At 70.5% G+C, this 56,305-nt stretch carries 52 protein-coding genes (1 of these 52 cut by a window edge); 24 read left to right on the forward strand and 28 right to left on the reverse strand.

The window, feature by feature from the left end; translation table 11 throughout:
* Positions 1 to 736, forward strand: a 736-nt coding sequence (locus ABD378_RS02355; protein WP_344518591.1) for a cytochrome P450, incomplete at its 5' end; no start/stop codon positions are given.
* Positions 737 to 745: 9 nt separating this feature from the next.
* Here ABD378_RS02355 and treY read toward each other — a convergent pair.
* A complete protein-coding gene (gene treY / locus ABD378_RS02360) occupies positions 746 to 3,178 on the reverse strand; it encodes a malto-oligosyltrehalose synthase (RefSeq protein WP_344518592.1) in 2,433 nt (810 codons plus the stop codon).
* 81 nt (positions 3,179 to 3,259) lie between these two features.
* Between treY and ABD378_RS02365 the strand changes: the two genes are divergently transcribed.
* The gene (locus ABD378_RS02365) at positions 3,260 to 4,564 is read left to right on the forward strand and encodes an MFS transporter (RefSeq protein WP_344518593.1); all 1,305 of its coding nucleotides are present in this window, start codon (positions 3,260 to 3,262) and stop codon (positions 4,562 to 4,564) included.
* Here ABD378_RS02365 and glgX read toward each other — a convergent pair.
* On the reverse strand, positions 4,539 to 6,647 hold the full coding sequence (gene glgX / locus ABD378_RS02370) for a glycogen debranching protein GlgX (protein WP_344518594.1): 2,109 nt from the start codon (positions 6,645 to 6,647) through the stop codon (positions 4,539 to 4,541). The genes ABD378_RS02365 and glgX overlap by 26 nt on opposite strands.
* A 158-nt stretch (positions 6,648 to 6,805) precedes the next feature.
* Here glgX and ABD378_RS02375 point away from each other — a divergent pair, with 158 nt between their 5' ends.
* The 4 genes from ABD378_RS02375 (at position 6,806) to ABD378_RS02390 (ending at position 11,193) form a co-directional block, all read left to right on the forward strand.
* The gene (locus ABD378_RS02375) at positions 6,806 to 7,591 is read left to right on the forward strand and encodes a Tat pathway signal sequence domain protein (protein ID WP_344518596.1); all 786 of its coding nucleotides are present in this window, start codon (positions 6,806 to 6,808) and stop codon (positions 7,589 to 7,591) included.
* 64 nt (positions 7,592 to 7,655) lie between these two features.
* Positions 7,656 to 8,972, forward strand: a complete 1,317-nt coding sequence (locus ABD378_RS02380) for a copper amine oxidase (protein ID WP_344518598.1) — start codon at positions 7,656 to 7,658, stop codon at positions 8,970 to 8,972.
* A 103-nt stretch (positions 8,973 to 9,075) separates the two neighbouring features.
* Positions 9,076 to 10,317: an SAV2148 family HEPN domain-containing protein gene (locus tag ABD378_RS02385; RefSeq protein ID WP_344518599.1), complete on the forward strand. Its 1,242-nt coding sequence runs from the start codon at positions 9,076 to 9,078 to the stop codon at positions 10,315 to 10,317.
* A gap of 150 nt (positions 10,318 to 10,467) precedes the next feature.
* Positions 10,468 to 11,193, forward strand: a complete 726-nt coding sequence (locus tag ABD378_RS02390; protein ID WP_344518661.1) for a 3'-5' exonuclease — start codon at positions 10,468 to 10,470, stop codon at positions 11,191 to 11,193.
* A gap of 74 nt (positions 11,194 to 11,267) precedes the next feature.
* Here the strand turns inward: ABD378_RS02390 and ABD378_RS02395 are convergent, their stop codons facing one another.
* Positions 11,268 to 12,122, reverse strand: coding sequence for a phosphotransferase enzyme family protein (locus tag ABD378_RS02395; protein WP_344518600.1), 855 nt, complete (start codon positions 12,120 to 12,122; stop codon positions 11,268 to 11,270).
* 180 nt (positions 12,123 to 12,302) lie between these two features.
* On the opposite strand from ABD378_RS02395, the gene ABD378_RS02400 reads away from it, so the two are divergent.
* The 3 genes from ABD378_RS02400 to ABD378_RS02410 are packed head-to-tail and all read left to right on the forward strand — an operon-like array spanning position 12,303 to position 15,372.
* Entirely contained in the window at positions 12,303 to 13,226 is a 924-nt protein-coding gene (locus ABD378_RS02400; protein ID WP_344518601.1) for a carbohydrate ABC transporter permease, read from the forward strand.
* Positions 13,226 to 14,059, forward strand: a complete 834-nt coding sequence (locus tag ABD378_RS02405) for a carbohydrate ABC transporter permease (protein WP_344518662.1) — start codon at positions 13,226 to 13,228, stop codon at positions 14,057 to 14,059. Before ABD378_RS02400 ends, ABD378_RS02405 begins: the two co-directional genes overlap by 1 nt.
* Entirely contained in the window at positions 14,059 to 15,372 is a 1,314-nt protein-coding gene (locus tag ABD378_RS02410) for an ABC transporter substrate-binding protein (RefSeq protein WP_344518602.1), read from the forward strand. Before ABD378_RS02405 ends, ABD378_RS02410 begins: the two co-directional genes overlap by 1 nt.
* 20 nt (positions 15,373 to 15,392) lie before the next feature.
* Here ABD378_RS02410 and ABD378_RS02415 read toward each other — a convergent pair whose 3' ends face one another.
* Together ABD378_RS02415 and ABD378_RS02420 are read right to left on the reverse strand one after the other, a co-directional pair.
* Complete coding sequence (locus tag ABD378_RS02415) at positions 15,393 to 16,175, reverse strand: response regulator (protein ID WP_344518603.1); 783 nt, start codon at positions 16,173 to 16,175, stop codon at positions 15,393 to 15,395.
* Positions 16,172 to 17,437: a sensor histidine kinase gene (locus ABD378_RS02420; RefSeq protein WP_344518604.1), complete on the reverse strand. Its 1,266-nt coding sequence runs from the start codon at positions 17,435 to 17,437 to the stop codon at positions 16,172 to 16,174. The genes ABD378_RS02415 and ABD378_RS02420 overlap by 4 nt, the downstream gene beginning before the upstream one ends.
* 201 nt (positions 17,438 to 17,638) lie before the next feature.
* On the opposite strand from ABD378_RS02420, the gene ABD378_RS02425 reads away from it, so the two are divergent.
* The gene (locus ABD378_RS02425) at positions 17,639 to 19,864 is read left to right on the forward strand and encodes an MMPL family transporter (RefSeq protein ID WP_344518605.1); all 2,226 of its coding nucleotides are present in this window, start codon (positions 17,639 to 17,641) and stop codon (positions 19,862 to 19,864) included.
* A gap of 72 nt (positions 19,865 to 19,936) precedes the next feature.
* Here the strand turns inward: ABD378_RS02425 and ABD378_RS02430 are convergent, their stop codons facing one another.
* A complete protein-coding gene (locus ABD378_RS02430; RefSeq protein WP_344518606.1) occupies positions 19,937 to 21,028 on the reverse strand; it encodes an ABC-2 transporter permease in 1,092 nt (363 codons plus the stop codon).
* An 81-nt stretch (positions 21,029 to 21,109) separates the two neighbouring features.
* Between ABD378_RS02430 and ABD378_RS02435 the strand changes: the two genes are divergently transcribed.
* The 7 genes from ABD378_RS02435 (at position 21,110) to ABD378_RS02465 (ending at position 27,705) form a co-directional block, all read left to right on the forward strand.
* Entirely contained in the window at positions 21,110 to 21,556 is a 447-nt protein-coding gene (locus ABD378_RS02435; RefSeq protein ID WP_344518607.1) for a MarR family winged helix-turn-helix transcriptional regulator, read from the forward strand.
* Between the two features lie 50 nt (positions 21,557 to 21,606).
* Positions 21,607 to 22,827, forward strand: a complete 1,221-nt coding sequence (gene mgt, locus ABD378_RS02440; RefSeq protein ID WP_344518608.1) for a macrolide-inactivating glycosyltransferase — start codon at positions 21,607 to 21,609, stop codon at positions 22,825 to 22,827.
* Between the two features lie 247 nt (positions 22,828 to 23,074).
* Positions 23,075 to 24,043: a CDP-alcohol phosphatidyltransferase family protein gene (locus tag ABD378_RS02445; protein ID WP_344518609.1), complete on the forward strand. Its 969-nt coding sequence runs from the start codon at positions 23,075 to 23,077 to the stop codon at positions 24,041 to 24,043.
* Positions 24,044 to 24,407: 364 nt separating this feature from the next.
* The gene (locus ABD378_RS02450; protein ID WP_344518610.1) at positions 24,408 to 25,616 is read left to right on the forward strand and encodes a S8 family peptidase; all 1,209 of its coding nucleotides are present in this window, start codon (positions 24,408 to 24,410) and stop codon (positions 25,614 to 25,616) included.
* An 82-nt stretch (positions 25,617 to 25,698) separates the two neighbouring features.
* Positions 25,699 to 26,262: a DUF1697 domain-containing protein gene (locus tag ABD378_RS02455; protein WP_344518611.1), complete on the forward strand. Its 564-nt coding sequence runs from the start codon at positions 25,699 to 25,701 to the stop codon at positions 26,260 to 26,262.
* Positions 26,255 to 26,638 (forward strand): nuclear transport factor 2 family protein, encoded by a 384-nt coding sequence (locus tag ABD378_RS02460; protein ID WP_344518612.1) that lies wholly within the window; start codon positions 26,255 to 26,257, stop codon positions 26,636 to 26,638. Before ABD378_RS02455 ends, ABD378_RS02460 begins: the two co-directional genes overlap by 8 nt.
* Positions 26,639 to 26,670: 32 nt before the next feature.
* Entirely contained in the window at positions 26,671 to 27,705 is a 1,035-nt protein-coding gene (locus ABD378_RS02465; protein WP_344518613.1) for a ketopantoate reductase family protein, read from the forward strand.
* Here the strand turns inward: ABD378_RS02465 and ABD378_RS02470 are convergent.
* The 14 genes from ABD378_RS02470 to ABD378_RS02535 form a co-directional block, all read right to left on the reverse strand.
* The gene (locus tag ABD378_RS02470) at positions 27,698 to 28,207 is read right to left on the reverse strand and encodes a GNAT family N-acetyltransferase (RefSeq protein WP_344518615.1); all 510 of its coding nucleotides are present in this window, start codon (positions 28,205 to 28,207) and stop codon (positions 27,698 to 27,700) included. The genes ABD378_RS02465 and ABD378_RS02470 overlap by 8 nt on opposite strands.
* Before the next feature lie 46 nt (positions 28,208 to 28,253).
* Positions 28,254 to 29,111 carry an SCO6745 family protein gene (locus ABD378_RS02475; protein ID WP_344518617.1) on the reverse strand — a complete coding sequence of 286 codons (858 nt, stop codon included), beginning with the start codon at positions 29,109 to 29,111 and terminating at the stop codon, positions 28,254 to 28,256.
* An 11-nt stretch (positions 29,112 to 29,122) separates the two neighbouring features.
* Complete coding sequence (locus ABD378_RS02480) at positions 29,123 to 29,884, reverse strand: sirohydrochlorin chelatase (protein WP_344518618.1); 762 nt, start codon at positions 29,882 to 29,884, stop codon at positions 29,123 to 29,125.
* 6 nt (positions 29,885 to 29,890) lie between these two features.
* Entirely contained in the window at positions 29,891 to 30,793 is a 903-nt protein-coding gene (locus ABD378_RS02485) for an ABC transporter permease (RefSeq protein WP_344518619.1), read from the reverse strand.
* Complete coding sequence (locus ABD378_RS02490) at positions 30,780 to 31,574, reverse strand: ABC transporter ATP-binding protein (protein ID WP_344518621.1); 795 nt, start codon at positions 31,572 to 31,574, stop codon at positions 30,780 to 30,782. Before ABD378_RS02490 ends, ABD378_RS02485 begins: the two co-directional genes overlap by 14 nt.
* Before the next feature lie 37 nt (positions 31,575 to 31,611).
* Complete coding sequence (locus ABD378_RS02495; protein WP_344518623.1) at positions 31,612 to 32,742, reverse strand: aliphatic sulfonate ABC transporter substrate-binding protein; 1,131 nt, start codon at positions 32,740 to 32,742, stop codon at positions 31,612 to 31,614.
* Between the two features lie 231 nt (positions 32,743 to 32,973).
* Positions 32,974 to 34,347, reverse strand: coding sequence for a sulfate adenylyltransferase subunit 1 (locus ABD378_RS02500; protein WP_344518624.1), 1,374 nt, complete (start codon positions 34,345 to 34,347; stop codon positions 32,974 to 32,976).
* Between the two features lie 2 nt (positions 34,348 to 34,349).
* The gene (gene cysD / locus ABD378_RS02505) at positions 34,350 to 35,288 is read right to left on the reverse strand and encodes a sulfate adenylyltransferase subunit CysD (protein ID WP_344518625.1); all 939 of its coding nucleotides are present in this window, start codon (positions 35,286 to 35,288) and stop codon (positions 34,350 to 34,352) included.
* 91 nt (positions 35,289 to 35,379) lie between these two features.
* On the reverse strand, positions 35,380 to 35,985 hold the full coding sequence (gene cysC / locus ABD378_RS02510) for an adenylyl-sulfate kinase (protein WP_344518626.1): 606 nt from the start codon (positions 35,983 to 35,985) through the stop codon (positions 35,380 to 35,382).
* Positions 35,985 to 36,698 carry a phosphoadenylyl-sulfate reductase gene (locus ABD378_RS02515; protein WP_344518627.1) on the reverse strand — a complete coding sequence of 238 codons (714 nt, stop codon included), beginning with the start codon at positions 36,696 to 36,698 and terminating at the stop codon, positions 35,985 to 35,987. Before ABD378_RS02515 ends, cysC begins: the two co-directional genes overlap by 1 nt.
* Complete coding sequence (locus ABD378_RS02520) at positions 36,695 to 36,874, reverse strand: hypothetical protein (protein ID WP_344518628.1); 180 nt, start codon at positions 36,872 to 36,874, stop codon at positions 36,695 to 36,697. The genes ABD378_RS02515 and ABD378_RS02520 overlap by 4 nt, the downstream gene beginning before the upstream one ends.
* On the reverse strand, positions 36,871 to 38,568 hold the full coding sequence (locus ABD378_RS02525) for a nitrite/sulfite reductase (protein ID WP_344518629.1): 1,698 nt from the start codon (positions 38,566 to 38,568) through the stop codon (positions 36,871 to 36,873). Before ABD378_RS02525 ends, ABD378_RS02520 begins: the two co-directional genes overlap by 4 nt.
* Positions 38,569 to 38,684: 116 nt before the next feature.
* A complete protein-coding gene (locus ABD378_RS02530) occupies positions 38,685 to 38,768 on the reverse strand; it encodes a putative leader peptide (RefSeq protein ID WP_323178717.1) in 84 nt (27 codons plus the stop codon).
* 133 nt (positions 38,769 to 38,901) lie between these two features.
* Positions 38,902 to 39,465, reverse strand: a complete 564-nt coding sequence (locus ABD378_RS02535) for a GNAT family N-acetyltransferase (protein WP_344518630.1) — start codon at positions 39,463 to 39,465, stop codon at positions 38,902 to 38,904.
* Between the two features lie 108 nt (positions 39,466 to 39,573).
* Here ABD378_RS02535 and ABD378_RS02540 point away from each other — a divergent pair, with 108 nt between their 5' ends.
* Complete coding sequence (locus tag ABD378_RS02540) at positions 39,574 to 40,599, forward strand: M4 family metallopeptidase (protein ID WP_344518631.1); 1,026 nt, start codon at positions 39,574 to 39,576, stop codon at positions 40,597 to 40,599.
* 105 nt (positions 40,600 to 40,704) lie between these two features.
* Here the strand turns inward: ABD378_RS02540 and ABD378_RS02545 are convergent, their stop codons facing one another.
* Positions 40,705 to 41,997, reverse strand: a complete 1,293-nt coding sequence (locus ABD378_RS02545; RefSeq protein WP_344518632.1) for a GAF domain-containing protein — start codon at positions 41,995 to 41,997, stop codon at positions 40,705 to 40,707.
* A 244-nt stretch (positions 41,998 to 42,241) separates the two neighbouring features.
* Positions 42,242 to 43,879 carry an acyl-CoA dehydrogenase family protein gene (locus ABD378_RS02550; protein ID WP_344518633.1) on the reverse strand — a complete coding sequence of 546 codons (1,638 nt, stop codon included), beginning with the start codon at positions 43,877 to 43,879 and terminating at the stop codon, positions 42,242 to 42,244.
* Between the two features lie 17 nt (positions 43,880 to 43,896).
* Here ABD378_RS02550 and ABD378_RS02555 point away from each other — a divergent pair, with 17 nt between their 5' ends.
* Positions 43,897 to 45,048, forward strand: coding sequence for a YihY/virulence factor BrkB family protein (locus ABD378_RS02555; protein ID WP_344518634.1), 1,152 nt, complete (start codon positions 43,897 to 43,899; stop codon positions 45,046 to 45,048).
* Between the two features lie 234 nt (positions 45,049 to 45,282).
* On the opposite strand, the gene ABD378_RS02560 is transcribed toward ABD378_RS02555, so the two are convergent.
* Complete coding sequence (locus tag ABD378_RS02560) at positions 45,283 to 46,134, reverse strand: NmrA family NAD(P)-binding protein (RefSeq protein WP_344518635.1); 852 nt, start codon at positions 46,132 to 46,134, stop codon at positions 45,283 to 45,285.
* A gap of 80 nt (positions 46,135 to 46,214) precedes the next feature.
* Between ABD378_RS02560 and ABD378_RS02565 the strand changes: the two genes are divergently transcribed.
* Positions 46,215 to 47,150, forward strand: coding sequence for an AraC family transcriptional regulator (locus ABD378_RS02565; RefSeq protein WP_344518636.1), 936 nt, complete (start codon positions 46,215 to 46,217; stop codon positions 47,148 to 47,150).
* A gap of 26 nt (positions 47,151 to 47,176) precedes the next feature.
* Positions 47,177 to 47,935 carry a DUF6597 domain-containing transcriptional factor gene (locus ABD378_RS02570; protein ID WP_344518637.1) on the forward strand — a complete coding sequence of 253 codons (759 nt, stop codon included), beginning with the start codon at positions 47,177 to 47,179 and terminating at the stop codon, positions 47,933 to 47,935.
* Here ABD378_RS02570 and ABD378_RS02575 read toward each other — a convergent pair.
* Positions 47,932 to 48,348 carry a VOC family protein gene (locus tag ABD378_RS02575; protein WP_344518638.1) on the reverse strand — a complete coding sequence of 139 codons (417 nt, stop codon included), beginning with the start codon at positions 48,346 to 48,348 and terminating at the stop codon, positions 47,932 to 47,934. The genes ABD378_RS02570 and ABD378_RS02575 overlap by 4 nt on opposite strands.
* A gap of 159 nt (positions 48,349 to 48,507) precedes the next feature.
* On the opposite strand from ABD378_RS02575, the gene ABD378_RS02580 reads away from it, so the two are divergent.
* Complete coding sequence (locus ABD378_RS02580) at positions 48,508 to 49,176, forward strand: DUF4389 domain-containing protein (RefSeq protein WP_344518639.1); 669 nt, start codon at positions 48,508 to 48,510, stop codon at positions 49,174 to 49,176.
* Positions 49,177 to 49,213: 37 nt separating this feature from the next.
* Positions 49,214 to 49,627 carry an NUDIX hydrolase gene (locus ABD378_RS02585; protein ID WP_344518640.1) on the forward strand — a complete coding sequence of 138 codons (414 nt, stop codon included), beginning with the start codon at positions 49,214 to 49,216 and terminating at the stop codon, positions 49,625 to 49,627.
* Here ABD378_RS02585 and ABD378_RS02590 read toward each other — a convergent pair.
* From ABD378_RS02590 to ABD378_RS02600, 3 genes are all read right to left on the reverse strand, one after another.
* Positions 49,617 to 50,381: a hypothetical protein gene (locus ABD378_RS02590; protein WP_344518641.1), complete on the reverse strand. Its 765-nt coding sequence runs from the start codon at positions 50,379 to 50,381 to the stop codon at positions 49,617 to 49,619. The genes ABD378_RS02585 and ABD378_RS02590 overlap by 11 nt on opposite strands.
* Positions 50,382 to 50,422: 41 nt before the next feature.
* Positions 50,423 to 51,802, reverse strand: coding sequence for a hypothetical protein (locus ABD378_RS02595; protein ID WP_344518642.1), 1,380 nt, complete (start codon positions 51,800 to 51,802; stop codon positions 50,423 to 50,425).
* A gap of 79 nt (positions 51,803 to 51,881) precedes the next feature.
* Positions 51,882 to 54,815 (reverse strand): glycoside hydrolase family 2 TIM barrel-domain containing protein, encoded by a 2,934-nt coding sequence (locus ABD378_RS02600; RefSeq protein WP_344518643.1) that lies wholly within the window; start codon positions 54,813 to 54,815, stop codon positions 51,882 to 51,884.
* 186 nt (positions 54,816 to 55,001) lie between these two features.
* Here ABD378_RS02600 and ABD378_RS02605 point away from each other — a divergent pair, with 186 nt between their 5' ends.
* Entirely contained in the window at positions 55,002 to 55,703 is a 702-nt protein-coding gene (locus ABD378_RS02605) for a pyridoxamine 5'-phosphate oxidase family protein (RefSeq protein ID WP_344518644.1), read from the forward strand.
* Here ABD378_RS02605 and ABD378_RS02610 read toward each other — a convergent pair.
* Positions 55,675 to 56,305: the 3' portion of a GAF and ANTAR domain-containing protein gene (locus ABD378_RS02610; protein WP_344518645.1), read on the reverse strand. Its footprint extends 260 nt past the window's final position; the window shows 631 of its 891 coding nt (coding positions 261-891); its start codon lies beyond the right edge, outside the window — the gene reads right to left on this strand; it ends in the stop codon at positions 55,675 to 55,677. The two genes, ABD378_RS02605 and ABD378_RS02610, sit on opposite strands and share 29 nt — an antisense overlap.

A 56,305-nucleotide genomic window follows, 5' to 3' on the forward strand; every position in this document is an offset into this window, starting at 1 on the left:
CGCGGCGGGCGCCGACGCCGCGCTCGGGCTGCCCTGGGAGGAGGCAGCGAGGGTGCAGGAGTGGTGCCGTACGGGGCCTGCGCATCTCGGCGGTTCCCACCCGGAGCTGGGCGGTCTGCTGCGCTCCCATGTCGCGCGGCGGCGCGCCCGTCCCGGCGCGGACCTGCTCTCGGTGCTGTGCGGCGCCCGGGTGGACGGGCATGCGCTCTCCGACGAGACCGTCACCGGTCTTGCCGGGACGCTCCTCACCGGCGGCGGCGAGGCCACCGCGCTCGCGCTGGCCTCCTTCCTCGCCAATCTCCTCGACCACCCCGCCCAGTTGGAACTCGTGCGCGCCCGCCCGGGGCTGATACCCGGCGCCTGGGCGGAGTCCCTGCGCCGTGACCCGCCCACCCACGTCGTACTGCGCCGGGCGACCGCGCCGATCGCCCTGGGCGGCACCACGCTGCCCACGGGAGCCGTCGTGGCCTGCCTCGTCGGCTCGGCGGGGCGCGATCCGTTCCGCTTCGCCGACCCCGACCGCTTCGACATCTTCCGCGCGGACCCGGCGCACCTCGCGTTCGGCGCGGGACGGCACTTCTGCCCGGCCGCCACCCTGGCCGGGCTCGCCGCCGAGTGCGGCCTGCGGGCGCTGCTCGATGTCATGCCGGGCCTGCGCTGGGCGCCCGGCTTCAGGTCCGCGCCCCAGGGGCTCATGGCGCGTGCGCCACGCCGGCTACTCGTCCGCCCCTGTTGAGGCCTCAGCTCAGGCTGTTTCCTCCGGCCCTGTGGAGACCCGCTCCAGAAGCACCACCGGCAGCTCCCCGAACAGCTCCTCCACGCGCGCGTGCCCGGTGAACTCCCGCCCCCGAGTGAGCAGATCCGCCCACCGCCCCTCCGGAAGCACCAGTTCCGTCGAGTCCCAGCCGTCCGCGTCGGCCAGCCGCAAGGAGAGCCGGGTCACCGCCGTGATCACCTCTCCGGAGCGCGTGAAGGCCACGCAGTGCGCCGCGCCGGGGCCCCGCGCCGCCAGCGGTTCGTACGTCGCCGCGCCGCCGAACAGCTCCGGGCGCCGCCTGCGCAGCCGCAGCGCGGTCGCGGTAAGCGCCAGCTTCTCCTCGGAGAGGTCCCAGCGGTCACGGTGCTGCTCCAGGTACTCCAGGACATGCGGCTGGAACCGCACGGGCCGCCGGTTGTCCGGGTCCACCAGGGCCCGGTACTCGCCCTCCGTCCCCTGGTAGAGGTCGGGAACCCCGGGCATCGTCAGCTGGAGCAGCGTGGCCCCGAGGATGTTCGCGCGCACATGGGGCCGCAGCCCGTCCGCGAACTCCGCCACGGTGTAGAGCGGCGGCCCGCAGGGGCCCGCCTCCACGAACGCCGTCACCGCCTTCTCGTACGCCTCGTTCGGCTCGGTCCAGCTGGTGTGCAGGCCCGCCTCGCGCACATGCTTGAGCAGGGCCTTCTGCAGCCGTTCGTCGTAGGGGAAGCCGAAGCCGACGGCCGTCTGCCAGGCCGCCCACGCCAGTTGGGGATCCGGCGCGCAGGTGCCGCCCAAGCGCGCGGTCTGCTCGGTCACGTCGACCAGGAGGTCGGCCCACCGCTCCGGGCACTGCGTGAGCACGGCGATGCCCGCCCGCACGTCGGCGCTGCGCTTCGTGTCGTGCGTGGTCAGCACCGTCCCCGCGTACGGCCAGTCGCGCTGCACGCGCGCGCAGTACGCGTGAAACGCCTCCGGAGCCACCGCGGAACGCTCGGGAGAGCCACCCACCTCGGCCGCCGACAGGAGCGGCGCGTGCCGGTAGAACGCCGTGTCCTCGACCGCCTTGGCCCGCAGCGCCGACGAGGTCTGCGCGAACCGCGCGCGGAAGCCGTCGAGCGCGGGCCCCGAACTCAGCCGCCCGAGCACCAGGTCCCGTACGACATCGACCGCCTCGGCCTCCTCCCGCACCGCGAAGGCCGCCTTCGCCTCGTCGGCGGCCCGCACCGTGAGGACCGAAGCCGGTTCGGCGCCCCCGGAGACGTACGGCCGGTAGACGGGAACCCGCACGAGCAGCTCAAGGAGCGCGGTGCGCAGCGCCCACGGCGCGTGGTCGCGCAGCGCGGGGTCCGCGGCGCAGAGCGCGGTCGCCTCGCGCGTGAGGCGGTCGGTCTCGGCGGCGAGCTCATGGGTGAGCACCTTGTACGCGGCGCGCCGCACCGTCGCGTCCCAGTCGCCGCCCCGGTCCACCTCGGGCGCGGTGAACCTCCGGTACTGACCGAGGAGCTCGCCCGCCCCCGCCGGGTCCGTGAAGAGGCCGTCGAGGTGGCGCAGCGCGTCGTATCCGGTGGTGCCCGCGACGGGCCACGCGGCGGGCAGCTGCTCCCCGTCGGCGAGGATCTTCTCGACGACCGTCCAGCGCCCGCGCGTGGCCTCCTGGAGCCGCTGGAGGTACGCCCCCGGATCCGCGAGCCCGTCGGGGTGGTCGATCCGCAGCCCTTCCACGACCCCTTCCCGGAGCAGTTCGAGGATCTTCGCGTGCGTCGCGTCGAACACCTCCGGGTCCTCGACGCGCACCCCGATGAGATCCGAAATGGTGAAGAACCGCCGGTAGTTGAGCTCCGTACGGGCAAGGCGCCACCAAGCGAGCCGGTACCACTGGGCGTCGAGGAGCTGGGGCAACGGCAGCTCCCCGGTGCCGTCACGGAGGGGAAACGCGTGCTCGTGGTAGCGCAGTACGTCCCCGTCGACCCGCAGGCGCTCCAGCTCGTCCCCGACGCCCCGCCCGAGCACCGGAAGCAGCACCTGCCCGCCGCCCGCGTCCCAGTCGATGTCGAACCAGCGCGCGTACGGCGATCCGGGGCCCTCCCGCAGCACCTCCCAGAGGGCGTGGTTGTGGCGCGGTACCGCCGCCATGTGGTTCGGCACGATGTCCACCACGAGGCCGAGACCGTGCGCCCGCGCGGTGCGCGAAAGGGCCCGCAGCCCCTCCTCGCCGCCCAGCTCGTCACGCACGCGCGCGTGGTCCACGACGTCGTAGCCGTGCGTGGACCCCGGAACGGCCTCGAGCACCGGCGACAGATGCAGGTGCGAGACTCCCAGCGATGCCAGGTACGGGACGGCCGCTTCGGCGGCATCGAAGGGAAACTCCGGCTGGAGCTGCAGCCGGTAGGTGGCGGTGGGCGGCGGCGGAACCGCGGGTTCTGAGCGCTCAGGCGTCATGCGAACGTACGTACCCGCCTGGCGGGCTTTCGTGCCATCGACTCATGCTTCTGGGCGTCAGGGTGTCGCTAGCTTCGGACGATGGCTGCAAAAGCACAGGTCGTACGCGACGAGCAACGGGAGGACCGGGGCGCACCCGGACTCCTGGAGACCTACCGGGAAGTGATCGGGCACACCGGAGCGCTCCTTCCGCTGATCTCGTTCCTCGGCAGGCTCCCCGTGGCCATGATCCAGTTCGGCAGTGTCCTGCTGGTCACCGAGACCAGCGGATCGCTCGCCACGGGCGGCGTGGTCGCCTGCGCGCTCGCGCTCGGCCAGGTGACCATGGGCCCGCTCGTCGGCCGCCTCGCCGACCGGCGCGGCCAGCGCCCCGTCGTCCTCGGCTTCTCGCTGCTCAACGCCGTGGCGATCGCGGTGTACACCCTCGGCGCCCTCATCGAGCTGCCCACGCCCGCGCTGATCGTCCTCGCCGTGCTCGCCGGCGCGAGCATCCCGGGGATCGGCCCGCTGGCCCGCGCACGCGCCGTCCCGCTGGTCCGCGGGGCGGGCGGTGACGATCGCACGGTCAATACCGTGCTGTCCCTGGAGAGCACCATGGACGAACTGTCCTTCGTGCTCGGCCCCGCCCTGGTGGGCCTCGCGGCCGTCGCGGGCCACCCGGCGTACGCCTGTACGGCGGCCGCGCTCCTGGTCGCAGTCTGCGGCTCCGGCTTCGCGCTGCACCCCACGGGCCGGACGGTGCGGGCGACACAGGCAGCGGGGGAGCCACGCCCGCGCGCCGGCCGGCAGCGGCTCCCGCGCGCGGTCGTCGTCGTACGCGTCGGGCTCGTCTTCGTCGGCGTCCTGCTCGGCGCCTGTGGAGCGGGCATCACGGCCCTCACCGAGGAGTTGGGGCAGCCGGGCCAGGCGGGCCTCGTCTATGCCGCCATGGGCGTCATGAGCGCCGTCGTGGGGCTCTCCATGGCCGCGCTGCCCGAGCGCTTCGGCCTGTACGCGCGCTGGCGCGTGGCGACGGCCGCCGCGGCGGTGCTCTCGCTGCCGCTGGTGTGGACGGACAGCATGACGGGCCTGTACCTCGTGGTGACCGTGTTCGGCGCCGTCTACGCCCCGAACCTGATCACCGGCTTCGCGCTCACCGAGCGCTCCTGTCCGCCGCAGCGGCTCGCCGAAGGGATGACGTTCGCCGCGAGCGCCTTCGTCGGCGGCCAGGCGGTCACGCTCGCCGTGGCGGGACGCCTGGCCGAGTCCTACGGCCCCGGAGCGGCGTTCGCGCTCGGCATCGCGGCCGCGGCCGTCGCGTTCCTGGTCGCGCTCGTCGCCCGCCCGCAGGCGGACGACAGCGCGAACGCCACCCCCGTGGTCACGCGGGGCGCTGCAGGACGGTGAGGCTCCGGTCGGCGAGCGTCAGGCGCTCACCGGCCCGCGCCTTCGGCCCCGTGTCCGGCGGCACACCGTCCGCCCGCGCGGTGTCCACGACCACCTGCCACTGGCGGCCGTGGTTGACCGGGACCACGAACTCCAGCGGCTGCGCCGACGCGTTGAACATCAGCAGGAACGAGTCGTCGGCGATCCGCTCGCCGCGCGTGCCCGGCTCGGAGATCGCGTTGCCGTTCAGGAACACCGTCAGCGCCCGTGCCTGCGACGCGTCCCAGTCCTCCTGCGTCATCTCCTCGCCCTCCGGCGTGAACCAGGCGATGTCGGACAGCTCGTCGTGCGTGCCCTCGACCGGGCGGCCGTGGAAGAACCGCCTCCTGCGGAAGACCGGGTGATCGCGTCGCAGCCACGCCATCGCGCGCGTGAACTCAAGCTGGGTGCTCTCGCCCTGGGGCCAGCGCACCCAGGCGACCTCGTTGTCCTGGCAGTAGGCGTTGTTGTTGCCCCCTTGCGTGCGGGCGAACTCGTCGCCGTGGCTGAGCATCGGCACGCCCTGGGAGAGCATCAGCGTCGCGATGAAGTTGCGCATCTGCCGCTCGCGCAGCTCCAGGACGTCCGGGTCGTCCGTCTCGCCCTCGGTGCCGCAGTTCCAGGAGCGGTTGTGGCTCTCGCCGTCCTGGTTGTTCTCGCCGTTGTCCTCGTTGTGCTTGTCGTTGTACGAGACGAGGTCGTGCAGCGTGAAACCGTCGTGGCAGGTGGTGAAGTTGATCGACGCCAAGGGGCGCCGCCCGTCGTCCTGGTAGAGGTCGGACGACCCGGTGAGCCGGGAGGCGAACTCCGCCAGGGTGCGCGGTTCACCCCGCCACATGTCGCGCACCGTGTCGCGGTACATGCCGTTCCACTCGGTCCACAGCGGCGGGAAGTTGCCGACCTGATAGCCGCCCTCACCGACGTCCCACGGCTCGGCGATCAGCTTCACCTGGCTCACCACGGGGTCCTGCTGCACGAGGTCGAAGAACGACGACAGGCGGTCCACCTCGTGGAACTGCCGGGCGAGCGTGGCCGCGAGATCGAAGCGGAAGCCGTCCACGTGCATGTCCGTGACCCAGTGCCGCAGCGAGTCCATGATCATCTGAAGCACGTGCGGCGACCGCATCAGGAGCGAGTTGCCGGTCCCCGTGGTGTCCATGTAGTAGCGGGGATCGTCCGTCAGGCGGTAGTACGAGGCGTTGTCCAGCCCCTTGTACGAGAGCGTCGGGCCCAGGTGGTTGCCCTCGGCCGTGTGGTTGTAGACGACGTCGAGGATCACCTCGATGCCCGCTTCGTGCAGCGCCTTCACCGCCTGCTTGAACTCCAGTACCTGCTCGCCCCGGTCGCCCCAGGAGGCGTACGCGTTGTGGGGCGCGAAGAAGCCGATCGTGTTGTAGCCCCAGTAGTTGTTCAGACCCATGTCGACCAGACGGTGGTCGTTCACGAACTGGTGCACCGGCATCAGCTCAAGGGCGGTCACTCCCAGTTGCGTGAGGTGATCGATGACCGCCGGATGCGCGAGCGCGGCGTACGAACCACGCAACTCCGCGGGAAGATCCGGGTGCCGCATGGTCAGGCCCTTCACGTGGGCCTCGTAGAGCACGGTCTCGTTGTACGGGGTGCGGGGCGGCCGGTCGTCGCCCCAGTCGAAGTATGGATTGACCACCACGGAGGTCATCATGTGCGGCGCCGAGTCCATGTCGTTGCGCTTGTCCGGGGCGCCGAAGCGGTAGCCGTACACCTCCTCGCCCCAGTCGATCCGGCCGCTGACCGCGCGGGCGTACGGATCGAGCAGCAGCTTCGCCGAGTTGCAGCGGTGCCCCTGCGCGGGGGCGTACGGGCCGTGCACACGGAAGCCGTACCGCTGGCCCGGCATCACGCCGGGCAGGTACGCGTGGAGCACGAACGCGTCGGACTCACGCAGCTCGACGGCGGTCTCCGAGCCGTCGTCGTGCAACAAGCAGAGCTCTACGCGGTCGGCGGCCTCGGAGAAGACCGCGAAGTTCGTGCCGGCGCCGTCGTACGTGGCACCGAGTGGATACGCCTGCCCTGGCCACACCTGCATGCATACGACTCTTCCACTACCGCCCCCTCGGCCCGGGGTCACTTTGGTCAGAGTCTCCCCGAAAGTGGGGCAACCACGCGGGAGTTGAACCCGTCTAACCGACCGACCACATACTCGGTATGCCCCTTCTTGGGGCTCGTGGGGGAAAAGGGGAGTAAGTGAGAGAGCTAGTCAGACGCAACCTGGGCAAGGTGGTGGCGGGCGCGGCAGTAGCGGTGGCCGCCGCCGCGGTGCTGGTGGGCGTCACACTGCCGGGGGGTGGCGGGTCGGGGGACCGCCAGGCCAACGCGGCGGCCGCGAAGCAGAACGCCATCGCGAAGGACGGCGTCGTGGAGGCCGCGCCCGACGAGGGCGAGAAGGGCATAGGCAGCGACCCGCTGACCGACGCGGAGATCGAGCGCGCGGAGAAGGCCTCGGTGTCGGGCGCCCTGCGCTCGAGCGCCAGGGACGTCGAGGGCGACCGCGGCCCGCAGCTCCTTTCGACGAACCTCAGCGAGCCGGACCCCGGTGCCGCGGGTGACGCGGCCCCGCGCAGCGCGGAAGTCGTCTACTACGACTACAAGAAGGACGCGGTCATCACCAAGACGGTCAACGTGGAGACCGGCAAGGTGGAGGACACGAACACCGCGCAGAACGTCCAGCCGCCGCCCAGTCAGGAAGAGCTCGCCGAGGGCGCACAGCTGCTGATCGCCGACCCGCTCGGCAAGGGCCTGAAGCAGGACTTCAAGCACGCCACGGGCAAGGCGCTGACCGGCCCGGGACAGCTGCAGCTGAGCGGCATGGTCTTCCGCAAGGAGACCGTCGAGCGCGTGCCGTCCGACCTCACCGAGTGCGGCAAGCACCGGTGCCTCCAGGTCGTCACCAAGGTCAAGAACGGTCCGTGGATCGACACCCGGTCCCTCGTCGTCGACCTGAGCACCCGCTCCGTGGGCCGCCTCGGCTGATTTCGGCCGCTCGCGCACGACACCACACTTCTGCTTCTCCTCGTACGAGGGAGTTCACACCGCAATGCACGTCAACAGACTTTCGCGCGCCCGCAAACGGGCCACCATGGCCCTCGCGGTCTCCGCGCTGATCGGCGGCGCCGTCACCGTCGCCTCGCCCGCATCGGCCGCACCCAAGGCGCCGAGCGCCCCCGCGGCGGCGGCCGACTGCAGTGACGCCTACAAGATCGAGCAGACCGTCGACGGCGGCACGACCTGGCGCATGTGCTGGCACTACAACAGCCTTTCCGGCCTGATCCTCGACAAGATCAGCTACCAGCCCAAGGGTGAGGCGAAGCCGATACCCGTCCTGACCAGCGCCCGGCTCGCGCAGGTCCACGTCCCCTACGACGACGGCGAGGCCGAGTACGACGACGTCACCGGCACCGACTTCGGCCAGGCCCTGCAGAACCTGAACCCCGGCGAGTGCCCCGGCGGCACCATCAAGACCGTGAAGGTCCCGCAGCGCGGCAACGTGAAGGGGCTGTGCACCACCACGCGCGCGCGTGGGCACGCGTACCGCCTCAACGACGACGAGAGCACGGGCGGCACCGGCAAGGTCTACACGGGCCAGGGCAAGGACCTGCTCGTCTACACCGTGAACAAGGCCTCCTGGTACGAGTACATCACCGAGTGGCGGTTCTCGTCGGACGGCACCATCACCTCCCAGGTCGGCGCGACCGGCAGCCTCTCGCCGTTCGACTACGACGGTGGCGACAGCCAAGGCTGGCCCATCGGCAAGGGCGACCAGGCCAAGGCCGAGAGCCACGCCCACAACGTCTTCTGGCGGCTCAACTTCGGCCTTGACGGCTCCCCGAAGGCCAAGGTCGAGCAGTACGACTCCAAGGTGACCCCGCCCGCAGGACAGGGCAGCCCCACCACGAAGACCACCCGCACCAAGGTCGCCAAGGAGCTCGCCGGCGACAGCAAGGCCATGCGCTGGTGGCGCGTGGTCAGCGGGGCCGGCAAGAACAAGGACGGCCACCCCCGTTCCTACGAGATCGTGCCCGGGGCCAGCAGCAAGCACGCCGGACGCCCCTTCACCAAGCACGACGTGTACTTCACCGAGTACAAGAAGTGCGAGCAGTACGCGAGCAACAACCCGGGATGCCCCGACGGCACACCGGACAGCGTCGACAAGTGGGTGAACGACCAGCCCCTCACGCACCCGATCACCTGGGTCAACATCGGCTTCCACCACATCGCCCGTGACGAGGACCAGCAGCCGATGCCGGTCCACTGGCAGGGCTTCTCGCTGGCCGCGCGCGACGTGACCGCTATGAGCCCGCTCACTCCGCAGGACCTTGCCGGACAGAACGGCCAGCCGCCGCTGGGTCGTTGAGAATCCACCCTTGCCATCCGGCTGCACCGCCCGCCGCTCCCGGAGTACCCTTCCTTGATCGTTGAACGGGGGAGTGCTCGGGGGAGCGGAAGGGGTGCGCTGGGTGAGCTCGGGAGGGCGGGAACTGCCCCCTGGTGACGAGGGTCACGAGGGGAGTTCCGCGGATGGCCCGCCCGGAGCGGTGTCCCTGGCGCGGCCGATGGAGATGGGATCTCAGATCGGACCCGAACTGGACTGGGGCGCCGAGGCCTGGCGCGAGGTGAGCACGCGTGCTCAGCGCGCCGGGCGGGCCTACATCTGGCTGAATCTCGTGGAGCAGCGGCTGCGCGCGGTCGTGGCCGCTGTTCTGCGCCCCATCTACGAACCCGTCCACGCCGACGACTGGGTGGTCGCCGCCGCAGGACCCGCCGGGCAGGAGTGGGTCCAGCGGGCCGTCGCCGTACGCGAAGTGAGCCGCCGCAAGGGCTACTTGCTCGACCCGGCGGACGACAACGTCCTGAGCTTCCTCACGCTGCCCCAGCTCCGCGAGCTGATGGTGCAGCACTGGCCGTGCTTCGAGCCGTACTTCGACGACCGCAGGGACGTCGAACTCGCCCTGGACGAGCTGGAAGTGACCCGCAACGTCGTGTCGCGCAACCGTGCCCTGTCCACGGCCGTGCTCGCCCAGGCGGAGCGCGCGTCGGCCAAGCTCCTGGACATACTCGGCACGGGCACCGACACGCCGTCCGCGCGCCGGTTGCCCGTCGACGCCGTCGAGTCCCTGGTCGGCGACCGGTACGCCGACGTGGTGGGCGTCCACTCGGACCGCGTGCGGCTCCTGCGGCAGTTCCCTGCCGAGGACATCTTCGGCGGGGCCCGCCGCCTCGACGCGATCGGGATAGGGCTGAACCTCCTGGTCCAGAACTTCTCCGGACGGCGTCTGGTCCGCCTCGCCGAGTCCGGCTGCCGGGTGCGGCTGCTCTTCCTCAACCCGGCGAGCAGCGCGGTCAAGCGCAGAGAGCGTGAACTGGGCCTGAAGCGGGGCGAGCTGAGCCGCAGCGTCGAGATGAACATCCTGCACATGCGCCGGGTGCGGGCCCGGCTCCGCGATCCGGGCGCCTTCGAGATCCAGGTCTTCGACGAGACGCCGCGCTTCACCGCGTATCTGGTCGACGGGGACGGCCCGGACGGCATCGCGGTCGTCCAGTCGTATCTGCGCAGGACGCGGGGGATGGAGGCGCCGGTGCTGGTGCTGCGCGGTGGCCGCCGGGTGGTGAAGGCGGACGAGCCGGACGAGAGCGGACTCTTCGAGACGTACCGGGAGGAGTTCGAACTGGCCTGGGCGGACTCGCGGCCCGTGTCCTGAGCCCGTCTCCCGGGCCCGTCTCCTGGCGCGTCTCCGGGCTCTTCTCCTGAGCCGCCACGGGCGGTAAGCGGAACGCGGGCCTCGGATTGTCAGTGGCGCGTGGGATCGTGGTGGTCAATGGGGGAAAGCACCACAGAGAAGGGGGCGGCCATGGGCTGGCACCGGGAGCTGCTGATCGGTTTCGACCTGGAGACGACCGGGACGGACCCGCGCGAGGCGCGCATCGTCACGGGCGCGGTGATCGAGGTCAGGGCCGGCGAGACGCTGGGCCGCAGGGAGTGGCTCGCCGACCCGGGGGTCGAGATCCCGGCGGAGGCCGTGGCGGTGCACGGCATCTCGAACGAACGGGCCGCGGCGGACGGCAGGCCGGCCGCGGAGGTCGCCGACGCGATAGCGGCCGTGCTCGTCTCGTACTGGCAGTCGGGCGTCCCGGTCGTCGCGTACAACGCGACCTTCGACCTGACCCTGCTCTCCGCCGAGTTGCGCAGGCACGGCCTGCCGTCCCTGCGCGAGCGCCTGGGCGGCGCGGAACCGGCCCCGGTCATCGACCCGTACACCATCGACCGCTCCGTCGAGCGCTACCGCAAGGGCAAGCGGAACCTCGACGCGGTCTGCACCGAGTACGGCGTGCGCCTGGAGTCGGCCCACGACGCCACGTCGGACGCCCTGGCCGCGGCCCGTCTCGCCACCGCCATAGCCGACCGCCACCCCAAGCTGGCCGCCTTCGGTCCGGCGGAGCTGCACCGCCGTCAGATCGAGTGGTACGCGCAGTGGGCGGCGGACTTCCAGGAGTTCCTGCGGAAGAAGGGCGAGACGGACGCGGTGATCGACGGCACGTGGCCCCTCCGGGAGGAGTTCAGCGCGTCCGGCGTCTGAGGAGGGCAGGGGCCTCGGTGGGGCCCGGGGGACAGCTCAGGTGGCGGGGGACAGCCCAAGTGGCGGGGGACGGCTCAGAACGGATACCACCGCACGGCCGGATCCCCGTCCCGCAGTGACGCCACCCGACGGCGGAACTCGGCCAGGGCCTTGGGGTTGGTGGGCGCGTGCTGGGAGACCCAGGCGCAACTGGCCGTCTCCCGGGCCCCGCGGAGCACCGCGCAGCCATCCCACTCCCGCACGTCCCAGCCGTACTCCGCGACGAACCCGTCGTACGCCTCGGTCGGCAGTCCGTACCGATCCCGCGAGAGCGCCATCACCACGAGATCGTGCTCCCGCAGATCGGCGGAGAAGGTCTCCAGGTCGACCAGAACCGGACCGTCCGCGCCCACCAGGACGTTCCGGGGGAGGGCGTCGCCATGGATGGGGCCGGGAGCAAGGTGGGGGGTGAGTGCCGATGCCGCCGCCTCGAACCCGTCCCTGCGCTCCCGCAGATAGTCCGCGTCCTCGACATCGATCGCGTCCCCGGCGAGCCGCAGCCACCGCTCGACCCCACCGAGCAGTTCACGCCGGGGCAGTTCGAACTCGGGAGCGGGAAGCGCGTGCACAAGCCGCAGCAGTGCGGCGAGGTCATGCGGCTCGGCCGGCCGCACGGCCTGCGGCAGCCGGTGCCACACCGTCACCGGATGACCGTCCACGATCCGGGGCTCGTCCTCGGCCGCCCGCACCGCCGGCACCCCTGACTCCTCCAGCCACCGCGCGACCCGCAACTCCCGCCGCGCACGGTCGAGAAGCTCGGGCGCCGCACGCCCGACCTTGACCACCGATCCGCCACTGCCGAACACTGCGTTCTCGCCCAGCGCGAGCAGCGCCGCGTCCCGCTCGAGACCCGCAGCGCTCAGTACGTCCCGTGCTCGCGCCTCGTCCATCCATTGCCTCCCGCACCGCTCGCTACGGCCGCCACGTTCGCCGTCACAGTCTCCCATTCGCACAGGCCAAGCGGCTGCGAGGCCTGCGTAGCTGCTTGACGTATCAAGATCCCGTCAGCACGATGACGGAGGCCGCCTGGGCGGCCAAACCCCGATGAGCCGCCCAAAGGAGCCGATTCCGTGACATTGGCGACCGCGACGAAGCGGTCAGCGAAAGGCGCGTCCGCCCGCAGAGGCGCGGACCACGGCGCCTGGTTCCTGGTGCTGCCCGCGCTGATCCCGATCCTGGTCCTCAGCGTGGGGCCGCTCCTCTACGGCATCGCGCTCGCGTTCACCGACTCCCAGTCGGGCCGCACCGAGCCGACCCAGTGGGTCGGCGCCCTCAACTTCCAGGATCTGCTGCACGACACGCTGTTCTGGGACTCGTTCCGGATCGGCCTGATCTGGGCGTTCGGCGTCACCGTCCCGCAGTTCTTCCTCGCGCTCGGCCTCGCCCTCCTGCTCAACCAGCCGTTGCGGATGCGCTGGCTGGCGCGGGCGCTCGCGATCATCCCCTGGGCGATGCCCGAGGTGGTCGTCGGCATCATGTGGCGGCTCGTCTACCACCCGGACGCGGGCGTGCTGAACGAGACGCTCTCCAACCTCGGCCTGGGGGAGGGCAAGGACTGGCTGACCGGGACGGCCACCGCGCTCTTCGCCGTCATCGTCGTCGGCGTCTGGGCAGGCATGCCGCAGACCACCGTCGCGCTGCTCGCCGGGTTGCAGAACACCCCGCGCGAGCTGCACGAGGCCGCCGCGATGGACGGCGCGGGCGCCTGGCGCCGCTTCCGCACCGTCACCTGGCCCGCGATCAAGCCGATCGCCCTCGCCATCACGGCCCTCAACTTCATCTGGAACTTCAATTCCTTCGCCCTGGTCTACGTCCTCACCCAGGGCGGCCCCGGCGGCCGCACCCGCCTGCCCATGCTCTTCGCCTACGAAGAAGCCTTCCGCTACGGCCAGTTCGGTTATGCCGCGGCCATGGGCTGCGTGATGGTCGCGGTGATCTCCGTGATCCTCGCCTTCTATCTCGTCGGCCGCCTGAAGGGAGGCGACGAGTCATGATGCGTACGAAGAAGCCGGCACGCGCCGCGCAGTACGTGGCTCTCGCCGCCTATCTCGTCTTCCTCGCCTTCCCGTTCCTCTGGCTGATCTCCACGGCCTTCAAGCCCGCGCGGGAACTGGGCAGTCTGCACCCCACCTGGATCCCCAAGGACCCGACCCTCGAGAACTTCCGGCAGGCCTTCGACGAGCAGCCGCTGCTCCAGGCCGCGGGCAACTCCCTGATCGCGGCGCTCAGCGCCTCCCTGATCGCGGTCGTCATCGCGACCCCCATGGCGTACGTCATGGCGCGGCACCGCAATCGCGTCTCGAAGGCGGCGACGGGCTGGGTGGTGATCAGCCAGGCGTTCCCCTTCGTCCTGATCATCATCCCGCTGTTCCTGATCCTGAAGAACCTGCACCTGATCAACTCGCTGCTCGGCCTGATCATGGTCTACGTGGTGTGGTCGCTGCCCTTCGCGCTGTGGATGCTCGTCGGGTACGTCCGCGCCGTGCCCACCGAACTGGAGGAGGCGGCGGCGGTCGACGGCGCGAGCAAGGTGCGTACGTTCGTCTCGGTCGTCGCGCCACTGCTCGCCCCCGGCATCGTCGCCACGGCGATGTTCGCGTTCATCACCGCATGGAACGAGTTCTTCTTCGCGCTCGTCCTGCTCAAGACCCCGGAGAAGCAGACCTTGCCGGTCATCCTCAACCGCTTCATCGGCAGCGAGGGCGTCGCGGACCTCGGGCCGCTCGCCGCGGCGGCGTTCCTCGCGACCATCCCCTCGCTCGTCATCTTCGCGATCATCCAGAAGCGGATCACGGGCGGCATGCTGGCAGGGGCGGTGAAGGCCTGATGCGCGCAGCACCACGTCTCGTGACCGCCGCCACCGCGGTCACCTCCGTCACCGCGGCTCTCGCGCTGCTGCTCACCGGCTGCAGCGGCGACCCGGGTGACGACGACGGGAAGATCACCCTTCAATTCCAGTCCCTGGCCTGGCAGAAGGAGTCCGTCGACGCCAACAAGGCGCTCGTCAAGGAGTGGAACGCCACCCACCCCGACGTCAAGGTCGAGTACGTACAGGGCAGTTGGGACAGCGTCCACGACCAGCTGCTCACCTCCTTCGAGGGCGGCGAGGCGCCGGACATCATCCACGACGCATCGGACGACCTCGCCGACTTCGCGTACGGCGGATATCTCGCGGACATCGGCGACCTGCTCCCCGAGCGCCTCAAGTCCGACATCCCGAAGCGCAGTTGGGAGACGACGACCTTCGGGGGCAAGGTCTACGGAGTCCCCTTCCTCCAGGAACCGCGCGTCCTGATCGCCAACGCGAAGTGGCTCAAGAAGTCGGGCGTGCGGATCCCCACGCCCGAGAAGCCGTGGAGCTGGGAGGAGTTCCGGTCGGTCACCAAGGAACTCGGCGACGGCAAGGACGGGAAGTACGGGGTGGCCTGGCCGCTCAAGGAGCCGGTGTCCGCGACGCTCAACCTCTCCCTCTCGACCGGCGGAAAGATGTTCCACCGGGGCGAGGACGGCAAGGTCGACGTCCGCTTCGACAAGGCCGACGAGATCATGCCGCGCACGGTGCACGACCAGGTCAACACCGACAAGAGCGCGTCGAGCACGACTCTGGGCATGGGCGGCTCCGACACCCTGCCGGGCTTCTTCGGCGGCAAGTACGCGATGGTCCCGCTCGGCTTCTCCTACCGCCAGCAGATCGTCCAGCAGGCACCCAAGGGCTTCGACTGGCAGGTCCTTCCCGCACCGGCCGGAGCGGAGGGGCTCGCGCAGGGCGTCAGCCCGCAGACCCTGTCCGTCTCGGAGGACAGCCCGCACAAGAAGGAGGCGGCCGAGTTCATCGACTTCTTCCTGCAGCCGGACAACATGGTGAAACTCGCGCGCGGCGACTGGATGCTGCCGACCGGCGAGGAGGCGCTGAAGGACCCCGCCCTGCGCACGAAGAAGGACGACTGGGCCGCGGGCACCGCCCTCGCCGAGGACCTGCGCCCGGCGCCCGCGCAGTCGGTTCGGGGGTATCCGGAGTGGAAGGACAAGGTCGCCACCCCGGCGCTCCAGGAGTACTACAGCGGGGCGATCGACCTCGGTGAGCTGAGGAAACGCCTCGTCAAGGACGGGAACCTGGTGCTCGCCAGGTATCAGCGGTAGGCGGCGTCAGGGCCGCGGGTTCAGTGACGGGAGCCGTTGCCCTGCCCCGCTCCGTTGCCTTGCCCCGCTCCGTTTCCCTGCCCCGCCCGCACGAGGCCCGATTCGTACGCGGCGATGACCGCCTGCGCACGGTCACGGACGCCCAGCTTGGCGAAGATGCCGGTGGCGTGGTTCTTCACGGTCTGGACGCCGATCTCCATCCGCTGCGCGATCTCGGTGTTGTCGAGGCCCGCGGCGATCAGGCGGAGCACGTCGACCTCACGCGGGGTGAGTCCGGCGAGGTCGGCGGTCGGCGGCTGCGAGGCCGGGGCCGGGGTCACGAAGGTGGCGAGCAGCCGGGTCAGGAGCCGCGGGGCGACGACGGCTTCGCCGCGGTGGACGGTGCGCAGCGCGGCCACCAGCTCCTCTGGCGAGACGTCCTTGGGCAGGAACCCCGCGGCTCCCGCCCGCAGGGCACCCACCACGTGCTCGTCCATGTCGAAGGTGCTGAGCGCGAGGACCCGGCACCGGGGCAGCACGGCGGTCAGCCGTTCGGTGGCCCTGACCCCGTCGAGCACGGGCATGCGGATGTCCATCAGGACCACGTCGGGACGGAGTTCGAGCGCCGACTCCACGGCCTGCTCGCCATCGCCCACTTCGCCGACGACACGGATGGCGGGGTCCGAGAGCAGGATCAGCGACAGGCCCCGGCGCACCAGCGGCTGGTCGTCCGCGATGAGAACGGTGATCTGCTCGGGCTCGCTGCCCTGCTCGGGCTCGCCGTCCCGCTCGGGCTCGGGCTCGGGCGCGGTGGGAGAGGTCATCGGGTCCCGTCCTTCTCGTGGGTGTCGGCAGCGTCGGCGGTGTCGGCTGCATCGGCTGGGTCGGCTGGGTCGGCCTCGTACGTGCCGGCGGGCAGCGGCACGCTCGCGACCACCTCGAACCCGCCTTCCGCACGGCTGCCGGCGTGCAGGGAACCGTCGTGCAGAGCGATGCGTTCCCGCATGCCAAGCAGACCGTATCCGCCGCCCTCCAGGCTCCCGCCGGGCGCCTTGCCGTCACCGGCGCCGTCGTCGGCCACTTCGACGGTGACGCGGCCCGGGAGATACGCGAGCCGCACCGTGGCGCGGGCGGGGCCCGCGTGCTTGCGGGCGTTGGTCAACGCCTCCTGCACGATGCGGTAGAGGGTGAGGCCGACGGTCATCGGCAGCGGGCGGGGCCGCCCGGTGACGTGGAGTTCGGCCGGCAGACCCGCGGCGGTCGAATCGGCGACGAGCCGCTCGATGCCGTCCACACCGGGCTGGGGTTCCGAAGGAGTCTCCTCCAACGTGTCGGTGCTGCGCAGGACCCCGAGGAGCTGCCGCATCTCGTGCAGCGCGGTGCGGCCGGACTCCTCCAGGGTCACAAGGGCGTCGCGGGCCGTCTCGGGATCGCGGTCCAGGGTCGACCTGGCCCCGCCGGACATCAGGTACATGGTGGTGATGTGGTGGGCCACGATGTCGTGGAGCTCCCGCGCGATGCGGCGCCGCTCCTCGGTCACCGCGCGGTCGGAGAGGAGCTTGCGGTTGATGTCGAGCTGCCGTTTCCACTGCCGCACGGCCAGGCCCACGGCGACGATGAGGCAGGGCGTGAGCAGTACGTCGGTGATGCCCACCCCCAGGAAGGGCACGTCGTTGTGCCAGTACCGCGCGAGTTGCACGGGCGCGGTGGCCAGGACACCCAGCGCCACGGCGCGCCGCCCGCTGTACCGGGCCACGGTGTAGAGCGCCACAGCTACGGCGCCGCCGTAGCTGTTCGACATCGGCGCCCCCGGGTCGACGGCAAGACCGAGGTTGACGGCCATCTGCACGGCGAGGACCGCGCCGAGCACCGGCACGGGGTGATGGCGCCTGAAGAGCAACGGGAGCACGGAGACGGCGACCAGCAGGACACCGAGCACGGTGACGGGCGCCCCCGGGGCCTCCTCGCCCGGCGCGAGGTAGGCCAGTACGTCGAGTCCCACGGCGACGACGGCGACCGCCACGTCACCGGGCGTCGGCCGCGCCCCGCCCGTGGGCGGTACCGGAGGGAAGAAGTCGCGGCCCATCAGGGCGCCTCCAAATCGAGCGGATCGAGCGTCTTTCGTGCCCATTACATCCCGGCCCGCACGGCCGTGAATCGGCGCGGGGGCGGCTCTTCCCTCCAGTACTGGAGTACTGCCCGTGACGAAGTACCGGACCAGGGTCACGGGTGCGTCCCCTTCCGGCGGCCGACGCTCTCAAGGGCCTTTGCGTGATGACCTATTGGCATGATCCGCAAGCTGACCTCTTTCTCCACCCGGCATCGATGGCTGACGATCGTCGTCTGGACCATCCTCGGAGCGGCACTGTCGTTCGTGGGGAAAGCGATGATGTACGACGTCACCGACTCCCAGGCCGGGGATTTCCTGCCCAAGAAATACGACTCGGCGGTGGCGCTGCGTATAGCCGATGACGAATTCGGCACCAAGCCCGACCCCAATGCCCTGACGGTGCTCGTCGCCAGGGACGACGGTGGCAAGCTCACGGCGGGCGACCAGCGCCGGATCGCCGCCACCGCAACTGAACTGGGCCGGGAGCGGATAGCCGCGCCGAAGCCCGAACCGCTCATGAAGGACCATTCCCAGACCCCGCGGGTCTCGCCGGGCGCCGTGGCCCCGGACAAGAGTTTCCGGCTCCTTACGGTGTCGCTCGACGGAAATCCCGCCGACCCCGGTCTGCAGGACGTCTACAAGAAATTCCGTGACGGCGCGAAGGACGAATTCGCCGCCGCCGACCTGCGGGTGGGATTCACCGGAGGCATAGCCTCCACGGTGGACAACACGGAGGCCGAGGAACCCATCGGGAAAGTCGTCGGCAATCTGACGATGGGCCTCATCGTCCTTCTGAACGTGCTGGTTTTCCGCAGCCTGGCGGCCGCGTTCGTGCCGTTGATCGCGGTGGCGCTGATCGGCGGTGTCGCCTCGGGGGCGGTGGTCGGCGCGGCGAAACTCTTCGGCATCAGCCTCGACCCGTCCACTCCCTCGCTGATCGGTGTCGTACTCCTGGGAATCGGGATCGACTACTTCCTCTTCCTGATGTTCCGGTTCAGGGAGCAGCTGCGGAACCACCCCGAGCAGAACGCCCGGACGGCCGCGGCCGAGACGACCGGGCGAGTGGGCAGCGCGATCACGTCCGCGGCCCTGACGATCGTGGCGGCCTTCGCGACCCTCGGCCTGGCCAGCTTCGGGCAGTTCCGGGTCCTCGGCCCCGCCATCGCGATCTCCGTACTCGTGATGCTCCTCGCCAGCCTCACGCTGATGCCCGCCCTCCTCGCCCTGCTCGGACGCGGCATGTTCTGGCCCGCCCGCGCCTGGAAGAAGGAGCGCACCGGCGGGATCAGCGCACGTCTGGGGCACGCGGTGAGCGCCCGACCGGTGCGGTACGCCCTCGGCAGTCTGGTGCTGCTCGGCGCCCTCGGGGCGGGCGCGGTCGGCATGAAGATGAGTTACGACCAGCAGGGCCTGCACGAGACGGCCGCGGTCAGGACCGCCGAGCAGATCTCCCGCAGCCTGCCCGCCGGTGTGTCCGACCCGCACAGCGTGTACGTACGGAGCGCCGACGGCGGTGACATCAAGGGGAGTTCGCTCACCGGCATGACCCGCGCCCTCGCCAAGGCGGACGGCGTCGGCGAGGTGGGCAAGCCGGTGCTGAGCAAGGACCGCACGGCCGCCCGGGTCGATCTGTTCCTGAGCGTCAAGTCCGATACGCAGAAGGCACGCGACCTGGTCTCGGGGCCCGTCAGGGACACCGCGGCGCGGACCGCACCGCAGGGCACCGAGGCGTACGTCACGGGAACGGCCGCCGTCTTCGCCGACATCTCGACGGCCGTGGAGAAGGACCTGCGCCTGGTGTTCCCGGTCGCGGCCCTGCTGATCGCGGTGATCCTCTTCCTGCTCCTCCGCTCCCTGCTCGCACCGGTCGTGCTGATGATCGCCGTGGGGCTCGGGTTCGTGGCCACCCTCGGCGCGAGCACACTGTTCTTCCAGCACGGTCTCGACCGGCCCGGGGTCTCGTTCACGCTGCCCCTGGTGCTCTTCCTGTTCGTCGTGGCCCTCGGCACCGACTACAACATCCTGATCACCGACCGGATCAGGGAGGAGATGGAGAAGCCGGTCCCGGCGCGGCACGCGGTGGCCGAGGCGGTCCGGCACACCGCGCCCGCCGTCGCCACGGCCGGGATCGTGCTCGCCGGTTCCTTCGCGAGCCTGGCCGCGAGCCCCTCCACCCAGGAGATCGGCTTCGCCACCGGCCTGGGGATCATCCTGTCCTCGCTCGTGCTCTCCCTGGTGCTTGTGCCCGCCCTTGCCGCGCTCCTCGGCCGTGGGCTGTGGTGGCCGCGCCGGTCGAGCCGGACGCGGGGCCGCCACCACACACCGGACGACCTGTCCGCCCCCGAGCGGTACCAGCCGTACGAGACCGGCCCGGCGTACTCCGAGGACCGGGTGGCGCGGTGACGAAAGCCGTGGCCCCCCGTGTACGGATCCGTACACGGGGGGCCACGGCTGTCACGCGGGCGAGGGGCGTTGTCAGACCGCCACCGACTCCTCCATCTCCTCTTCCTGCTCCCGCTCCCGCCTGGCCTCGCCGTCGGCCTCGGGCCGGGCAGGCACTGCCCGTTGACGACGTTCCCAGAGCGCCGCGATGCCGGTGATCACCAGGCCGAGCAGCAGCCATGCGGCCAGCGTCCAGACGTGAGTGCCGAGTTCGTGGCCGCCGAAGTACAGGTGGCTGCGGATTCCCTCGACGAATCCGGCGCCGTTCCAGAAGGCGTGCAGCGAGCCGAAGAAGCCGTTCTGGAGTTCCGGCCTGAAAAGACCGCCGGACGACGTGAAGTTGAGCATCACGAAGAGGACCATCATCGTCAGCGTCGTCCAGCGCTTCAGGAACGTATGCAGGCCGACGCCGATGAAGAGGATCCCCGCCGAGTACAGCCACGCCATCCCCCACACGCCCCACAGGCCCTGGTGGACCAGGTGGAAGACGGGCCCGGCGAGCGCCGCGCCGATCAGGCTCACGGCGAACGAGACACCGACGACGAGCCCCGCCCGGACCCGCATCCGCATCCCGGCCCCCGCGGCGCCCAGCGCCGCCACCGACGCGTACGAGCCGATGCTCACCGCGACCAGCAGGAAGAACAGGCCCTGCCCCGTGGGGTCGTCGTCGACGGTCGGCGCCACGTCGCTGACCTTGAGCGGGACACCCTGCTCCGCCGCGACCGGCGTGAAGATCTTCTCGACCGCCATGGCGCTCATGTCGGAGCCCGCGGTGGCCACGATCACCTCGGGGGTCTTGGCATCGGGGAGGTAAGCCCCCGATATGTCCATCGACTTGAGCTCGTCGACCGCCTGCGCGCGGGAGCCGACGGTCCGTACGTCGAGGGCGTCGCCCGCCTTGTCCTTGACGGTCTGCGCGAGGGCCTGCGTCTGCTCGCCCGATCCGACGACGGCGATCGGCAGGTCGTGCGGCTCCGGTGTGACGAACGCGCCCAGGTAGGCGAGGCCCATGCCGAGGCACATCAGCAGGGGCGTCAACAGGTGGAGCAGGACGTGGCGGAGTGGTCCGGAGGCGGTTGCCGGGCCGGCAGATGCCTTGTGGGCGGGCGCCGAGGTGGCGGTCATCGGGAGACCTCTCGCGATAGTTGGCTTATACACTCAATCTCGGTGTTGTACTGTACAACCATTCGTGGAGAGGGAGAAATCGTGGCCGATCGAGACGGGTCCATCGAGATCATTCAGCGGGAGATGACGGCGTTCGCCCGGCGGGCCCGCGCCACCGCCGCGCGGATGCACCCCGAGCTTTCGCTCGTGTCGTACACGCTCCTGAGCCACCTCGAGTACCAGGGCGGATGCCGGGCCACCGACCTCGCGGCCCACTACACGCTGGACAAGTCGACGATCAGCAGGCAGGTGGGCGCGCTGGAGAAGGCCGGTCTCGTGGAGCGGCGCCTCGATCCGACCGATCACCGGGTGCACGTGCTGCACCTCACCGACCGGGGCATCGAGGTGCTCGCGCAGGTCACCGACGCCCGCCGGGTCGCCTTCCAGGAGCGGCTCGCGGAGTGGAACGGTCCGGACCTGGAGAAGTTCGCCGAGTGTCTGCTGCGCTACAACGACGCCGCGTCGCGGGGCGGCATGGACATCGAGTAGATCCGGCAACCCTGTTGCACGAGACGTATCGTCTCGTTTAAGGTCGGCGCATGACCACACGCCAGCGTGCCCATATCGCCATGTTCTCGATCGCCGCGCACGGGCACGTCAACCCGAGCCTCGAAGTGATCCGCGAGCTCGTCGCCCGCGGCCACCGCGTCACGTACGCGATCCCGCACCTCTTCGAGGAGAAGGTCGCCGAGACCGGCGCCGAGCCGGTCCTGTACGAGACGACGCTGCCGGGCCCGGACGACGACCCCGAGGCCTGGGGGACCGAACTGATCGACAACATCGAGCCGTTCCTCAATGACGCGATCGGTGTGCTGCCCCAACTGGCCGAGGCGTACGAAGGTGACGAGCCGGACCTCGTCCTGCACGACATCACCTCCTATCCCGCACGCGTGCTCGCCCGCCGCTGGGGCGTGCCCGAGATCTCGCTCTCGCCGAACCTGGTGGCCTGGGACGGGTACGAGGAAGAGGTCGCGGAGCCGATGTACGCGGAACTGAAGGAGACCGAGCGCGGCAAGGCCTACTACGCGCGCTTCCACGCCTGGCTGGAGGAGAACGGGATCAGTCAGCACCCCGATCCCTTCGTCGGGCGCCCGCCGCGCTCGCTCGTCCTGATACCCAAGGCGTTCCAGCCGAACGCCGACCGAGTCGACGAGGCGGTGCACACGTTCGTCGGCGCCTGCCAGGGCGACCGCTCTGCGCAGGGCGACTGGGAGCGTCCGGCCGGCGCGGAGAAAGTGCTGCTTGTCTCACTCGGCTCGTCCTTCACCAAGCAGCCCGATTTCTACCGCGAGTGCGTCAAGGCGTTCGGAGATCTGCCCGGGTGGCATGTGGTGCTGCAGGTCGGCAAGCACGTCGAGGCGAGCGACCTGGGGGACGTCCCCGGGAACGTGGAGGTCCGGCAGTGGGTGCCGCAGCTCGCGGTCCTCAAGCAGGCCGATGCCTTCATCACGCACGCCGGTGCGGGCGGCAGCCAGGAGGGGCTCGCCACCGGGACGCCGATGGTCGCGGTGCCGCAGGCCGTCGACCAGTTCGGCAACGCGGACATGCTCCAGGGGCTGGGGGTGGCCCGGCACGTACCGATGGAGGAGGCCACCGCCGAGACGCTGCGGGCGGCCGTGCTGGCCCTGGTCGACGACCCGGAGGTGGCGCGCCGCCTCGCCGATGTGCGGGCCGGGATGGCGGGGGAGGGCGGCACGAAGAGGGCGGCGGACCTGATCGAGGAGGAGCTCGCGAAGGCGGCCGGACGGGCGCGGACATGACGCCGGTGGCGGTCTGGCTGTGGCTCCGGCTTGCCGGGGCGTAACGCTCCGTGAGGCGTTTCGGTAACGCCCCGGTCATTCGGTAACGCTCAGGTAACGCAGGCTGGTTCTGGCATGGGTATTGACTCGTCCCAGAAGGTTGACCGTTACCCCCTGCCAAAGGTTGCACGGTCAGGTTCTTGTTCCTTGAACCAATGTCTTCTTAGCGTGAGGTGAACGTTCCGCGAACGCCAGGAAGTTGACCCCCATGCGACGAGACATACCGCCCCTCGACGAGGTGCGCCGCATCACCCAGAAGAAACGCGACGCGTGGTGGACCGTGATCCTGGTCGATCCGGTCGCCACGCCGCTCGTGCGCTGGACGGCGATGCGGACCCGGATCACGCCCAACCAGATCACCTGGGGCGCGTTCTTGTTGGGACTCGTCTCCGCGGCGTTCTTCGCGCTGGGTGACTGGCAGTGGCTGGTCGCCGGTGCCGTCGTCTACCACTTCAGCTTCATCCTCGACTGCATGGACGGCAAGGTCGCCCGCCTCACCGGCACCGGTTCCGTGTTCGGCGCGTGGCTCGACTTCGTCTTCGACCGCATCCGCGTGATGGCGTGTGCGGTGGCCCTGATGGGCGGCCAGTTCCACCGCACCGGGGATGCCTTCTACATCTGGGCCGCGGTCGCCGTGGTCGCCCTCGACACGCTGCGCTACATCAACGGGCTCGAGATCTTCAAGATCCGCCACACCATGCGCAAGCAGATCAAGGTCCGCATGAGGGCGGCCCGCCGGGCCGAGAACGAGGCCGAGCTGGCCTTCATGGAGGACCTCCTCCGGGACAACCCCGAGGCCGACATCGAGCAGGACATGCAGAAGGCGCAGTCGGAGCAGGGGGTTCCGGAAACCCCGGAGGCTCCGGAGCCCGCGCCCAAGCGGCAGGTCATCGACCTGCACCAGGAGTTCCGCCACAAGTTCCCCGCGTACCTGCGGGCGCGTTCCTTCCTGCTGCGCCACCGCATCCGTACGCACCTGGTGAGCGGCATCGAGTTCCAGATGGGCGTCTTCATGATCGGCCCGCTGTTCGACGTAGTGCTTCCGGCGACGATCGTCTCCGGTGCGCTCCTTCTGGTCTTCGAGCTGGCCATCATCTACAAGCTGCTGCTGTCGACGCGGGACTTCACGCGGACGATCGATTCCTTCGAGGAGCGCAAGGTCCTGGCCGTGGTGTAAGGATCACCGGCTTCGCCGAGTACTTCGCCCTCGAGCGCCGGACGGGCTGGATGTCCCAGCCCGTCCGGCGCTCGAGGGCTTCTTGCTGGGTCAAGGAGGGATCCGGCCGTCACAAGCCCCTTACATCTATGCGGACTTGAGGGGGTTGGCCTGCGCGATGTCCGATACGCCGTCGGGGGCCCGTTTTGTTATTACAGAACCTTGTTGAACAAGTCACAGGTGTATGTAGGTATTGATCTGCGCGCGTCAATCAGACATGGTTTCGTCCCAACGCCCGGAGATCTTCCGGATCTCGGGGGGCGTTGCAGTGAAGTTTTGAAATCCCCCACATACCCCCCACATCACCACGAGGAGATCCCTCTTCATGGCAACACACAAGCGTGCACGCTCGGTGAAGCTCGTCTCGGCGATAGCCGCGACCGCCACCGCAGTCGGCGTCACCGTCTTCGCCACCTCGTTCGCCGGTGCGGCAACCCCCGCCGAGGGCAAGGTCTACGGAGCAGACGCCAAGGGCGCCGTCTCGGGAAGCTACATCGTCATGCTCGACGAGAAGGCCGACAAGGGCGCCAAGTCCGACCTCGCCGAGGAGTACGGCGGCGAGCTGAAGCGGAACTACTCGTCCGCGATCAACGGCTTCTCGGCCAAGTCCCTCAGCGAGACCGAGGCCAAGCGCCTGGCCGCCGACCCGGCCGTCGGCAAGGTCGTCCAGTCCAAGAAGTTCACCATCGACGCCACCCAGGACAACCCGCCGTCGTGGGGCCTTGACCGTGTCGACCAGGCGGACACCGCGGGCGACAAGAAGTACACGTACCCGGACGCGGCCGGTGAGGGCGCCACGGCGTACGTCATCGACACCGGTGTCCGCGTCAGCCACAAGGACTTCGGCGGTCGCGCCAAGTCCGGCTTCGACGCCATCGACAACGACGACAACGCGGACGACGGCAACGGCCACGGCACGCACGTCGCCGGCACCATCGCCGGTGAGGCGCACGGCCTCGCCAAGAAGGCGAAGATCGTCGCGGTCCGCGTCCTTGACGACCAGGGCTCCGGCACCACCGAGCAGGTCGTCGCGGGCATCGACTGGGTCACCAAGAACCACGAGGGCCCCTCGGTCGCCAACATGAGCCTCGGCGGCGGCGCCGACGAGGCGCTCGACGCGGCGGTCCAGAAGGCCATCGCCTCCGGCGTCACCTTCGCGGTCGCGGCCGGCAACGAGTCCTCGGACGCCGGTCAGGGCTCCCCGTCCCGCGTGAAGGAGGCCATCACGGTCGCCTCCTCCACCAAGGACGACGAGCAGTCGGACTTCTCCAACTTCGGCTCGGTCGTGGACATCTACGCCCCGGGCTCGGACATCACGTCCGCCTGGAACACGGATGACGACGCCACCAACACCATCTCCGGTACGTCGATGGCGACCCCGCACGTCGTGGGCGCCGCCGCCATCTACGTCGCGGCCCACCCGGACGCCAAGCCGGACGCCGTCGCCAAGGCGCTGACCGACGGTGCGACCCCGGACAAGATCTCGAACCCGAGCGAGGGCACGCCCAACAAGCTGCTCAAGGTCGTCGAGTAACACCCGCCGGGTGACAACCCACTGAACCGGCGGCCGTCGCGCCCACCCCCACGGGGCGCGGCGGCCGTCCTATGGTGTGCGGATGACGGTCAAGGCATACGCGGCGCTTCTCCGCGGCATCAACGTGGGCGGCAGACGAAAGCTGCCGATGGCGGAATTGCGCACGCTGCTCTCCGGGCTCGGATTCGGCGACGTACGCACCCATCTGCAGAGCGGCAACGCGGTCTTCACCTGCGAGGCCACCGACGAAGACGCCCTTGCCGCGCGGGTGAGCGAGGCCATCGAGAGTCACTTCGGCTTCGCCGTGGACGTCCTGGTGCGCGACGGCGCCTATCTGAAGGCCCTCGCCGACGCCTGCCCGTTCCCCGCGGCCTCGCTCGAAGGAAAGCAGCTGCACGTCACGTACTTTTCCGAGCCGGTCGACGCCTCCCGGCTCGACACGCTCGACCGGGCGGCGTTCCTGCCCGAGGAATTCCGGCTCGGCGACCGCGCGCTCTACCTCTACGCGCCGGACGGCCTCGGCCGCTCCAGACTGGGCGAGACCCTGTCGCGTCCCGCCCTGTTCAAGGGCGTCGTCGCCACCTCCCGCAACTGGAACACCGTCGCCAAACTGGTGGAGCTCACGCAGGAGTTGGACCGTGACTGACCGCACGCCCGCCGTCGACGCGGCCATCGAGGCCGAACTGCGCCTGCTCGCCCCCGAGGTGCGCGCGTCCCCCGACCTGCTCGGGCAGCTGCTGCACCCGGAGTTCACCGAGTTCGGCACATCCGGCACCCGCTGGGACCGCGCGTCGATCATCACGGCGCTCGCCGAGAACACGAGCCGGACCGGCCGCTCGATCATGACCACCCGGATGCGGGGCGTCCAGCTCGCCGACGACGTCGTGCACCTGACCTTCGACACCGAGAGCAACGGCCGTCTGGCGCACCGCAGTTCGCTGTGGCGGCTGTGCGCAGGCGAGTGGCTGCTCTGGTTCCACCAGGGGACGCCGTTCGGCGCGGACGGTCCGCCGGAAGCCTGATCCTCCCGCCGCGATGTGCGAGGCTCGGCTCCATGCGCTACATCATCATCGGAGCAGGGGCGATCGGCGGCACCGTGGGTGGACGCCTCGCCGAGAGCGGACATGACGTGGTCCTCGTCGCGCGGGGGGCGCACTACGAGGCGGTGCGGGAGAGCGGACTGCGGGTCAGGACGCCCGAAGGGGCGCTGACCCACCGGCTGCCCGTCGTCCGAACACCCGCCGAGCTGGGCGAGTTGCGCCCGGACGACGTGCTGTTCCTCGCCGTGAAGACACAGGACTGCGAGGCCGCCATCGACGCCTGGAGCGGGCGCCCGGTGGCGGGCGGCGGGACGGCGGGCGAGCTCCTCGCGGTGGTCTGCGCGCAGAACGGCGTGGAGAGCGAGCGCATCGCGCTGCGCCGCTTCCGGCGGGTGTACGGGATGTGCGTCTGGCTGCCCGCGACCCATGTCGAGCCGGGCTCGGTCTCGGCGGCAGGAGCCCCGTACACAGGCATCCTGCACCTCGGCCGCTACCCGAAGGGCACGGACGACACCGCCCGTCGCATCTCCGCCGACCTGGAGAAGTCGAGGCTGCTCTCGCCCGTCGTGGTCGACGTGATGCGCTGGAAGTACGGGAAGCTGCTCGCCAATCTGGCCAACTCCATCGAGGCGGTCACGGGCGTGCTCTCCGGCAACGAGTCCATGGCGCTCTACCGGCGGGCCCGCGCGGAGGGCGAGGCGGTGCTCGCCGCCGCGGGCATCGAAGCGGTGAGCGAGCAGGAGCAGAAGGAGACCCGCGGTGACCGTGTCCGCTTCGAGCCCTTCGACGGCTCGGAGCGCGGCGGCGGCTCGTCCTGGCAGAGCCTGAGCCGGGGCACGGGCACGATCGAGGCGGACTACCTCAACGGCGAGATCGCGCTGCTCGGCCGCCTGTACGGAGTGCCGACACCGGTGAACGACGCCTTGCAGGGCGTGGCGAACGCGTTCGCGCGGGAGCGCCGCGACGCGGGGTCGATGCCGGTGACCGAACTGCTCGGGCTCGTTGCGCAGGCAGAGGAAGCAGAGGAAGCAGCCCTCGGCTTCAGCTGAGCACCGACGTCATCAGGAGCGTGGTGCGGCCGTTGTCCTCCGGGACCGCGCGGCCCTGGGTGAAGCCGAGGCGCTTGAGGACGGTGAGGGACGCGATGTTCTCCGAGTCCACGGTCGCGTGCACCTCGGACAGGGCCAAGGTCTCATGGCCGTACGAGGTGAGCAGCCGGGCAAGCTCCGTGCCCAGGCCCATCCCCCAGCTGCCCCGGAAGAGGCCGTAGACGATCTCGTGGCCGTCGAGCCACCTCTCGGGCGACGGCTTTATCTCCGCGTGGCCGACATAGCGCCCCTCGTGCCGCACCGCCCAGACCGGGAACTGGTTCTCGGCGTACACGAGGCCGAAGATCCGGCGGAACAGCGCATGGGTCTGCTCCACGCTCTGCATCCCGTCCCCGAACCAGCGGCCCACGGCCTCGTCCTGGAGGAGCGAGACGAACTGTTCCTCGTCGGCGGCGACATAGGGCGTCAGGCTCAGGCGCTCGGAACGGAGTACGGGGGTCATCGGCGTGACGGTAGGGGCAGGAGTGGCACTTCGGCAACTGGATTGACTAACTCGTGGGCTGCGGCAGTCCGATCGGGTTGGGGAAGGTGATGACGTCCGCCGCCAGGATGTGCCGCACCGGGCGTTCCAGTGCGGCAAGGAGCGTGTCCGCGTCCCGTGCGGCGAGCGGGCGCAGCAGGCGCGCCGACAGGCGGTCCGTGGCGTCCTCGATCAACTCCCGGTCCGTACGGCCGTGTTCGGTGATGCGCCCGTCCCCGTCCAGCAGGCCGCGCCCGCGCAGCCGGTCCACCGCGTGCGCCCACTCCTGTTCGGTCCACCCTCTGTCGTGCCGGATGGTGTCCGGGTCCACGCGGTTCGTCGCGGCCGCGAGCACCAGCGCCTCGCAGGCGTCAAGGCCGTGGTCGGCGAGCGCGGCGACATGCGCGTCGCCTCTGAACTCGCGTACGCAGGTGGCCAGTTGCCACAGCCGCTGGACCGGGTCGGTCCGCTCGCTCACCTCGCGGTTCGCCGTGAACAGCGGGCGGGCCAGTGACGGGGCGTCATCGACCATCGCCGCGAGGGGCTGACAGAGCGCGCCTGCCTGGTCGTCGATGCCCGGGACCAGTGCGCGCAGGGCCCGCGCCGTGTAGACCGCGCGCTCCTCCACGATCCGGCCCGGCGACACGTACTGCCAGGCGGAGGGCAGGGCCCGCGCCACCATGCCGGGGGCGAAGACGCCGAGCGCGGCCGTCGCGGGGCCGGACTCGACCGGGCCCATGGGGGCCGTGCGGGCCGCGAAGTAGCCCATCCAGAAGCCCTTGAGGCCAAGCGCCCTGCCCAGGTCGCGGCAGCGCTCCTCGAAGTAGATCACTGCGTGCAGGGGCTCGGTCCGCAGCCAGAGCGTGCGGGATCTGGTAAGGGTCATGAACCCACAAACTAGGCCAGCACGGGAACCCGCGCCACCCGCCCGACCGCACCGGACTCGGCACGCGCCTCGTCGTAGCGCCGCACGAGCAGCCGCGCCAACCCCGTCGACGGGCCGAGGACTTGGGCCGTGACGTCCGCTTCGGCGGCGCCACGCGCGATGCGGTCCGGCAGGAAACCTGGCGCGATGACGTACGGCGCCACCGCCACCCTGCGCACACCCAGATCGCGCAGTTCCCGCACGGCGTCCTCCGTGCGGGGCAGAGATGCGGAGGCGAACGCAGGCCGCACGGCGCACCAACCGGTGTGCCGCCACTCCCGCGCGATTTCAGCGATCACTGCGATCGCCTCCGGGTCGGATGACCCCGCCGAGGCCAGCACGACCCCGGTCGAGGACTTGTCGGCGGGGGTGAGCCCCGCCTCGTACAACCGCTGGTCCAGCGCGGTCAGGAGCAGGGGAGAGGGGCCGAGCACCGCCGCCTGCCGGATGCGGAGGCGGGGCGGCGCCTGGCTCAGGACCGCCGGGATGTCCGACTTCGCGTGGAACGCCCGGGTCAGGAGCAGGGGCAGCGCGATCACGTCGCGTACTCCCTCGGCGTCCAGGGAGTCGAGCACCTCGGGGACCGAGGGCGAGTTGAAGTCCAGGAAGCCCGTCTCCACCCGCAGCCCCGGCCGCTGCTCCCGCACCCGCCGCACCAGGGCGCGCACCGTCTCGGCATGCCGCGGATCGCGGCTGCCGTGGGCGATGACGAACAGGACGGGACGGCCGTACATGGTGGGTCAGCTCCTCACGAGGAGTCCGCGGCTGCGCAGTACGCGCCGCTCGAGCGGGCTGAATATCAGCAGGTCGATGGCGATGCCGACGATGAGGATGAGGAGGATCGCGAAGAACACCTGCGCCATGCTGCTGTTCGTGCGGCCCGCCTCCAGGAGCTGGCCGAGCCCCATGCCCAGGTCGGGCGACTGCGCGATGATCTCCGCGGCCATGAGCGAGCGCCACGAGAACGCCCAGCCCTGCTTCAGACCCGCCAGGTAGCCGGGCAGCGCCGCCGGCATGACGATGTGCCAGGTGTGGCGCAGGCCCGTCGCGCCCAGGGTGCGGCCCGCCCGCAGGAACAGCGGCGGCACCTGATCGACGCCCGCCACCAGGCCGTTGGCGATGGACGGAACCGCGCCGAGCAGGATCACCGCGAACATCATCTGGTCGTTGAGACCCAGCCAGATCACGGCCGGCGGCACCCACGCCACCGACGGCAGCGACTGCAGGCCCGAGAGGATGGGGCCGATCGCGGCCCTGATGAACCGCACCCGGGCCACGATCAGACCGAGCGGCGTACCGATCGCGAGCGCCATCAGGAAGCCGAGCAGACCGCGCGACACGGACGTCCAGATGTACTCCAGGAGCGTGCCCTGCAGCCAGGCGTCCTGCACCTCGTGCCAGACGTCGCCGGGCGGCGGCAGTACGTAGGTGTCGGTGACGTTCGTCCACACCAGGACCTGCCACACCACCAGGACAAGGAGGACGGCGGTCACCGGCGGCAGGACCTTTTGGACGAAGGTCTGACGGAAGGGCGTACGCCGGGTCTGGACGGCGTCCAGGGCGTCCAGGCCTGCCTCAAGACCGGCCAGGTCCTGGCTGCTGTCCCTCTCGGCCTTGTCGACCGGAGTGTCAGTGCTGGCCATGTCGGCGGATCTCCCCACGCAGTTGTTCGGTGATCTCGACGGACAGTTCCGCCACGGCGGAGTCCTCGATGCGGCGCGGGTGGGGGATGTCGACGCGCCACTCGTGCGCCACCCGGCCAGGACGCGACGAGAGGAGCACGACGCGCTCGGCGAGGCGGACGGCCTCGCGCACGTTGTGCGTGACGAAGAGGACGGAGACGTGGGTCTCGCGCCAGATGCGGGTCAGCTCGTCGTGCAGGACGTCACGCGTGATCGCGTCGAGCGCGGCGAACGGCTCGTCCATCAGCAGGATCTTGCTGTCCTGCGCGAGGGCGCGGGCAAGCGCCACCCGCTGGCGCATGCCGCCGGACAGCTCGTGCACCCGCTTGCCGTACGCACCTTGGAGCCGTACGAGGCCGAGCAGCTCCTCGGCCCGCTCGCGTCGCTCGGCCTTCGGGATGCCGCGCAGCTTCAGGGCGAGCTCGATGTTCTTGCCCGCGGTCAGCCACGGGAAGAGCGCGTGCTCCTGGAACATCAGGGCCGGGCGGCCGTCGGTCGCGATGTCGCCCGCCGACGGCTTGTCGAGCCCGGCCACCAGGTTGAGCAGCGTCGACTTGCCGCAGCCCGAGGCTCCCAGGAGGGTGACGAACTCGCCCGGAGCGACATCGAGCGTGATGTCGTCCAGGACGAGCTGCTGCCCGGCGGGCGTGGCGAAGGACTTCGAGACATGCTCGATCCGGGCTGCGTGCGGGGCGGCCGTGATGTCTTCCGCCGCCTTGGCGAGGGTCGTGGTCGTAGCCATGGTCGTCACCTCCTGGGAACTGATCCGGTTTCCGGGGTTACTTGACGCCGAGACCGGCGTCGTCGACAGCGGGCCTGCCCTCGGCCTTGAGGACCTTGTTCAGCGGCTTCAGGTCGTAGATGCCCTTGAGGTTCGGCTTGTCCAGGAGGCCCGCCTTGACCGCGTGCCTGGCCTCGGAGTCGAGGGTGGCGGCCAGTGGGTCGTCCGTGGTCTGGATGGACTTCCACGCCGGGTCGATGACCTCGGCGGGCAGCGCCTTGCCGGACGCCTCCTTGAGGGCGGCGTTGGCGGAGGCCTTCGCCTTCTCCGGGTTGTCCTTGATCCACTGGTTGGTCTTCACCGAACCGCGCAGGACGGCCTCGACGACCTTCGGGTGCTCCTTGAGGAAGTCCTGCGACACGATGATGTTCGTGATCACGAACTTCTTGTCCGGCCACAGGTCGGCCTCGTCGAGGATCGCCTTGCCGCCCTCGGCGACCAGCTTCGACGCGGTCGGCTCCGGCACCCAGGCGCCGTCGATCGAGCCGGACCGGTAGGCGTCCGGGGTGATCTTGTTGTCGGTGCGGACCACCGAGACGTCGCCCTTGCCGCTCTCCGCGTCGACCTTCCAGCCCTTTTCCTTGATCCAGTTGAGGAAGGCCACGTCCTGGGTGTTGCCGAGCTGAGGCGTCGCGATCTTCTTGCCCTTGACGTCGTCCAGGGACTTGATCTTGTCCGGGTTGACCACCAGCTTCACGCCGCCGGAAGCCGAGCCGCCGATGATGCGCAGGTTCTTGCCCTGGGACTTGGTGTAGCCGTTGATCGCGGGCGACGGGCCGATCCAGCCGATGTCGATCGACTTCGAGTTCAGCGCCTCGATCTCCGAGGGGCCCGCGTTGAACTGCGTGTACTTCGCCTTCGTCGCGCCCAGTTCCTTCTGGAACAGGCCCTCCTGGTCGCCGACCAGGGCGGTGGCGTGCGTGAGGTTCGGGAAGTACCCGATCTTCACCTCGTCCAGGCCCTCGATCTTCTTCGCACCCGCGGCCACCTTGGCCTTGTCGTCTTTGTCGTCCGCGGCGGATCCGTAGCCGCAGGAGGTGAGCACTACGGCGAGCAGCGGCAGGGCGGCGACGGCGGCCAGGGCACGGCGGCCACCGGTGGTGCGTGGAGTGCGGAAGCTGGCAGGCACGGGAGGGGGTCCTCTCGTTGGGCCCGGCTCTCACGCCCTCAGGGCGCGGCCGGGAGATCGGCAGGTTTTCGTCTTCGCAGGTCGAGCTCGCGGGGGGTGTGGGCGCGCAAGCGGTGCGCGTACGTCATTACGCACATCGCCCGACTCCGCCCTGCCCCGCGCCGAGGGCGCCGCTGCCGACGCGGCCGCCCTCCTTCGCGAAGGTCGAGAAATAGTCGATCGGGATCATGGTCAGAAGTCCCAACCGTCGTCGTCCGCGACCGGCTCGGCCTCTTCGGCCGTCTCGGCGTGGGCGGCGAACGCGTCGCCCGCCATGCCCGCCGCGAGCGTCGTGCCGTCCGCCGGGTCGATCAGGAGGAACGATCCGGTGCGGCGCGACGCGGCGTACGAGTCGACCGCGATCGGCTCGGCGGTGCGGACCACGACGCGGCCGATGTCGTTGGCGACAAGCTGCCCCGGGTCCGGGTGCTGGGAGAGGTCGTCCAGGGTGAGCCGCGAGGGGATCTCCTTGACGATCGCCTTGACCGTGCGGGTGGTGTGCTTGAGCAGCACCCGCTGGCCGACGGCCAGAGCGGTGTCCGCGACATGGCAGACCGTCGCCGTGATGTCCTGCGTGGTCGGCGGCTGGTCGCCGCTCGGCACGATCAGGTCGCCGCGCGCGATGTCGATGTCGCTCTCCAGGAGCAGCGTCACGGACTGCGGCGTCCAGGCCACGTCCACCGGCTCGCCGAGGAGGTCGATGCCCGCGATCTTCGACGTCTTGCCCGAGGGAAGCACGGTCACGGACTCGCCGACCCGGAAGGTGCCCGCCGCGATCTGTCCCGCGTAGCCCCGGTAGTCGGGGTGCTCGGCGGTCTGCGGGCGGATCACGTACTGGACGGGCAGGCGCGCGTGGCAGGAGGTCAGGTCGTGGCTGACCGGGACCGTCTCCAGGTGCTCAAGGACCGTGGGGCCGCCGTACCAGTCCATGTTGGAGGACGGCTCCACCACGTTGTCACCGGCGAGCGCCGAGATCGGGATGGCGGTGATCTCCGGGACGCCCAGCTCGCTTGCGTACGCGGTGAATTCCTCGGCGATCTTCGCGAAGACGGTCTCCTCGTACGCCACGAGGTCCATCTTGTTCACGGCGAGCACCACGTGCGGCACGCGCAGGAGCGCGGCCACGGCGGCGTGCCTGCGGGTCTGCTCGATGACGCCGTTGCGGGCGTCCACGAGGACCACGGCGAGGTCGGCCGTCGAGGCGCCGGTGACCATGTTCCGGGTGTACTGCACATGGCCCGGGGTGTCGGCGAGGATGAACCGGCGCTGCGGCGTCGCGAAGTAGCGGTAGGCCACGTCGATGGTGATGCCCTGCTCGCGCTCGGCCCGCAGACCGTCGGTGAGCAGCGCCAGGTCGGGCGCTTCCTGGCCACGGCCGAGCGAGACGCGCTCCACGGCCTCCAGCTGGTCGGTGAGGACCGACTTGGAGTCGTGCAACAGCCGCCCCACCAGGGTGGACTTGCCGTCGTCGACGGACCCGGCCGTGGCGAACCGCAGCAGGGTGGTGGCCGACAGCTGCTCGGTGGAGAGCGGCTGCGCCTTGTCGGGTTCGGTGGTGCTGGTCATGTTTAGAAGTACCCCTCGCGCTTGCGGTCTTCCATGGCGGCCTCGGAGAGCTTGTCGTCGGCCCTCGTCGCGCCGCGCTCGGTCAGCCGCGAAGCGGCGATCTCGGCGATGACGGCGTCCAGCGTGGTGGCGTCGGAGTCGACGGCGCCGGTGCAGGACATGTCGCCCACCGTGCGGTAGCGGACGAGCCGCTTCTCGACCGTCTCCTCGTCCTTGGGACCGCCCCACTCACCGGCGGTCAGCCACATGCCGGAGCGTGCGAACACGTCCCGCTCGTGCGCGAAGTAGATCTGGGGGAGTTCGATGCCCTCGCGGGCGATGTACTGCCAGACGTCCAGCTCGGTCCAGTTGGAGAGCGGGAACACGCGGACGTGCTCGCCCGGCGCGTGGCGGCCGTTGTAGAGCTGCCACAGCTCGGGGCGCTGGCGGCGCGGGTCCCACTGCGAGAACTCGTCCCGCAGCGAGAACACCCGCTCCTTCGCGCGCGCCTTCTCCTCGTCGCGGCGTCCGCCGCCGAAGACCGCGTCGAACTTCTCGCTCTGGATCTTCTCGGTGAGCGGGACGGTCTGGAGCGGGTTGCGGGTGCCGTCGGGGCGTTCGCGCAGCTTGCCCGCGTCGATGTACTCCTGCACGGACGCGACGTGCAGGCGAAGGCCGTGCTCGGCGACGACGCGGTCGCGGTATTCGAGGACCTCGGGGAAGTTGTGCCCGGTGTCGACATGCAGGAGCGAGAAGGGAATTGCCGCGGGGGCGAACGCCTTCAGCGCCAGGTGCAGCATGAGGATCGAGTCCTTGCCGCCGGAGAAGAGAATCACCGGCCGCTCGAACTCGCCCGCCACCTCGCGGAAGATGTGCACCGCCTCGGACTCAAGGGCGTCCAGGTGGGACAGCGCGTACGGGCTGTCCGTCCCCTCGGTCACGGTGGCCACGGTGGTCGTCATGCTGCACCCCTTTCGTTCGCTTCTCCGCCTGCGCGGCGCAGAGGTGCGGGATTCACGGTCGTCTGCGGCTGGGCGGCCGCGCATGCGTCGCTCACAGGAGACCCCTTTCGATGAGCAGCGCGCGCAAGGCCGCCGCGGACTCCTGCACGGTCTGGTCCTGGGACTCGATGCGCAGATCGGGTGACTCGGGTGCCTCGTAGGGGTCGTCGACCCCCGTGAGCCCGGAGATCTCGCCGGCCGCCTGCTTGGCGTAGAGACCCTTCACGTCGCGTACGGAGCAGACCTCCACCGGCGTGGCCACATGGACCTCCAGGTAGGGCGTGCCGCCCGTCTGGTGGCGCTTGCGCACCGCCTCACGGCTGTCGGCGAACGGCGCGATCACCGGCACCAGGACCTTCACGCCGTTGCGCGCGAGCAGTTCGGCGACGAAGCCGATGCGCTGCACATTGGTGTGCCGGTCCTCGCGGCTGAAGCCGAGGCCCGCCGAGAGGAACTCGCGGATCTCGTCGCCGTCGAGCACCTCGACCTGGTGGCCGTCCTCGCCCAGTTTCCCGGCGAGTTCGTAGGCGATGGTGGTCTTGCCCGCGCTGGGCAGACCCGTGAGCCAGATGGTGGCTCCGGTGGTCACGTGCTTCTCCGATACGTGTCGGGACTCGGTCGCTGTCTGAGGCTCTGTCAGCTCTGTCAGCTCTGGCATCAATGGATCCCGCACTCGGTCTTGGCGTTGCCCGACCAGCGCCCGGCGCGCGCGTCCTCGCCCTCCAGAAGGCGGCGGGTGCAGGGCGCGCAGCCCACGGAGCCGTAGCCGTCCATGAGGAGGGGGTTGGTGAGGACGCCATTTTCGGCGACGTAGGCGTCCACGTCGTCCTGCGTCCAGCGGGCGATCGGCGAGACCTTGACCTTCTGGCGCTTCTCGTCCCAGCCGACGACCGGAGTGTTCGCCCGGGTCGGGGACTCGTCGCGGCGCAGGCCCGTCGCCCACGCGGCGTACGAAGTCAGGCCCTCCTCAAGGGGCTTGACCTTCCGCATGGCGCAGCACAGGTCGGGGTTCCGGTCGTGCAGCTTCGCGCCGAACTCGGCGTCCTGCTCGGCGACCGTCTGCTTCGGCGTGAGCGTGATGACATTGACGTCCATCACGGCGGCGACGGCGTCACGGGTGCCGATGGTCTCGGGGAAGTGGTAGCCGGTGTCGAGGAACACGACGTCCACGCCGGGGCGGGCCCGCGAGGCGAGGTGGGCGACGACGGCGTCCTCCATGGAGGACGTCACGCAGAAGCGCTCGCCGAAGGTGTCTACGGCCCACTGGAGGATTTCGAGCGCGGACGCGTCCTCAAGGTCACGCCCGGCCTGCTCGGCGAGAGCCTTCAACTCGTCGTTCGTACGCTGTTCTTTGGCCTGAACGGTCGTCATATCTCTTCCCCTCCACCGCTGTTGCGCTGAACTCCCTGGGCAAGAAGCCCGAGGAACTTCAACTGGAAGGCTCGATTGCAGGCGGCGCATTCCCATGCGCCGTGACCGGTCTCGTTGGGGCGCAGGTCCTCGTCACCGCAGTAGGGGCAGTGGAAGGGCGCGGCACGCTCGCTCACTTCAGTGCCTCCTCGCTGGCGCGGGCCACCCAGGTGGCGAAGCGCTCGTCGTCCGCGCGCTCCTCCTCGAAGCGCTTGAGGACCCGCTCGACGTAGTCGGGCAGCTCGGCCGAAGTGACCTTCAGGCCACGGACCTTGCGGCCGAATCCGGCCTCAAGGCCGAGCGCGCCGCCCAGGTGCACCTGGAAGCCCTCGACCTGGTTGCCTTCGCCGTCCAGGACGAGCTGGCCCTTGAGGCCGATGTCGGCGACCTGGATGCGGGCGCAGGCGTTCGGGCAGCCGTTGATGTTGATGGTGATCGGCTGGTCGAACTCCGGGATGCGGCGCTCCAGTTCGTCGATGAGCGAGGCGCCGCGCGCCTTGGTCTCGACGATCGCCAGCTTGCAGAACTCGATGCCGGTGCAGGCCATGGTGCCGCGCCGGAAGGGGGAGGCGTTGACCCGCAGATCAAGCGCTTCGAGCCCGGCGACGAGGGACTCGACCTGAGCCTCCTCCACATCGAGCACGATCATCTTCTGCTCGGCGGTGGTGCGCAGGCGTCCCGAGCCGTGGGCGGCGGCGACATCGGCGATCTTCGTGAGCGTCGTGCCGTCCACGCGGCCGACGCGGGGTGCGAAGCCGACGTAGAAGCGGCCGTCCTTCTGCTTGTGCACGCCGAGGTGGTCGCGCCAGGTGCCGGCCGGCTGCTCGGGCGCGGGCCCGTCGACGAGCTCTCGCTTCAGGTACTCGTCCTGGAGGATCTGCCGGAACTTCTCCGGGCCCCAGTCGGCGACGAGGAACTTCAAGCGGGCGCGGGTGCGAAGGCGCCGGTAGCCGTAGTCACGGAAGATGCCGATGACACCGGTCCACACCTCCGGCACCTCGTCGAGCGGCACCCAGGCGCCGAGCCGCACGCCCAGCTTGGGGTTGGTGGAGAGCCCGCCGCCGACCCAGAGGTCGAAGCCGGGGCCGTGCTCGGGGTGGTTCACACCCACGAAGGCGACGTCATTGATCTCGTGCGCGACGTCGAGCTGGGGCGATCCGGAGATCGCGGTCTTGAACTTGCGCGGCAGGTTCGAGAACTCCGGGTTGCCGATGAAGCGGCGCTGGATCTCGTCGATGGCGGGGGAGCCGTCGATGATCTCGTTCTCGGCGACACCGGCGACGGGCGAACCGAGGATGACGCGGGGCGTGTCACCGCAGGCCTCGGTCGTGGAGAGCCCCACGGCCTCGAGCCGCTCCCAGATCGCGGGGACGTCCTCGATGCGGATCCAGTGGTACTGGACGTTCTGCCGGTCGGTGAGGTCGGCGGTCCCGCGCGCGAACTCCTGCGAGACCTCGCCGATGACGCGCAGCTGCTCGGTGGTGAGGCGTCCGCCGTCGATCCGCACCCGCAGCATGAAGTACTCGTCGTCCAGCTCCTCCGGCTCCAGGATCGCGGTCTTGCCGCCGTCGATGCCCTGCCGACGCTGGGTGTAGAGCCCCCACCAGCGCATACGCCCACGAAGATCGTTCGGGTCGATGGAGTCGAACCCACGCTTGGAGTAGATCGTCTCAATGCGTGTCCGCACATTGAGACCGTCGTCGTCCTTCTTGAACTGTTCGTTCCCGTTGAGCGGCGTGAAGTGGCCTACGGCCCACTGGCCCTCACCACGGTGACGGCTCGCCTTGCGCCGGGGCGCGGCAGTCGTGGGTTTTTCAGGGGTGGCAGCCATGGCTATACGTCCTTCAAGGCGGGCTGAGGGCGGCTCTGACCTGCACACTTCGCGCTAGGGGCGCGGCGGTGCGCAAGAGGATGGTCAAGCAGGGGGAGTCGTCGGCGCTGGTGCTGTCAGCTCGCCGGACACATGGCGCTGGACATGCGGCAGAGATCGACGTGACGCCGACTCACCAAGGCAATTCCAGTGCGATCCATGACGGAAGCGTGTCATGGGACTTTCGGCCCAGTCCACCATTATCCAGAATGTGGACGTGAGGGTCTCGCATTGCGAGACGGTGTGGTGTCGGTCACTTGCTGCCGCCCACCGCGGTGGCGCCCGCGCGGAGCGCTACGCCCCTTGCCAGGGCCCCGGCGTCGGAACGTCCGGCTCCTGCTCGATCTTCGTGTCGAAGAGCTTGAAGCCGCGTCGCAGGTAATTGTCCATGGCGTGCTCACCGTCCTTGGAGCAGGTGTGCAGCCAGACCCGCTTGGTCGGGGTCAGCTCGGGCCACCGCTCGGCGAGGTCCCAGGCACGCCGCACCCCGTACGAGAGCAGATGCCCGCCGATCCGCCGCCCCCGGAAAGCGGGGATGAGCCCGAAGTACACGATCTCGACGACACCGCCCTCCTGAGCCGCCAGCTCCACATACCCGGCGGGAGTCCCCTTGTCGTACGCGACCCAGGTCTCGACGCCCGGCTTCGCCAGCTCCTCCTGCCACTGGGCGTAAGAGAGGGAAAGCCGGTCCGTCCAGTGGATGTCGCCGCCCACGGAGGCGTAGAGGAAGCGGCTGAACTCGGGGGAGGGGACCTCGGCCCGGATGATCCGCACGTCGTCGCCCTCAGGGGCGGCGGCAGGAAGCAGATCGGTGGGAGCGGTCTGCTCCAGGGACCAAGTGGTGACAGTGAGGCTCATGCGGGTCAGCGAATCATGTGCCACGCACCCTGGCCAAAGGTGCCCAGGATGCGGGAAGATCCCGCAGCGCCTGCCACCCCCCGCATTCTTCGAGCTGGAGGATGTTCCATGGCCCGCCGCACACCCCGCGGCCTGCTCGCCGCGGCCACCGTCACCGTGGCCCTCGCGACGCTTGCCGCACCCGCTTCGGCCTCCGCGGACCCGCAGGCCCGCGTCTTCATGGTCAACCCCGTCCAGTCGTCGGGGGACCAGACCCTCGTCGACGCGAAGGACTCCGCGACGTCCGTTCCCGCCGGCGCCTATGCCACCGCAACCCTGCGCAATCTCGACTCCAGCGGTGGACTCTCCGGCAAGTGGGCGTACATCAGATCCGACACCGGCGCCTCCGCCAAAGTCGCGGACGCGGGCGGTTATGCCCGCGACGACGACCAGTTCGAGCAGGTCATGGCGTACTTCTGGGTCAATGAGGCGCAGGAGTATCTGCAGAGCCTCGGCTTCGGGACCGAGCTGCCGGGTGCCAACGACCGGGCCCAGCCCGTCCGCATCAATCAGTGGGGCGCGGACAACTCGTTCTTCACCGACAAGAAGGCCGAGATCCGGTTCGGCAAGGGTGGCGTCGACGACGCCGAGGACGCCGAGGTCGTCGTCCACGAGTACGGGCACGCCGTGCACCACGCCCAGGTGCCCGGCTTCGGCACTTCGCTGGAGGCGGGCTCGATCGGTGAGGCCTGGGGTGACTACCTGGCGGTGTCGGTCGGCGCGCACGCGGACGCCAAGTACGGCTGGCCCGCCAAGGCCGACATCGCCTGCGTCGCCGACTGGGACGCCGTCTCGTACTCGGACGCCCCGCACTGTCTGCGCCGGGTCGACAGCGACAAGACGTACGCCGACAAGGTGGGGGAGGTGCACGCGGACGGCGAGATCTGGTCCCGCGCGCTCTTCGACATCCGTGGCTCGCTCGGTGCCCGTACCGCCGACCGGATCATCGTCAACGCCCAGTTCGGCTTCGCGCCCGACACCAGCTTCAAGGACGCGGCTCTGACGACGATCGCCACCGCCCAGAAGATGTACGGCAAGAGCGCGGCGGACGCGGTGCGCAAGGCGTTCCAGGCGCGGGAGATACCCGGCGTCTGAGGATGACCGGCGCGTCCCGCCGCCGGGTGGTCACCAGGCCGCCCGGCGGCCGGGGCAGCGGCCAGGGGTGACGTGACACTCAAGAGCCGCACCCAAGAGCCGCGCTCAAGGCTCCGGCACCCTCCGAGCCTCGCGCACCGCGGGCGCCGTCGAATGCGGCAGCAGGTTCGCCGGGTGCTCGGGCAGGATCACCTCGACGTCCACGTCCTCGGGGAAGCGGTACGGGCGATGGGCCAGGAGCCCGCCCAAGTAGCGCCGCACCCGGGAGAGTTCGGCACGCACCGTCACCGTGCGCGCCGGGTCGCCGAACATGTCATCGGCAAGGCCCGAAGCGGTGCGGCCCTTGGGGTGGGTGCTGAGGAGATAGAGCAACTCGGCATGGCGCGGGCTCAGTTCGTGCGTCCAGCCGCCCGCGCCGCCGCCCTCGACGGTGACCGACCAGCGGCGCGGCCCGCTCACGTCCAGGATGACGCGGGTCGCGGCCAGCGGCTGCGGGTCCTCCTCGACGCGCAGCAGCCAGCCGCCGGGCAGCTGCTCCACCGCGCAGGTGCCGAGCGAGGGCAGCCACGCGTGTCCTGCGGAAAGGGACTTGGGCAGGGAGAGCCGGTCCGTCGGCGGCATTCCCGTGACCGCCGCCGTCCAGCCGTGGGCGTCCACCGCGACGGCGCGCCCCGCCAAGCGGGCCAGGACCGGCGCCGCCACCGAGCGCAGCCGGTCGAGGGCGGTCACGTGGGTCTCCCGCAGCCGGGCCTCGGCGAGCTTCGCCACCGAGTCGACCAGGGCGAGCGTCGCCGGATGCATCGTGTTCAGCGGACCGCTGATGTCGACCACGCCGAGCAGCCGGCCGTCACGGGGATCGGTGATGGGGGCGCCCGTGCACGTCCACGCGTGATGCGTCTCCACGAAGTGCTCGGCGGAGAACACCTGCACGGCACGGCGCACGACGAGCGGCGTCCCTATGCCGTTCGTGCCGACGGTGTTCTCGGCCCAGTCCGCGCCCAGTTCGAAGCCGAGCGAGTCCGCCTTGCGCAGCACCGCGGAGTTGCCCTCGCGCCACAGGACCCGGCCCTCCGGGTCACAGACGACCATGATGTGGTGCGCGGCGTCCGCCACCGAGACGAGCGCGTCCCGCAGCACCGGCATGATCTCCGTCAGCGGCGACGCGCGGCGGCGCTCCTCCAGTTCCTCGATGCCGAGCAGCCGGGAGCGGAAGTCGTGGTCCGGATCGACCCCGTCGAGCAGCATGCGCCCCCAGGACTCCTCGATCACCGGTCGCGGCAGCACACGTGGCTGCTCCCCGGAGAGTGCCGCGTGGCGGACGCCCGCGAGCAGTCGCGCGGCCTGCGTGCAGTCCATGGCGGAGATCCTCGCGAGGTTGATCGTCGAAGTCGCGTTCATCACTGGGTCCTTCCCGAGCAGAGCCAGTGCGTGGGGAGCATGCACTCATCGTGCCCCTTCGGCGCCCGCAAGGGTATTGGTTCAGTGATGAACAGATGACTTGCAACGGTCTGCAACTCTCGCGAACAGCCGTGCGGCGATCGAAGCTGATTCCAACGCCGTTCACGCGGCGTCGACGCTCCTCAACGGGGCTTGGGAGCGGGGGTGGTGCCGTGTCGGCGCAGCACCACCCCCGCGACTCCCGCTAGTCGCCGCGAGGAGCGGCCCGCTCCACCACGGCGGCGAGATCGAGACTGTGCGGCAGCGTCCCGAACGCGGAGCCCCAGTCCCCGCCGAGCCGCGAGGCACAGAAGGCGTCGGCCACCTCCGGGGGCGCGTACCGCACGAGCAGCGATCCCTGGAGCACCAGCGCCATCCGCTCCACGAGCCGGCGGGCCCGCGCCTCGATGCCGTCCAGATCGGCCAGTTCGGTGAGCAGCCCCTTGATCGCACCGTCCAGGCGGTGATCGGCGCCGCGCGCGGTACCGACCTCCTGGAGGAACGCGTTCAGCGCCTGCGGCTCCCGCTGCAGCGCGCGCAGCACATCCAGTGCCTGTACGTTCCCCGAGCCCTCCCAGATCGAGTTGAGCGGCGACTCGCGGAGCAGCCGCGGCATGCCCGACTCCTCGACGTATCCGTTGCCGCCGAGCACCTCAAGGGCCTCCACCACGAGCGGCGTGCAGCGCTTGGTCACCCAGTACTTCGCGGCCGGCACCGCGATGCGCAGGAACGCCCGCTCCTGCTCGCTCCCGTCGTCGTACGCGGCCGCGAGCCGCAGCGCGAGCGTCGTGGCAGCCTCCGACTCCAAGGCCAGGTCCGCAAGTACGTTGCGCATGAGCGGCTTGTCGATGAGCTTGCCGCCGAACGCCTCGCGGTACGTGGCGTGGTGCACGGCCTGCGCGACGGCCTGCCGCATGATCGCCGCCGACCCCACGACGCAGTCGAGCCGCGTGGCCGCCACCATCTCGATGATGGTGCGCACCCCGCGCCCCTCGTCGCCGACCCGGCGCGCCCACGTCCCGTCGAACTCGACCTCGCTGGAAGCGTTCGACTTATTGCCCAGTTTGTCCTTCAGGCGCTGAATGGCGAAGGCGTTCCGTGTTCCGTCCTCGAGCACGCGCGGTACGAGGAAGCACGTAAGCCCCGCATCGGTCTGCCCGAGCACGAGAAAGCCGTCGGACATGGGTGCGGAACAGAACCACTTGTGCCCCGTGAGTTCATAGGTCCCGTCTTCCGAGAGGGCACGCGCGCGTGTCGTATTCGCGCGCACATCGCTGCCGCCCTGTTTCTCCGTCATGCCCATCCCGAAGAGCGCTCCGGCCTTCTGGGACGCGGGCCGAAGGCCTTCGTCGTAGACAAGAGAAGTGAGCCGGGGCTCCCACTCGGCGGCGAGCGCGGGGTCGTTCCGCAGCGCGGGCACCGCCGCGTGCGTCATCGACACCGGACAGCCGTGCCCCGCCTCGACCTGCGTCCACACCAGGAACCCGGCCGCGCGCCGCAGATGACCGCCCGGCCGCGACCAGGCGGTCGTCAGGCCATGTGACACGGCCTTGCCGAGCAGCCGGTGCCACGAGGGATGGAAGGCGACTTCGTCGATGCGATTCCCATAGCGGTCATGGGTGTGCAGAACGGGCGGATTCTCATTGGCGAGGAACCCCCATTCCTGCGCCTGGGCCGAGCCCGCGGTGCGCCCGAGTTCGGAGAGTTGCTCGCGAGCGGTACCGAGAAGGGCGGGATCGAGATGCCGTTCGACTCCCTCGGTGAGAGCGCGGTCGGACGTAAAGACGTCATATCCCACCAGGGGCGGAGCCTGGTTGGTCACTGTGTGGGTGGTGGCTGCCATGCCGCTACGGTAAGGAGGTGCACCAGGCAAATGAAACACCCGGGAGGCCGTCGGGCCGCTGGAACCGGGCCCGCGCTCTCTACAGCAACGTCTCCAAGCGCAGGACTGCCTGGCTGCTGATCAAAGACACGGTCAACTCTTGCGTGGAATACCGGATCCTGGGTCTTGCGGCCGAAGCGGCGTTCTTCTCGCTCCTTTCCGTGCCGCCGCTGCTCCTGAGCCTGATCGGACTGCTCGCGTACGTGGACCGGTGGACCGGCGCGAACACCATCGCCAGCGTCGAGAGCAATATCATCGAGGCGTCCCGCACGGTCCTCTCCGACAAGGGGGTCAGCCAGATCGCGCAGCCGATACTGGAGGACGTCATGCGGGTCGGCAGGCCCGACGTCATCTCGATCGGTTTCCTGTTCGCCCTGTGGTCGGGCTCGCGCGCCGTGAACGTCTTCATCGACACGATCACGGTCATGTACGGCCTGGACGGCGCACGCGGCATCGTCAAGACCCGGCTGCTCGCGTTCGGCCTGTTCATCGTGGCGCTGCTGATCGGATCGGTGGCGCTGCCGCTGATGGTGGCGGGGCCCGACGCGGTGGTGAAGCTGGTGCCCGGCTCCACGACGGTGGTGCAGGTCCTGTACTGGCCGGTGGTGACGCTCCTGTCAGTGGTGTTCCTGACGACGCTCTACCACGTGTCGGTGCCGGTCCGGTCGCCCTGGGTGGAGGACATGCCGGGCGCGCTGATCGCCCTCGGGATGTGGGTCCTGGGAAGCTTCCTGCTCCGGATCTACCTGACGAGCACGGTCGAAGGGCCCACGATCTACGGTTCGTTGGCGGCGCCGGTGGCCGTGCTGCTGTGGATCGGTGTATCGGCGTTCGCGGTCCTTGTGGGGGCTGCGGTGAACGCCGCGATCGACCGGGTGTGGCCCTCCGTCGCCACGGCGGCCGCGCGTGCGGCCAATGACCGGATAAGGGAGGCGCGGGCGGTGGAGGTGGTGGCCCGCGCGGCCGCTGCGCGGGAGGCTTCCGCGGACCCCGACGACCCGGACGACCCGGACATGCCGTCCGAGTTCCCCGAACGGTGGTCACGCTTCTTGCCCCCGGACGATGTCTCCTCGCGCCTGCGGACGCATGTGAAGAAGCATGGCGGGAACGGGGAAACGCCGCCGGAGTAGGGGCGGTCCCTGCGGGGCTTTCCCCAATCCCGCCCCTTCCCGAAACCATGGGGCTCCGCCCCCTGGACCCCCGACAAGATGGCCTCAATCGCCGGCCGGGCTGGATATGTCCAGCCCGGCCGGAATCTTCCAGCCCGTCCGGCGTTTGAGGACGAACTCGGCGAAGCCGGTGATGACGGTACGCAAGGCCCCCGCGCCGAGCGGGTTTTCGGGAAGGGGCGGGGTTGGGGATAATTACGCTTTCCAGACGGCCGCATGCTCCCGGGCAAAATCGCCGAAGTCACGCGGCGCCCGCCCCAGAACCTCCCGAACCCCCTCGGAGAGACGCGCATTGCGCCCATCCAGGTTCGTCTCGAACAGCTCGATCAGGAACTCCGTCTCCTCCTCCGGAACCCCGAACTCGGCGAGCGCACCCCCGTACTCCCTCGCCGAGACGGGAACGTACCGGATCTCCCGCCCCGCAGCCGCCGCGATCTCGGCCACCGCGTCGCGGAACGACAGCAGGCGCGGCCCCGACACCTCCACCACCCGTCCCGCATAACCCGAGTCGGGGCGCAGCACCGCCACCACCACGTCCGCGATGTCCCGCGTGTCGATGAACGGTTCGAGCACCTCCCCGCCGGGGAACACCAGTTCCCCCTCCCGCATGCCGTCGAGGAGATGACCCTCGCTGAGGTTCTGGGCGAACCAACTCGCCCGTACGACGGTCCACTCCGCCCCCGACTCCCGCACCGCCCGCTCGGCGGGCTCCGCCTGGTCCTCGCCCCGTGCGGACAGCAGCACGATCCGCCGCACGCCGAGCGCCACCGCCTGCCGGGCCAGCGCGCCCACTGCCTCGCCCGCGCCCGGTGCGCCGACATCCGGCATATAGGCGAGGTACGCGGCGTCGGCGCCCCGCAGCGCGTCCTCCCACGTCGAGGGGTCGTACCAGTCGAACCGCACCGCGCCCGAGCGCGAAGCCGCCCGCACCGTGAACCCCGCCGCCTCCGCGGCCTCCGCGACGCGGCGCCCGGTCTTGCCGGAAGCGCCCGTGACCAACACCGTCATGTTCTGTGTGCTCTGCGTGTTCAACGCGTTCTCTGTCATGGCTTCAGTGAACTGGCCCGCGCCACAAGGAGCCATCCGTCAGGGCCTCACCCCCATACGCGTGCGTCTACGCTTCCGGCATGGACGTACTCGCAGGCTTGCTGGAGGGCCCGCGCGCACGCGGCGCCTTCATGATCCGCGCGTGCTTCGACCCGCCCTGGTCCGTCCGCATCGCGGACGAGGCACCGCTCTCGGTCATGATCATGGTGCGGGGCGCCGCCTGGATCGTGCCCGACCACGGCGAACCCCAGCTGATCCGTCCCGGGGACGTCGCCGTCGCGCGCGGCCCCGACCACTACACCGTCGCCGACGACCGGGCGACGCCGCCCCGCGCCGAGATCCAGCCCGGCGAACGCTGCGTGCCCCTCGGCGGCACCCCGGTCGGGCAGTACAAGGACCTCGGCCTGCGCGCCTGGGGCCAATCGCTCGACGGCGCCGCGGAGATGCTGATCGGGACGTACCAGGCGCGCGGCGAGATCACCGGGCGGCTCCTCGACGCGCTGCCCCCGCTCCTGATCCTGCCCACCGAGGTGTGGGACTGCCCGCTCACCCCGCTGCTCGCCGACGAGATCGCCAAGGACGAGCCGGGGCAGGACGTCGTGCTCGACCGGCTGCTCGACCTGCTGATGATCGCCACGCTGCGCGCCTGGTTCTCCAGGCCGGAGGCCGAGGCCCCCGCCTGGTACCGGGCGATGGGGGACCCGGTCGTCGGACAGGCGATCAGGCTGCTCCAGGACGACCCCGCGCACCCCTGGACGATCGCCGCGCTCGCCGCGAAGGCGGGGGTCTCGCGGGCCGCGCTCGCCCGGCGGTTCACCGAGCTCGTGGGCGAGCCGCCGATGGCGTACCTGACGGGCTGGCGGCTCGCGCTCGCCGCAGATCTGCTGCGGGACGGCGAACAGACGATCGCCGCGATCGCCCGCCGTGTCGGGTACGGCAGCGCGTTCGCGCTGTCCAGCGCCTTCAAGCGGGTGTACGGGGTCAGCCCGCAGGAGCACCGCTCACGGGCCGCGTAGCCCCTGAGCGGCGTAGCCTTGAAGGCGTGTCGTTCGAGACCGTCGAGTACGCGGAGCGGCCGTCCCGGGTCGCGGGCGCGGTCCTGTGGACCCGTGCCGGAGGCGGTGCGGCCGGCGGTCCCGTGTACCCCGTCCTTCCCGACGGCTGCATGGACCTCCTCTGGACCGGCGGCAGACTCCTGGTCGCGGGCCCCGACACCCGCGCGTACCGCCCCGAAGCGAACGTCCCCGCCCGGTACGTGGGCATCCGCTTCTACCCCGGCACCGCCCCCGCCTTCCTCGGCGTGCCCGCGAACGAACTCCGCGACCGGCGCGTCGACCTCGCCGACCTGTGGCCGTCGGCCGATGCGCGCCGCCTGACCGAGCGCATGGATGCGGCCCGGGATCCGGCGGCCGTCCTGGAGTCCGTCGCCCTGGCGCGGGCGGGCGAGACGGAGCCGCCCGACCCGCTGCTCGCGCACGTCGTCAAGGCCCTGGACGCGGGGCGCAGCATCGCGTCGACGGCCGAGGAGGCGGGTATCAACGCCCGCCTCCTGCACCGGCGTTCACTCACCGCGTTCGGCTACGGACCCAAGACGCTGGCCCGTGTCCTGCGACTGCAGCGCGCGCTCGCCCTGGCCAGAGGCGGCCTGGCGTACGGGGAGACCGCCGTCGTCGCGGGCTTCGCCGACCAGGCCCATCTGGCGCGTGACGTCAAGGAGTTGACGGGGATGCCCCTGGGCGAGCTGCTCGGCCCGCGGACGGACTGGGCAGCCGGAGAAAGCCGGACCGGACAGCCGGACTAGGCAGTCGGGCCGGGCAGCGGCGCGAACAGGTCGACGCCGTTGCCGTCCGGGTCCTGTACGGCGGCGTACCGCTGGCCCCAGAAGGCGTCCCACGGCTTGAGCTCACCGTGGTATCCGGCGCCGGTCAGCTCCTCGTACGCGGCGTCGACGCCCGCGGGCGTCTCGCAGTGGAACGCGAGCCCGATGCGGCCCGAGCCCCGCGGCGGCTCCCAGCTCTCGACGAAGGAACGGATCGTCTCCTCCGTGTCGAACGCGATGCGCAGACCGCCCGGGAGCGCCGCCTCGACATGCGGCTGGTCCTCGGAACCCTCGGGGAATTCCAGGCCGAGGCGGCGGTAGAAGGCGAGTGTGGCGGCCATGTCGGAGACGACGATGCCGACCAGATCGAAGCGGGGTGTGATGTTCGTGTTCATGCTTCGCAGCGTAGGCAGCCCCGCCCCGCCCGTCTTGAAGAAAACGGACGCCGCGCAAGCGGACGCCGTGCCACTCCTTGCCGCCGCCCGCGCACGGTCGTACATGTGCAGGGAGACAAGTGCGGGCAGGTCTCGTGTCCGCGTAGGGAGTTGACCGCCATGTCCGCCATGCCCACGGCGACCGCGCTCGGCAAACAGCCGGTCAGCCCGGTCGGCCCGGTCCGCCTCGAGGCGGAGTACGACACCGCGCTCTCCCGCTGGCTCTGGCTGGTGAAGTGGCTGCTCGCGATCCCGCACTACATCGTGCTCGCCTTCCTGTGGATCGGCTTCCTCCTCGTCACGGTGGTCGCCTTCTTCGCCGTCCTGATCACCGGCCGCTATCCGCGGGTCCTGTTCGACTACAACGTCGGTGTGTTGCGCTGGAGTTGGCGCGTCGAGTACTACGCGTACGGGGCGCTCGGCACCGACCGCTATCCGCCGTTCGCCCTGCGCGACGTCGCCGACTACCCCGCCCACCTGGACATCGCCTACCCCGAGCACCTCTCCAGGGGCCTCGTCCTGGTCAAGGGCTGGCTCCTGGTCCTTCCGCAGCTCCTGGTGGCCACGCTCCTCACGGGCGGATACCGCTTCAACGGCGGCCTCGCCGGGCTCCTCACCCTCTACGCGGGCGTCACCCTGCTCTTCACGGGCCGCTACCCCCGCGGCATGTACGACCTCAACATCGGTCTGCACCGCTGGGTCGCGCGTGTCATGGCCTATGGCCTGCTGCTCACGGACGTCTACCCGCCCTACCGGCTCGACCAGGGGGAGCGAGAGCCCCTTGGCTGACTGTCCCGGGCCGCGAAACCTCGCTACGGTGGATGCCATGGACTTGCCGAGCGACAACCGACTGGCGGCTGCCGTCGTGGCGCACCGCGGGCGCGTGCTGCTCGTGCGGCGCAGTGAGACCGAGCGGTTCCTGCCCCGGGTGTGGGGCGTTCCCTGCGGAAAGCTGGAGCCGGGCGAGAGTCCGCTTGACGGCGTGCTGCGGGAGCTGAAGGAGGAGACCGGGCTGCTCGGCGAGGTGCTCCGCAAGGTCGGCGAGTCATCCTTCGTCAGCCGGTACCGCGGACACGACGTCAAGAACTGGCAGGACAACTTCCTGGTGCGGCCGCTGAGTCTCGAGGTGTCGCTGCCCCATCCCGACCAGGACCACCGGTGGCTCGCCCCGGCCGACCTCGGCACGGTCGAGATCGACGACTACAACCTGGACATCGTGCGGCAGGCGTTCACCGGCTGATCAGTTTCGCCAGTGACTCCAGCTCCGCCAGATACTCGTCCACCTCCATCGGCCGCTTGACGACCGCCTCCGCGCGGTCACCGGCGTCTGCGTTTGCTGAGTCCGCTGAACCCGCGAACACGTCCGTGTACCGCCGCCGGCCCGCCCCCGTCTCCAGGAACAGGGTCACCGCCGTCCCCGCCGAAGCGCACCACGCGCGGTGCAGGGCGTACGACGGCAGTCCATAGCCGCTGCCCGTGCCGTACTCCGCGGTCTGCGTGAGCCGCAGCCGCGCCGGGCCCGCCGGTTCCAGGAGCCAGTGGCCCTCCACGTCCGACAGGGACTCCCGGTACCAGGACGTCGCGATGCCGCTCTCACCCGGGTCCGCGGGGCCGCGCAGTGGCTCGTACAGCTCCATGCCGAGCTTGCCCCGCACCACGTAGGAGGCGAGCGGCGAGCGGTGGTTGTGGATGTCCTCGCGCCCCGCCGAGCGTGTGCCGGGGTGCCAGACGTGGGCGCGCAGCATGTGCCGCGGGCCGCCGTCGATCAGGAGCAGCTTGTCGAAGCCGAGGACATGGCGGTACGAGAGGCGCGCGCAGCCCGAGGGGGCGCCGACCCCCGTCGCCAGTTCGCGCACCAGGTCGGACAGCCGTTCGGGGGAGCCGAGTTCGGCGACGGCCGTGCGCGCCGCCCGCACCAACCGCTCCTCCGGAAGCGCCGCGTCCAGGGCCCCTTCGAGGAGACGCCGGGCCCTGTGGACGTGCCGACCACCCATGCGGTCACTCTCCCCCTCGGTCGCGAGCGCGCCGCCGGGGATCACCCACCCGGCTCATACATCCATACGGCATGTGCCCGCAGCGCCGAAAGCCCTTGATAGGTCATCCACATCGGGCGGCCGAGATCGTACCCGTCCCAGTTCCAGATCCCGTCGTCCTGCTGGCGCCACACCGCGCCGACCGCGCCGGTGACCAGCGCGTGCCACGCGTCCTCGTGGCCCTCCTCCGAAGCGATCTCCCAGGCGCTCGGCGTGAGCAGTGCCCGCATCATCCACGCAGCCGTGAAGTGCCGTACGGACAGCACCTCTTGGCGCCAGGAGTCCACCGGATGCGGGCGGCGCACCTCCTCCTGGGTGTTGCGCAGATCGGCGCAGTCCCCGTGCTCGGGCGCGGGGCAGGCGAGCAGCCAGCGGATGCCGTCCTCGCGGGCGGCGCGGGTGTTGCTGTCCTCGCCGAGCACGCGGGCCGCGCGGTCGAGGGCGACCACGGCCTGCGCGGTGTGCACCGCGGAGGGCCGGGTGACCGGGGCGCGCAGCGCAGGGCCCCAGCAGCGCCGGTGCTCACGCAGGGGATCGGTGACCGTCCGGTCGACCAGCTCGGCCCGCAGCCGTGCCAGGTCGGGGGAGTCCGGCGCCGCGCGCAGCAGGCCGCGCAGCATGGTGGTCACGACATGGGTCCTGCCGAGCCCGGAGGGTTCGATCTCCTCGGTGAACCGCGCCGCGCACCGCGCCGCCTCCTCCGCGAGCCGCCCCGGATCCGCGCCCGCACGCGCGAGCGCACCGAGCACCAGGGCGGTCACCTCGGGGCGGGCCGTCGCCCCCTGCGAGCGGGCGGCCCAGCCGCCGTCCGCGAGGCGCAGCCGCCACAGGGTCTCGACCAGCTCCGAAGCCCTCAACCTGCCGTCCGGCACACCGAGTTCGAGCACGATGTGCAGTCCGTACGCGGTGCCGGTCGGGGTGGGCCGCACCGGCAGCGTCTGCTCGTCCAGCGCGTGTGCCCAGCCGGTGAGCCGGCCGCTCTCCGGGGCGTCGACGGTGGCGAGTTCCGTGGTGAGCGTGGCATACGCGGCCGCGGCGAGCCGGGGGAACGGGCCGGGGGCGGGCACGGCCTGCGGCGCCCTCGGGGCGGGCTGCCGTGTGGTGTCGTCCGCGTCGGCCCTGGCCCGGATCAGCGCGGCGGCAAGCCAGGCGGCGACCCCCGTGCCGATGCCGCTGACCGCCGCGATTCCATAGCGGGCGGTGTCGCCGGAGATCGCGTCCGGCAACACGCCCACCAGGGACTGGAACACCGCGTAACCCGCGGCGGCGCAGCCGAAGCCGCCGAGCCAGCCCACGAACCGCCCGGGGCGCGAGTCGCCCGGCGGGGGAGGAGGGGTGGTCGGTGGCCTCAACGGACGGCGGCCAAGCCGCGGTTGTGACAAGGGGTGCTCCCTCCCCCCAAGGCGGCACGTGGTTCGACGGTGACCTCCAGTCTAGTGCTGAGTCACCGGAAAACCCCGGTCAGAGCGAGCTTCGCCCCGGCGGAGGTGCCACCGGCGGCGGCTCCTCCTCGGGTGTGGCCTCCCGGCGCGAGAAGGTGAACGCGAACTCGGCCGGGGCGGCGTGGAGTTCGTACCGCGGCAGAACCCCGGGCCCGCACGACTGCGATCCGATGCCGTGCTGCCCGTGGTCGAGATGGACCCACACCGTGTCACCGGGCGTGAGATCCGTGCGGTGCGCGGCCGCGTCGATCTGCTCGGTGGTCCAGCGGCGCGCCGTGAACCAGAAGGCGGGCTCGCCGACGACACGTACCCCCTCGCCGGTGAAGCCCGCCCGCAGCTCGGCCCAACGGACGTCCGCGCGGGCGCCGTTCTCCTGCGGGCGTACGTACGGGGTCTGCATCCGGTCGACCGGCATGAAGTGGCGGCCGATGCCGGACGCCGCCGCCGTGTCCGGATAGGCCTCGCCGTTGCCGCCGCCGAACCAGTGCGCGTAGCCGTACGCGGCAGGCAGCCCGAGCCGGATGCCGAGCCGGGGCAGCGGCACGGTCCACTCGCCCTCGGGCGTCACGGAGACCGTGAGGCGCAGCTGGGAGCCGTCGGACGTCCAGCGGTAGACGGTGCGCAGACCGATGTCACGCGCGGCGGGCGCCACGCGGGTGCGGACGGTGAGCGCGTCGTCCGTCAACTCGACGGCGTCGAGCCGGTGTTGCATGCGGTGCAGGCCGAGTTCGCGCCAGACGAGGCCGTTGCGCTGTCCGCCCTGCCAGGACGCCCCGTTGTCGTTGTCGGTGGGGGCGCGCCAGATGTCCAGGCGCGGGGCGCCGGGCAGGGGGATGCCGTTCAGGGTGCGCAGTTCGCCGGTGCGGGGGTCGAAGGTACCGGGGCCGAGCGTGATGAACTCAGCTCCCTGTGAAGGGCGTTCACCGGTGGCGGGGCGGACCGCGGGACGTGGGGTGACCGCGAACTGGGCCCGTGCGACGCCGTGGTCCAGCTTCGTCCAGTTCGTCTTGACGCCCACCATCGCCGTGAGGTGCAGGAAGGTCTCGGCGTCGCGGCTCGTGGGCGGCGGGTCCGGCAGCTTCAGGTCGACGGATTCACCGGGGCCGAGCCCCGGCGGCACGGCCAGCTCCCCGGCCTCGGACGCCGCCTCGTCGTCGACGTGGTAGGCCCACTCGAAGGACAGGTGGGACAGGTCCGCGAAATCGTGCAGATTGGTGATCCTGACCGTCCCCGCGTCCTCGTCGTACGCGAAACGCACCGGCTGGATGACCCGCTTGTACGCGTCGAGCCCCGGCGACGGCAGCCGGTCGGGGAAGACCAGGCCGTCGCAGACGAAGTTCCCGTCGTGCAGCTCCTCGCCGAAGTCGCCGCCGTAGGCGTAGCCGAACTCCGGGTGCTTGATGCCGTGGTCGATCCACTCCCAGATGAAGCCGCCCTGATTGCGCTCATGGGCGTCGAACAGCTCCTGATACTCGCTCAGGCCGCCGGGGCCGTTGCCCATCGCGTGCCCGTACTCGCAGAGGATGAAGGGGAGTTGGCGGCGCGACTCCGGGCCTTCGGTGTCCGCCCGGTGGCCGATGCGCTCCACCTCGGCATGGTCGGCGTACATGCGTGAGTACATGTCGGTGTCGGCACAGGACGGGTCACCCTCGTAGTGGATGAGGCGTCCCGTGTCCCGTGCGCGGATCCAGCGGGCCATGGCGGTCAGGCCGCGGCCCGTCCCGCACTCGTTGCCCAGGGACCAGATGATCACCGAGGCGTGGTTCTTGTCGCGCTCGACCATGCGGGCCGCGCGGTCCAGGAGGGCGGGCGTCCAGCGGTCGTCGTCGACGGGGTTGTCGCGCCACCCCTGCTCGGTGAAGCCGTGGGTCTCCAGGTCGCACTCGTCGATGACCCACAGGCCCAGCTCGTCGCAGAGGTCGAGGAAGGCGGGGTGCGGCGGATAGTGGCTGGTGCGGACCGCGTTGATGTTGTGCTGCTTCATCAGCAGGACGTCGGTGCGCATCGTGTCGCGATCGAGCGCCCGGCCCGTCTCCGGGTGGAACTCGTGCCGGTTCACGCCACGGAACAGGATCCGACGGCCGTTGACCTTGATGACCCCGTCCTCGACGGCGACCGTGCGGAAGCCGATCCGCAGCGGGACGCGCTCGCCCGCCGTGGCCAGGACGCCGTCGTAAAGGCGAGGCGTCTCGGCCGTCCAGGGCTCGACGGCCACCGTCACCGACTCGCCCGCCGCGACATCAACTCCCAGCTCGGGCACGGTGACCCGGCCGTCCACGTCCGAGTCGACGCGCAGCGTCCCCGTCCCCGAGCGATGGTCGTACGAGGCGTGCGTGAAGAAGTCGAGTGCGCAGCCCTCGGGGCGGTGCAGCAGGGTCACGTCACGGAAGATGCCCGGCAGCCACCACTGGTCCTGGTCCTCCAGGTATGAGCCGGAGGACCACTGGTGGACGCGGACCGCGAGGACGTTGCCCGACGGCTTCAGGAGGTGGCCGACCGCGAACTCGTGCGGAAGCCGCGAGCCCTTGAACTCGCCGAGCTCCGTGCCGTTCAGCCAGACGCGGGCGCAGGACTCGACGCCGTCGAAGCGGAGTGTGCCGCCACCGGTCGCGGGCCAGTCGTCCGGCAGGTCGAAGGTGCGCAGGTGGTCGCCGGTCGGGTTCTCGGTGGGCACGCGGGGCGGGTCGACCGGGAACGGATAGACCATGTTGGTGTAGATGGGCGCGCCGTGGCCCTGCATCACCCAGTGGCCGGGCACCGCCACGGTGTCCCAGGCCCCGGCGTCGTACCCGTCCGATGCGAAGGAGTCGTCGGCGGCGTCGGCGGTCGGGGAGAGGCGGAATCGCCAACTGCCGTTCAGGGAGAGGGAGGTGGCGTCCGACCGCGCGTACCACGCGCGGGGCGGGAGGCTGCCGGTGCCGGGGGATACGTCCTCAAGGTAGGGAAGCTCCATGGCCTCCATCAGACAGCGGGGAGGTGGGACGTCACAACACTCACGCGGCGGGGGTTGTTGGATTCTCGGCGGTGGGGTTGGACGAATGGAGCACGGGCTGCGGATTCCGTCGTACGCCACTGCCGCGTCGGTTGTAATTCGTTGAGGCATGGCATTTTCGACGCGATATCGGTAGCTTGCGGAGGCGTGACCACCAGCCAGCAGCAGAGCGGGACGCTCCCGCAGACCGAACGCACCCGCCACAGCCGCCTGCGCGAGCAAGGCAGCCTGGACCGCGCCGACCTCGAGGCGATCCTCGACGCGGGGTTCATCTGTCATCTCGGCGTCGTCGTCGACGGGCACCCCATGGTGGTGCCGACCGTCTACGGCCGTGACGACACCCAGCTGTATCTGCACGGCTCGGTCGCGAGCCGCAGCCTGGCAGCCGACCCCGGCGCGACGGTCTGCGTCACCGTCACCCACGTGGACGGCCTGATCCTGGCCCGCTCGGTCTTCGAGCACGGCGTCAACTACCGCAGCGCGATGATCTACGGCGTCCCCCGCAAGGTCACCGACCCGGACGAGAAACTGACGGGCCTGCGCCTGCTCACCGAGCACGCCACCCCCGGCCAGTGGGACTACGCCAGGCGTCCGAGCCGCAAGGAGCTCGCTGCCACGACACTGCTCGCCCTCTCCCTGGAGGAGGCCTCCGTCAAGACCAGCGTGGGCCCTCCGGACGACGGCGAAGGACCGGACGCGGAGCTCGGCGTCTGGGCCGGAAACCTTCCCCTCACGGCGAGTTGGGGCACCCCGGTCGCCGACCCGCTGCTCCCGCCCGGCATCGCGGTCCCGCCGCACATCGCCGGGCGCGGCGGGAGGGTCAGCGGAGCTTCAGTTCCCCGGAGATGACGCGCCGGGCCACCGTGTCGAGGGGCACGCCCAGGGTGTACGCCCGCGCCTTGATGAGCGCCAGGGCGTCGGCGACCGGACTGCCCGACTGCTCGGACAGCACGCCTGCGGCCTGATGGACCACGGCACGCAGATCCGCGCCGCCGTAGAGCCCGGGATCCGAGTCCGGGCCGATCAGGACGCCTTCCGCAAGCGCGGCGGCGACCCCGCGGAACTTGCCCGACCTCGCGAGGGCCGACGAGGAATCGAAGACGGTGAGCGCCCCTATGCAGTCCGACGACACCTTCAGCGGAAGCGCCGCCACGGAACGCAGACCGAGGGCGGCGAGCCCCGACCCGTAACCGGGCCAGCGCCTCTCCAGCGCGGCGCCCGACGCGTACACCGCCCGGCGTTCGCGGACCGCGTCACGGGCCGGGCCCTCGGTCAGGACGTACTCCAGATCCTGGGCGCCCCGCGAGGGCCGGTCCGAAGCGGCGACCGCGAGCTGGCTCAGGTCCGCCGCGACGAGCGTCAGCGCGGCACTGCGCGTCCCACAGGCCTCCGCGACCGAGGCCATGAACAAGGGGCGGCTCTCGCCCCGCGCCTGCGCGGGCCGGGACCTG

Origin of the sequence: Streptomyces rectiviolaceus (genome assembly GCF_039533825.1) — a bacterium.
Taxonomy (GTDB): domain Bacteria; phylum Actinomycetota; class Actinomycetes; order Streptomycetales; family Streptomycetaceae; genus Streptomyces; species Streptomyces rectiviolaceus.

Bases quoted from the DNA above. Each gene is read 5' to 3' on its own strand.
- ABD378_RS02430 (WP_344518606.1), bottom strand. From the start codon at position 21,028: ATGACCGCCACCTCGGCGCCCGCCCACAAGGCATCTGCCGGCCCGGCA.
- ABD378_RS02560 (WP_344518635.1), bottom strand. From the start codon at position 46,134: ATGACAGAGAACGCGTTGAACACGCAGAGCACACAGAACATGACGGTG.
- ABD378_RS02475 (WP_344518617.1), bottom strand. From the start codon at position 29,111: ATGACCCTTACCAGATCCCGCACGCTCTGGCTGCGGACCGAGCCCCTG.
- ABD378_RS02515 (WP_344518627.1), bottom strand. From the start codon at position 36,698: ATGACGACCGTTCAGGCCAAAGAACAGCGTACGAACGACGAGTTGAAG.
- ABD378_RS02500 (WP_344518624.1), bottom strand. From the start codon at position 34,347: ATGACCAGCACCACCGAACCCGACAAGGCGCAGCCGCTCTCCACCGAG.
- ABD378_RS02565 (WP_344518636.1), top strand. From the start codon at position 46,215: ATGGACGTACTCGCAGGCTTGCTGGAGGGCCCGCGCGCACGCGGCGCC.
- ABD378_RS02410 (WP_344518602.1), top strand. From the start codon at position 14,059: ATGCGCGCAGCACCACGTCTCGTGACCGCCGCCACCGCGGTCACCTCC.
- ABD378_RS02530 (WP_323178717.1), bottom strand. From the start codon at position 38,768: ATGGATCGCACTGGAATTGCCTTGGTGAGTCGGCGTCACGTCGATCTC.
- ABD378_RS02390 (WP_344518661.1), top strand. From the start codon at position 10,468: ATGGGCTGGCACCGGGAGCTGCTGATCGGTTTCGACCTGGAGACGACC.
- ABD378_RS02455 (WP_344518611.1), top strand. From the start codon at position 25,699: ATGACGGTCAAGGCATACGCGGCGCTTCTCCGCGGCATCAACGTGGGC.
- cysD (WP_344518625.1), bottom strand. From the start codon at position 35,288: ATGACGACCACCGTGGCCACCGTGACCGAGGGGACGGACAGCCCGTAC.
- ABD378_RS02450 (WP_344518610.1), top strand. From the start codon at position 24,408: ATGGCAACACACAAGCGTGCACGCTCGGTGAAGCTCGTCTCGGCGATA.
- treY (WP_344518592.1), bottom strand. From the start codon at position 3,178: ATGACGCCTGAGCGCTCAGAACCCGCGGTTCCGCCGCCGCCCACCGCC.
- ABD378_RS02550 (WP_344518633.1), bottom strand. From the start codon at position 43,879: ATGGCAGCCACCACCCACACAGTGACCAACCAGGCTCCGCCCCTGGTG.
- ABD378_RS02590 (WP_344518641.1), bottom strand. From the start codon at position 50,381: ATGGGTGGTCGGCACGTCCACAGGGCCCGGCGTCTCCTCGAAGGGGCC.
- ABD378_RS02485 (WP_344518619.1), bottom strand. From the start codon at position 30,793: ATGGCCAGCACTGACACTCCGGTCGACAAGGCCGAGAGGGACAGCAGC.
- ABD378_RS02395 (WP_344518600.1), bottom strand. From the start codon at position 12,122: ATGGACGAGGCGCGAGCACGGGACGTACTGAGCGCTGCGGGTCTCGAG.
- ABD378_RS02525 (WP_344518629.1), bottom strand. From the start codon at position 38,568: ATGGCTGCCACCCCTGAAAAACCCACGACTGCCGCGCCCCGGCGCAAG.
- ABD378_RS02480 (WP_344518618.1), bottom strand. From the start codon at position 29,884: ATGTACGGCCGTCCCGTCCTGTTCGTCATCGCCCACGGCAGCCGCGAT.
- ABD378_RS02365 (WP_344518593.1), top strand. From the start codon at position 3,260: ATGGCTGCAAAAGCACAGGTCGTACGCGACGAGCAACGGGAGGACCGG.
- ABD378_RS02425 (WP_344518605.1), top strand. From the start codon at position 17,639: ATGATCCGCAAGCTGACCTCTTTCTCCACCCGGCATCGATGGCTGACG.
- ABD378_RS02445 (WP_344518609.1), top strand. From the start codon at position 23,075: ATGCGACGAGACATACCGCCCCTCGACGAGGTGCGCCGCATCACCCAG.
- mgt (WP_344518608.1), top strand. From the start codon at position 21,607: ATGACCACACGCCAGCGTGCCCATATCGCCATGTTCTCGATCGCCGCG.
- ABD378_RS02470 (WP_344518615.1), bottom strand. From the start codon at position 28,207: ATGACCCCCGTACTCCGTTCCGAGCGCCTGAGCCTGACGCCCTATGTC.
- ABD378_RS02580 (WP_344518639.1), top strand. From the start codon at position 48,508: ATGTCCGCCATGCCCACGGCGACCGCGCTCGGCAAACAGCCGGTCAGC.
- ABD378_RS02465 (WP_344518613.1), top strand. From the start codon at position 26,671: ATGCGCTACATCATCATCGGAGCAGGGGCGATCGGCGGCACCGTGGGT.
- ABD378_RS02405 (WP_344518662.1), top strand. From the start codon at position 13,226: ATGCGTACGAAGAAGCCGGCACGCGCCGCGCAGTACGTGGCTCTCGCC.
- ABD378_RS02540 (WP_344518631.1), top strand. From the start codon at position 39,574: ATGGCCCGCCGCACACCCCGCGGCCTGCTCGCCGCGGCCACCGTCACC.
- ABD378_RS02545 (WP_344518632.1), bottom strand. From the start codon at position 41,997: ATGAACGCGACTTCGACGATCAACCTCGCGAGGATCTCCGCCATGGAC.
- ABD378_RS02600 (WP_344518643.1), bottom strand. From the start codon at position 54,815: ATGGAGCTTCCCTACCTTGAGGACGTATCCCCCGGCACCGGCAGCCTC.
- ABD378_RS02490 (WP_344518621.1), bottom strand. From the start codon at position 31,574: ATGGCTACGACCACGACCCTCGCCAAGGCGGCGGAAGACATCACGGCC.
- ABD378_RS02575 (WP_344518638.1), bottom strand. From the start codon at position 48,348: ATGAACACGAACATCACACCCCGCTTCGATCTGGTCGGCATCGTCGTC.
- glgX (WP_344518594.1), bottom strand. From the start codon at position 6,647: ATGCAGGTGTGGCCAGGGCAGGCGTATCCACTCGGTGCCACGTACGAC.
- ABD378_RS02415 (WP_344518603.1), bottom strand. From the start codon at position 16,175: ATGACCTCTCCCACCGCGCCCGAGCCCGAGCCCGAGCGGGACGGCGAG.
- ABD378_RS02585 (WP_344518640.1), top strand. From the start codon at position 49,214: ATGGACTTGCCGAGCGACAACCGACTGGCGGCTGCCGTCGTGGCGCAC.
- ABD378_RS02420 (WP_344518604.1), bottom strand. From the start codon at position 17,437: ATGGGCCGCGACTTCTTCCCTCCGGTACCGCCCACGGGCGGGGCGCGG.
- cysC (WP_344518626.1), bottom strand. From the start codon at position 35,985: ATGCCAGAGCTGACAGAGCTGACAGAGCCTCAGACAGCGACCGAGTCC.
- ABD378_RS02535 (WP_344518630.1), bottom strand. From the start codon at position 39,465: ATGAGCCTCACTGTCACCACTTGGTCCCTGGAGCAGACCGCTCCCACC.
- ABD378_RS02380 (WP_344518598.1), top strand. From the start codon at position 7,656: ATGCACGTCAACAGACTTTCGCGCGCCCGCAAACGGGCCACCATGGCC.